General features: G+C 70.7%; 49 protein-coding genes (1 of these 49 only partly in view). 14 read left to right on the top strand and 35 right to left on the bottom strand.

Going from position 1 to position 55,707, the window contains the following annotated elements; all coding sequences use genetic code 11:
* Positions 1 to 39: 39 nt before the first annotated feature.
* The 3 genes from AC1RRS_RS21010 to AC1RRS_RS21000 form a co-directional block, all read right to left on the bottom strand.
* The gene (locus AC1RRS_RS21010; RefSeq protein WP_492856859.1) at positions 40 to 1,548 is read right to left on the bottom strand and encodes a tryptophan 7-halogenase; all 1,509 of its coding nucleotides are present in this window, start codon (positions 1,546 to 1,548) and stop codon (positions 40 to 42) included.
* Positions 1,545 to 3,077, bottom strand: coding sequence for a tryptophan halogenase family protein (locus tag AC1RRS_RS21005; RefSeq protein WP_492856858.1), 1,533 nt, complete (start codon positions 3,075 to 3,077; stop codon positions 1,545 to 1,547). The genes AC1RRS_RS21010 and AC1RRS_RS21005 overlap by 4 nt, the downstream gene beginning before the upstream one ends.
* Before the next feature lie 110 nt (positions 3,078 to 3,187).
* On the bottom strand, positions 3,188 to 6,520 hold the full coding sequence (locus AC1RRS_RS21000; protein WP_492856857.1) for a TonB-dependent receptor: 3,333 nt from the start codon (positions 6,518 to 6,520) through the stop codon (positions 3,188 to 3,190).
* A gap of 340 nt (positions 6,521 to 6,860) precedes the next feature.
* On the opposite strand from AC1RRS_RS21000, the gene AC1RRS_RS20995 reads away from it, so the two are divergent.
* Positions 6,861 to 7,880: a cupin-like domain-containing protein gene (locus tag AC1RRS_RS20995; protein WP_492856856.1), complete on the top strand. Its 1,020-nt coding sequence runs from the start codon at positions 6,861 to 6,863 to the stop codon at positions 7,878 to 7,880.
* Here AC1RRS_RS20995 and AC1RRS_RS20990 read toward each other — a convergent pair.
* A complete protein-coding gene (locus tag AC1RRS_RS20990; RefSeq protein WP_492856855.1) occupies positions 7,877 to 8,866 on the bottom strand; it encodes a cellulase family glycosylhydrolase in 990 nt (329 codons plus the stop codon). The two genes, AC1RRS_RS20995 and AC1RRS_RS20990, sit on opposite strands and share 4 nt — an antisense overlap.
* A 177-nt stretch (positions 8,867 to 9,043) precedes the next feature.
* Here AC1RRS_RS20990 and AC1RRS_RS20985 point away from each other — a divergent pair, with 177 nt between their 5' ends.
* Together AC1RRS_RS20985 and AC1RRS_RS20980 are read left to right on the top strand one after the other, a co-directional pair.
* Positions 9,044 to 10,255, top strand: a complete 1,212-nt coding sequence (locus AC1RRS_RS20985) for an ROK family transcriptional regulator (RefSeq protein ID WP_492856854.1) — start codon at positions 9,044 to 9,046, stop codon at positions 10,253 to 10,255.
* 8 nt (positions 10,256 to 10,263) lie between these two features.
* Positions 10,264 to 10,572 carry a DUF1244 domain-containing protein gene (locus AC1RRS_RS20980; RefSeq protein ID WP_492856853.1) on the top strand — a complete coding sequence of 103 codons (309 nt, stop codon included), beginning with the start codon at positions 10,264 to 10,266 and terminating at the stop codon, positions 10,570 to 10,572.
* On the opposite strand, the gene AC1RRS_RS20975 is transcribed toward AC1RRS_RS20980, so the two are convergent.
* The 6 genes from AC1RRS_RS20975 to AC1RRS_RS20950 form a co-directional block, all read right to left on the bottom strand.
* Positions 10,569 to 11,294: an SGNH/GDSL hydrolase family protein gene (locus AC1RRS_RS20975; RefSeq protein WP_492856852.1), complete on the bottom strand. Its 726-nt coding sequence runs from the start codon at positions 11,292 to 11,294 to the stop codon at positions 10,569 to 10,571. The two genes, AC1RRS_RS20980 and AC1RRS_RS20975, sit on opposite strands and share 4 nt — an antisense overlap.
* Positions 11,291 to 14,716: a glycosyl hydrolase 2 galactose-binding domain-containing protein gene (locus AC1RRS_RS20970; RefSeq protein WP_492856851.1), complete on the bottom strand. Its 3,426-nt coding sequence runs from the start codon at positions 14,714 to 14,716 to the stop codon at positions 11,291 to 11,293. Before AC1RRS_RS20970 ends, AC1RRS_RS20975 begins: the two co-directional genes overlap by 4 nt.
* Positions 14,717 to 14,767: 51 nt before the next feature.
* Entirely contained in the window at positions 14,768 to 16,249 is a 1,482-nt protein-coding gene (locus AC1RRS_RS20965) for a carboxylesterase/lipase family protein (protein WP_492856850.1), read from the bottom strand.
* A 25-nt stretch (positions 16,250 to 16,274) separates the two neighbouring features.
* Positions 16,275 to 17,198, bottom strand: coding sequence for an ROK family protein (locus tag AC1RRS_RS20960; protein WP_492856849.1), 924 nt, complete (start codon positions 17,196 to 17,198; stop codon positions 16,275 to 16,277).
* A 116-nt stretch (positions 17,199 to 17,314) separates the two neighbouring features.
* Complete coding sequence (locus AC1RRS_RS20955; protein ID WP_492856848.1) at positions 17,315 to 18,505, bottom strand: glycoside hydrolase family 27 protein; 1,191 nt, start codon at positions 18,503 to 18,505, stop codon at positions 17,315 to 17,317.
* 308 nt (positions 18,506 to 18,813) lie between these two features.
* Positions 18,814 to 20,814 carry a TonB-dependent receptor gene (locus AC1RRS_RS20950; protein WP_492856847.1) on the bottom strand — a complete coding sequence of 667 codons (2,001 nt, stop codon included), beginning with the start codon at positions 20,812 to 20,814 and terminating at the stop codon, positions 18,814 to 18,816.
* Positions 20,815 to 20,991: 177 nt separating this feature from the next.
* Here AC1RRS_RS20950 and AC1RRS_RS20945 point away from each other — a divergent pair, with 177 nt between their 5' ends.
* Together AC1RRS_RS20945 and AC1RRS_RS20940 are read left to right on the top strand one after the other, a co-directional pair.
* Positions 20,992 to 23,022 (top strand): phytase, encoded by a 2,031-nt coding sequence (locus AC1RRS_RS20945; RefSeq protein ID WP_492856846.1) that lies wholly within the window; start codon positions 20,992 to 20,994, stop codon positions 23,020 to 23,022.
* Positions 23,023 to 23,927: 905 nt separating this feature from the next.
* On the top strand, positions 23,928 to 26,417 hold the full coding sequence (locus AC1RRS_RS20940) for a glycosyl hydrolase 115 family protein (protein ID WP_492856845.1): 2,490 nt from the start codon (positions 23,928 to 23,930) through the stop codon (positions 26,415 to 26,417).
* A gap of 168 nt (positions 26,418 to 26,585) precedes the next feature.
* Here AC1RRS_RS20940 and AC1RRS_RS20935 read toward each other — a convergent pair whose 3' ends face one another.
* From AC1RRS_RS20935 to AC1RRS_RS20900, 8 genes are all read right to left on the bottom strand, one after another.
* Positions 26,586 to 28,055: an adenosine deaminase family protein gene (locus AC1RRS_RS20935; RefSeq protein ID WP_492856844.1), complete on the bottom strand. Its 1,470-nt coding sequence runs from the start codon at positions 28,053 to 28,055 to the stop codon at positions 26,586 to 26,588.
* 145 nt (positions 28,056 to 28,200) lie between these two features.
* Positions 28,201 to 29,007: a DUF1521 domain-containing protein gene (locus AC1RRS_RS20930; protein WP_492856843.1), complete on the bottom strand. Its 807-nt coding sequence runs from the start codon at positions 29,005 to 29,007 to the stop codon at positions 28,201 to 28,203.
* 283 nt (positions 29,008 to 29,290) lie between these two features.
* Positions 29,291 to 30,091, bottom strand: coding sequence for a type III secretion system export apparatus subunit SctT (sctT, locus tag AC1RRS_RS20925; protein ID WP_492856842.1), 801 nt, complete (start codon positions 30,089 to 30,091; stop codon positions 29,291 to 29,293).
* Positions 30,088 to 30,360 carry a type III secretion system export apparatus subunit SctS gene (sctS, locus tag AC1RRS_RS20920; RefSeq protein ID WP_110119753.1) on the bottom strand — a complete coding sequence of 91 codons (273 nt, stop codon included), beginning with the start codon at positions 30,358 to 30,360 and terminating at the stop codon, positions 30,088 to 30,090. Before sctS ends, sctT begins: the two co-directional genes overlap by 4 nt.
* Before the next feature lie 13 nt (positions 30,361 to 30,373).
* Positions 30,374 to 31,036 (bottom strand): type III secretion system export apparatus subunit SctR, encoded by a 663-nt coding sequence (gene sctR / locus AC1RRS_RS20915; RefSeq protein WP_110119752.1) that lies wholly within the window; start codon positions 31,034 to 31,036, stop codon positions 30,374 to 30,376.
* Positions 31,037 to 31,042: 6 nt separating this feature from the next.
* Entirely contained in the window at positions 31,043 to 32,032 is a 990-nt protein-coding gene (locus tag AC1RRS_RS20910) for a FliM/FliN family flagellar motor switch protein (protein WP_492856841.1), read from the bottom strand.
* Entirely contained in the window at positions 32,029 to 32,688 is a 660-nt protein-coding gene (locus AC1RRS_RS20905) for a response regulator transcription factor (protein WP_492856840.1), read from the bottom strand. The genes AC1RRS_RS20910 and AC1RRS_RS20905 overlap by 4 nt, the downstream gene beginning before the upstream one ends.
* Positions 32,685 to 33,746, bottom strand: coding sequence for a sensor histidine kinase (locus tag AC1RRS_RS20900; protein ID WP_492856839.1), 1,062 nt, complete (start codon positions 33,744 to 33,746; stop codon positions 32,685 to 32,687). Before AC1RRS_RS20900 ends, AC1RRS_RS20905 begins: the two co-directional genes overlap by 4 nt.
* Positions 33,747 to 33,853: 107 nt before the next feature.
* Between AC1RRS_RS20900 and AC1RRS_RS20895 the strand changes: the two genes are divergently transcribed.
* Both AC1RRS_RS20895 and AC1RRS_RS20890 read left to right on the top strand, forming a co-directional pair.
* Positions 33,854 to 34,084, top strand: a complete 231-nt coding sequence (locus tag AC1RRS_RS20895) for a hypothetical protein (RefSeq protein WP_492856838.1) — start codon at positions 33,854 to 33,856, stop codon at positions 34,082 to 34,084.
* A 15-nt stretch (positions 34,085 to 34,099) separates the two neighbouring features.
* Positions 34,100 to 34,756 carry a hypothetical protein gene (locus tag AC1RRS_RS20890; protein WP_492856837.1) on the top strand — a complete coding sequence of 219 codons (657 nt, stop codon included), beginning with the start codon at positions 34,100 to 34,102 and terminating at the stop codon, positions 34,754 to 34,756.
* A 182-nt stretch (positions 34,757 to 34,938) separates the two neighbouring features.
* Here AC1RRS_RS20890 and AC1RRS_RS20885 read toward each other — a convergent pair whose 3' ends face one another.
* From AC1RRS_RS20885 to AC1RRS_RS20830, 12 genes are read right to left on the bottom strand one after another with little or no spacing between them, the layout of a single operon-like run.
* Complete coding sequence (locus tag AC1RRS_RS20885; RefSeq protein WP_492856836.1) at positions 34,939 to 35,610, bottom strand: hypothetical protein; 672 nt, start codon at positions 35,608 to 35,610, stop codon at positions 34,939 to 34,941.
* Positions 35,607 to 36,086 carry a hypothetical protein gene (locus tag AC1RRS_RS20880; protein WP_492856835.1) on the bottom strand — a complete coding sequence of 160 codons (480 nt, stop codon included), beginning with the start codon at positions 36,084 to 36,086 and terminating at the stop codon, positions 35,607 to 35,609. Before AC1RRS_RS20880 ends, AC1RRS_RS20885 begins: the two co-directional genes overlap by 4 nt.
* Positions 36,083 to 37,405, bottom strand: a complete 1,323-nt coding sequence (locus AC1RRS_RS20875) for a FliI/YscN family ATPase (RefSeq protein ID WP_492856834.1) — start codon at positions 37,403 to 37,405, stop codon at positions 36,083 to 36,085. The genes AC1RRS_RS20880 and AC1RRS_RS20875 overlap by 4 nt, the downstream gene beginning before the upstream one ends.
* Entirely contained in the window at positions 37,402 to 38,001 is a 600-nt protein-coding gene (locus AC1RRS_RS20870) for a FliH/SctL family protein (protein WP_492856833.1), read from the bottom strand. The genes AC1RRS_RS20875 and AC1RRS_RS20870 overlap by 4 nt, the downstream gene beginning before the upstream one ends.
* Positions 37,998 to 38,567, bottom strand: coding sequence for a hypothetical protein (locus AC1RRS_RS20865; protein ID WP_492856832.1), 570 nt, complete (start codon positions 38,565 to 38,567; stop codon positions 37,998 to 38,000). Before AC1RRS_RS20865 ends, AC1RRS_RS20870 begins: the two co-directional genes overlap by 4 nt.
* Positions 38,564 to 39,307, bottom strand: a complete 744-nt coding sequence (gene sctJ, locus AC1RRS_RS20860) for a type III secretion system inner membrane ring lipoprotein SctJ (protein WP_492856831.1) — start codon at positions 39,305 to 39,307, stop codon at positions 38,564 to 38,566. Before sctJ ends, AC1RRS_RS20865 begins: the two co-directional genes overlap by 4 nt.
* Positions 39,308 to 39,318: 11 nt before the next feature.
* Complete coding sequence (locus AC1RRS_RS20855) at positions 39,319 to 39,720, bottom strand: hypothetical protein (RefSeq protein ID WP_110119745.1); 402 nt, start codon at positions 39,718 to 39,720, stop codon at positions 39,319 to 39,321.
* 27 nt (positions 39,721 to 39,747) lie between these two features.
* Positions 39,748 to 40,053, bottom strand: coding sequence for a hypothetical protein (locus tag AC1RRS_RS20850; RefSeq protein WP_492856830.1), 306 nt, complete (start codon positions 40,051 to 40,053; stop codon positions 39,748 to 39,750).
* Between the two features lie 42 nt (positions 40,054 to 40,095).
* Complete coding sequence (locus AC1RRS_RS20845) at positions 40,096 to 41,274, bottom strand: SctD/MshK family protein (protein ID WP_492856829.1); 1,179 nt, start codon at positions 41,272 to 41,274, stop codon at positions 40,096 to 40,098.
* A gap of 4 nt (positions 41,275 to 41,278) precedes the next feature.
* Positions 41,279 to 43,183 carry a type III secretion system outer membrane ring subunit SctC gene (sctC, locus tag AC1RRS_RS20840; RefSeq protein WP_492856828.1) on the bottom strand — a complete coding sequence of 635 codons (1,905 nt, stop codon included), beginning with the start codon at positions 43,181 to 43,183 and terminating at the stop codon, positions 41,279 to 41,281.
* A gap of 13 nt (positions 43,184 to 43,196) precedes the next feature.
* Complete coding sequence (locus AC1RRS_RS20835) at positions 43,197 to 45,209, bottom strand: FHIPEP family type III secretion protein (RefSeq protein ID WP_492856827.1); 2,013 nt, start codon at positions 45,207 to 45,209, stop codon at positions 43,197 to 43,199.
* 10 nt (positions 45,210 to 45,219) lie between these two features.
* Complete coding sequence (locus AC1RRS_RS20830) at positions 45,220 to 45,744, bottom strand: lytic transglycosylase domain-containing protein (protein ID WP_492856826.1); 525 nt, start codon at positions 45,742 to 45,744, stop codon at positions 45,220 to 45,222.
* 438 nt (positions 45,745 to 46,182) lie between these two features.
* On the opposite strand from AC1RRS_RS20830, the gene sctU reads away from it, so the two are divergent.
* From sctU to AC1RRS_RS20805, 5 genes are all read left to right on the top strand, one after another.
* Positions 46,183 to 47,307: a type III secretion system export apparatus subunit SctU gene (gene sctU, locus AC1RRS_RS20825; RefSeq protein WP_492856825.1), complete on the top strand. Its 1,125-nt coding sequence runs from the start codon at positions 46,183 to 46,185 to the stop codon at positions 47,305 to 47,307.
* A gap of 14 nt (positions 47,308 to 47,321) precedes the next feature.
* Positions 47,322 to 47,693, top strand: coding sequence for a FliO/MopB family protein (locus AC1RRS_RS20820; RefSeq protein ID WP_110119740.1), 372 nt, complete (start codon positions 47,322 to 47,324; stop codon positions 47,691 to 47,693).
* Positions 47,694 to 47,784: 91 nt separating this feature from the next.
* The gene (locus AC1RRS_RS20815) at positions 47,785 to 48,480 is read left to right on the top strand and encodes a hypothetical protein (RefSeq protein ID WP_492856824.1); all 696 of its coding nucleotides are present in this window, start codon (positions 47,785 to 47,787) and stop codon (positions 48,478 to 48,480) included.
* 83 nt (positions 48,481 to 48,563) lie between these two features.
* Positions 48,564 to 49,343 carry a DUF6683 family protein gene (locus tag AC1RRS_RS20810; protein WP_492856823.1) on the top strand — a complete coding sequence of 260 codons (780 nt, stop codon included), beginning with the start codon at positions 48,564 to 48,566 and terminating at the stop codon, positions 49,341 to 49,343.
* 14 nt (positions 49,344 to 49,357) lie between these two features.
* Positions 49,358 to 49,879: a hypothetical protein gene (locus tag AC1RRS_RS20805; RefSeq protein ID WP_492856822.1), complete on the top strand. Its 522-nt coding sequence runs from the start codon at positions 49,358 to 49,360 to the stop codon at positions 49,877 to 49,879.
* A 184-nt stretch (positions 49,880 to 50,063) separates the two neighbouring features.
* Here AC1RRS_RS20805 and AC1RRS_RS20800 read toward each other — a convergent pair whose 3' ends face one another.
* The 3 genes from AC1RRS_RS20800 to AC1RRS_RS20790 form a co-directional block, all read right to left on the bottom strand.
* On the bottom strand, positions 50,064 to 50,579 hold the full coding sequence (locus AC1RRS_RS20800; protein WP_492856821.1) for a hypothetical protein: 516 nt from the start codon (positions 50,577 to 50,579) through the stop codon (positions 50,064 to 50,066).
* On the bottom strand, positions 50,576 to 51,178 hold the full coding sequence (locus tag AC1RRS_RS20795) for a hypothetical protein (protein WP_492856820.1): 603 nt from the start codon (positions 51,176 to 51,178) through the stop codon (positions 50,576 to 50,578). Before AC1RRS_RS20795 ends, AC1RRS_RS20800 begins: the two co-directional genes overlap by 4 nt.
* Before the next feature lie 225 nt (positions 51,179 to 51,403).
* A complete protein-coding gene (locus AC1RRS_RS20790) occupies positions 51,404 to 53,140 on the bottom strand; it encodes a LysM peptidoglycan-binding domain-containing protein (RefSeq protein WP_492856819.1) in 1,737 nt (578 codons plus the stop codon).
* A gap of 157 nt (positions 53,141 to 53,297) precedes the next feature.
* Here AC1RRS_RS20790 and AC1RRS_RS20785 point away from each other — a divergent pair, with 157 nt between their 5' ends.
* A complete protein-coding gene (locus AC1RRS_RS20785; RefSeq protein WP_492856818.1) occupies positions 53,298 to 54,437 on the top strand; it encodes a DNA/RNA non-specific endonuclease in 1,140 nt (379 codons plus the stop codon).
* Between the two features lie 20 nt (positions 54,438 to 54,457).
* Positions 54,458 to 54,778, top strand: a complete 321-nt coding sequence (locus AC1RRS_RS20780; protein ID WP_110119735.1) for an immunity protein YezG family protein — start codon at positions 54,458 to 54,460, stop codon at positions 54,776 to 54,778.
* Positions 54,779 to 54,784: 6 nt separating this feature from the next.
* Here the strand turns inward: AC1RRS_RS20780 and AC1RRS_RS20775 are convergent, their stop codons facing one another.
* Together AC1RRS_RS20775 and AC1RRS_RS20770 are read right to left on the bottom strand one after the other, a co-directional pair.
* On the bottom strand, positions 54,785 to 55,252 hold the full coding sequence (locus tag AC1RRS_RS20775; RefSeq protein WP_492856817.1) for a surface-adhesin E family protein: 468 nt from the start codon (positions 55,250 to 55,252) through the stop codon (positions 54,785 to 54,787).
* An 88-nt stretch (positions 55,253 to 55,340) separates the two neighbouring features.
* Positions 55,341 to 55,707, bottom strand: partial view of an MFS transporter gene (locus AC1RRS_RS20770; RefSeq protein WP_492856816.1) — the 3' portion only. Its footprint extends 1,001 nt past the window's final position; 367 of the gene's 1,368 nt are visible here — the last part of the coding sequence; the start codon falls outside the window, past its right edge; its stop codon occupies positions 55,341 to 55,343.

Below are 55,707 nucleotides of genomic sequence, written 5' to 3'. Positions count from 1 at the left end.
TGCCGCCGCCGACGACCACGATGTTGCGGACAGCTTGGGTCACGTGAACCTCAGGGGCGTTGGCGCGGCCGGGGCCGAACGCGGCGCGAGGGCCGCGAGCCTGGCCTCCAGCGGGCGCATCTGGCCCACCTCAACAGCGATGCGGCGCAGGATGGTCTGGAAGACCTGGATCTGCTCGGCCTCGGCGACGCCTTCGGCCAGGGGATCGTGGGCCTGAGGGATCAGGCCGTGGCCGATCATGCAGGCGGCCCAGTTGGCGGCCTGGAAGGCCTCGTCTTCACGGGCCGGCACGACGCCGCGCGCCGCGAACAGGCGCAGCTTGGCGGCCAGGTCGGCCGGCGGTTCGACCGCGCGCACGGCCTCCCATGGCGCACCGGCGCGCTTGGCGAGCCGGTAGTGCATGGCCTGGAAGTCGCGCAGGCTGGCGGCGTGAGCGCGCACGGCGGCGTTATAGGCGCCCGCCTCCGGCCCGCCGGCGGCGTCGACCGGGAACAGCGTCACCAGATGCGAGATCGCCGCCTGCAGGCTGTAGAGCGGTCCGGCGTCGGACGGGTCGAGGGCGACCGCCGCCTCGCCCACGGCCACGCAGTTGCCGATCCAGGGACGGGTCTGGACGCCCGGCGACAGGGCCAGGGGCTCGCCCGCCCGCCAGCCCAGCGCCGAGACGGCCTCGGCCCGGCGCAGCATGGCCTCGCCGTCGGTCGTACGGGAGTCGTAGACCGCCAGACCCGCCGTGCGGTCGAGCAGCGGATAGAGCCCGATCCAGCCGCCGTCGACGGCCTCGATATGGGCGAAGGCCGGCGCGGGGCTGAGGCGACGCCCGGCCAGCGGCAGGACGCGGTCGAAGGGCAGCCAGTCCCTCCAGGACTCGAACGCCGCCCCCGGCATCTGGCCGATCAGGGCGCCGTCGCCGGCGTCGATGAACAGGTCGCCGGCGACCCGCGTCCCGGTGTCCAGAACCACGGCGGCGATCAGGTCGCCCGTGTGGTCGATCTGCGTGACCGCGCCCTGGTCGACGGCGACGCCGGCCGCCAGGGCGTGGTGGCGCAGCAGCGCCGCATAGGCCGTGGCGTCGACGTGCAGGCCGACGCCGGGAACCGACAGCCGGCCGGGATCGTCGCCCTCGACGATGCGGCCCTGCTTGGCGGCGGCCGCCCCGAGCGAGAAGTCCTCCAGCGCCGCCTGAAGGCCGCGCCGGCGGGCCAGCACCCAGTGGTGGGTGAAGTCGACATAGTCGATCGACTGGCCGTGGGTGTCGTAGGGATGCAGGAAGGCCGTCCCGTCGCCGGCGAAGCCCGCGAACCTCTGGCCCAGCGACGGAACCGCGCCGCAGCGCCGCGCGACCTCGGCCTCCGGCAGGCCCAGCAGCTGGTGCAGGTTGCCCAACGCCGGCACGCCGGCATGCGACAGGCCGGGCGTCGGCGCTCCGGTCTCGACGACGCGGACGGAAAGCCCGCCGGCGCCGAAGGCGCGGCGCAGGGCCAGGGCGGTCAGCCACGGGGTCGTGCCTCGGCCAACGACGACGACGGTCTTCACCGGCCCGCTCACGCCATCGCCTCCGCGGCGGCGCGGGCGGGGATGGCGCAGTGGCGGTCGATGAACTCGGCGTGGCTGGGCATGGCCGGAACCCGGCGGGCGATGGCCGCGCGCTGACGCTCCAGCTCGGCAAGGGTCTGGGCCAGGGGCGCATTGTCGGCCATGGGGTCGTACCCTTGTGGCGTCACCCCCTGCCCCAGCAGCACCGAGATCCAGCTGGGCATGGCGAACAGGCCGTCACGATAGTTGGGCGCGTGGCCGCGATGGCGGAACAGTTCCAGCTTCTCGCGCAGGCTGTCGGGGATCGGCATCTCGCGGCACTGCTTCCACAGCGTCCCGTCGGTGCGGGTGTTGGCGTGGTAGTGCAGGATGAGGAAGTCGCGCACCCGGTCGTATTCCATGTCGACCCGGCGGTTGAAGTCCTCGACCAGGGCCGGCTCGACCCGCTTTCCGGGGAAGAGCTTCAGCAGATTCATGACCGCGATCTGGATCAGATAGATGCTGGTCGACTCCAGGGGCTCGAGGAAGCCGCTCGACAGGCCGGCGGCCATGACGTTGCGGGTCCAGGAGGCGGTGCGGCGGCCGGCCTTGAACTTGATGGGGCGCGGATCATCCAGCGCCTCGCCGTCGAGATTGGCCAGCAGCACAGCGGCGGCCTCGTCGTCGCTGATGTGGGCGCTGGAATAGACGTAGCCGTTGCCGGTGCGGTGCTGCAGCGGAATGCGCCACTGCCAGCCGGCCTCGCGGGCGGTCGAGCGGGTGAAGGGCGTGAAGCGGCCGGCGCGGGCGCAGGGCACGGCCCAGGCCCGGTCGCAGGGCAGCCAGTGGGTCCAGTCCTCGAACGGACTGTTGAGGGTCTGGCCGATCAGCAGGCCGCGAAAGCCCGTGCAGTCGACGAAGAAGTCGCCCTTGATCACCTCGCCCGAGGCCAGGGTGATCGAGGCGACGTCGCCGCTGGCGCCGTCCAGGGTGACATCGACGACCTTGCCTTCGGTGCGCTTGAGGCCCCGGCTCTCGGCCACCTTGCGCAGGAACTTGGCGTAGAGGCTGGCGTCGAAATGGTAGGCGTAGCTGTAGGTGGAATCGATGGCCTCGGGGTTCGGGTTGGGAAACTCGAAGCGGTCGGCGCGCGAAGCGGCGATGGCGTAGGAGAAGTCCTCGATGTCGAAGTCGTGGCCCGCCAGCCGCGCCCGGTTCCACTGGTGGTGGAAGCCCGCGCCGCCGATCGACTGGCCGTGCACGCCGAAGGGGTGATGGTAGTTCGAGCCCTTGAAGCCCCAGTCGAGAAACTCAATGCCCAGCTTGAAGGTGCCGTTGGTCGCCCGCAGCATCTCGACCTCGTCGATGCCGACGAAGCGGTTGTAGTCGCGCATGGCGGGGATGGTGGCCTCGCCCACCCCGACGGTGGCGATATCGTCGGACTCGACTAGGCGAACTCGGGCCTGATGCGGCCGCAGGCCGCTGACCAGGGCGGTCGCCACCATCCAGCCGGCCGTGCCGCCGCCGACGATGACGATCTCAAGAGGCGTATTGGCTTCCATGACCGACGGACTTCCTCCCCAGGAACCGGCCCTGAAGTTCGCCGCCCCCAGGCCGTTTGTCTCGCAAAATCGAAGGGGCGGACCGATGGCCCGCCCCTCCTTGATCGCCGCTAGTACTTGAAGCGGAAGGTCAGCAGGTAACGCTGGTCCGTACGGTTCCAGGCGTTGTCCTTCAGCAGGCCGCCGGCGTCGGCGTCGGTGACCTGCTGCTTGAGCACCGACTCGGTGTTCAGCAGGTTGCTGCCCTGCAGGCTGATCTCGAGGTTGTCGGTGGCCCGGTAACGGATCGAGGCGTCAAGATAACCGGCGTCGTCCTGCCAGATCGGATAGAGCAGGCAGCAGTCCATGGCGGTCAGCAGGTACTTGGAGCGCCAGTTATAGGCGGCGCGCAGGGCCCAGCGGCCTTTCTCGTACATGCCCACGACGTTGTAGGAGTACTTCGAGAGGCCCTCGAGGCTGTCCACCCGGATGGCGCCGGCGGACTGCGAGATGCCGCCGCCGCTGGTGTTGGAGCTGCCGTTGCCCGAGGCGTTGGTCAGGTTCTGGTTCTTGACGCCCTTGTTCTCCAGGTAGGTGAAGTTGGCCTGGATGCCCAGCCCGTCGAAGGGCGCGGGCAGGAAGTCGAAGTAGCGCTGGTAGGCCACTTCCGCGCCGCGGATCTTGGCCCCGTCGCCGTTCATCGGGCCACGGGTGAAGACCGAGCGGGTCACGCCGTTGTTGGTGACGTCCTGGTAGAAGCCGCCGTACTGGATGTAGTCGTTGAACTTCTTGTAGAAGAGCGCGACCGTCAGCGAGCCGACTTCCGAGAAGTAGTGCTCGAGGCTGATGTCGATCTGGTCGGCCGTCATCGGCTTCAGGTACGGATTGTAGGCGTCGGCCGTGTACTGGACATTGGCGGCGGTGATCGTGCCGGCCGAGTCCTTGACCCACAGCGGATCGCTGAGGTTGGTCGTGCTCGGCAGGGTCGCGCTGATCTTCAGGTACTTCTTCATGTAGCCGATGTCGGGACGCGACATGGCCCGCGAGATGGCCAGGCGAACCTGCCATTCGTCGTTCAGATCGACCTTCAGGTTGAAGCTCGGCAGCACGTTGCGGTGCTTGGCGTTCGCCGAACCGGTCGTGCCGCCGCCGCTGGCGAACTTGAAGTCGTCGGCCGAGACGTAGCAGCCCATGGTCTTGGGCAGATAGGGAATGTTCAGCGGCAGGCCGGTGATCGGATCGGTCGGCGGCGAGTTGGTGCCGCAGGTCTGCGAGGTCAGCGTCGACATGTCGGCGTAGATCGTCGCGCCGTTGCTGGTGTTCTTGGTCTCGACATAGCGGACGCCGAGATTGCCGCTGACCGGGAAGCCGAACACCGTGTGGTCGCCGCCGCCGAACTTCAGCATGGCGTAGACGGCCTGGGTCTTTTCCTCGACGTCGGCGATTTCCTCGGGGAGGTAGCAGTTGGTCTCGCCGGCGCGGTAGCAGACCGCGTTCCACTTCGACGAGCCGACGCCGGTGTTGGCGTAGCCGAACGCCTTCTGCAGCGCGGCCAGGTCCTTGACCACGTCCATGCTGGTGAAGGTCAGCAGGCCCGAGTTCAGGACGTTGCCGTCGAAGATGTTGTTGAAGCTGCGCACGTCGGTGAGGTTCGGCGACCAGCCGCTGAACGTGGTGTTGGCGGTCGCCGCGTCGCAGTCGCCGTTGACGTTGGTGGCCGAGGCCGTGCGGTCGGCGTTGTACCAGAGGTAGTCGGTGCTGTTGACGCCGCGGTTGTCGCAGCCCCAGGCGTTGGCGATGCCGCCCCAGTTATAGGCGCTCCAGCGCACGGTCTGCTCGCGGTCGGCATAGCGGGCGCCGACCTTCAGCGTGTTCAGCCAGCCGTCGCCGAGGTCGTAGTTGGCGTCGAAGCGCAGGGCCAGCTGCTCGCCTTCGCTGTCTTCCAGGTGGTTGTTGACGTTATTGAAGCGCCAGGCGTTCGGATTGGCCAGGCCGCCGGCGGCGTAGTTGATGTTGGTGCCCGGCAGGATGGTCATCGTCGGATGATCGCCGGTCGCGTCCAGCTGCAGGTTGCCATAGGCCACCATGCCGACGTCGGCGTCGTAGTTGTGGACGCTGGCGTCGACCTTCTGGACGTCGAAGTTGAAGCGCAGGCGGTCGGTGGCCTCCCACTTCAGATTGAACGACAGGTCCTGGGTGGACTGCCTGTTGTAGTTGTAGCGGGTGTCGGTCGAGACTTCCGCGCCGCGCTGGTCGGCGGGCGTACAGCCGGACCAGCCGTAGCAGGGGTTGATGATCGGCTGGCCGCCCGAGGTCTGGCCGATCAGGTAGCCGGCCCAGTCGGGGCTGGCCGAGGTGAGGTTGCCGACCCAGCCCAGCGGCGAGGTCATGATGCCGCTTTCGAAGTTGCCTTCGTCGTCGAAGGTGAACTTGGAGCCGGACGCCGGCATCAGCCAGCTGCTGGCGTTGCTGATCACCATCCGCGGGTCTTGAGCGTAGAGGCTGAAGGCGCTGCCCTGGACGGAGCGCTCGTTCCAGATGTTCTCGTAGCTGGACTTGTTGTACTGGACGGTGGCCAGGAACTTGTGGTCGTTGTCCTGCCACTGGCCGGCCGCCGAGATCCCGTTGCGGGTGCGGTCGAACTCGGTGTGGGCCAGGCGGTACCACGACGGGATGTACTTCTTGCCCGCGCCATAGGCGGCGGTGTCCTCGAAGACCCCCATGCGGCCGTACTGGGCGCTTTCGGAAATCGTGTTCAGCTCCGAATGCGAGCCGTTCACCATCAGGCCGAACTCACCGATCTCGGTCTCCCAGCGGTTGCTGTAGATGCCCGAGATTTCCGGCGTCAGCTGTTCGGACAGGGTGCCGTAGTTCAGCGAGGTGGTGAGGCCGATCGTGCGGCCAGCGCTGTCAAAAGGCAGACGCGTACGCAGATTGATGCTGCCGGCGATGCCGCCTTCGATCAGTTCGGCCGTCTGGTTCTTGTAGGTGTCGACGCCGCCCATCAGTTCGGGCGAGACGTCGCCCCAGGACAGGCCGCGCGAGGAGTTGGCGCTGAAGGTGTCGCGGCCGTTGAACTCCGAACGCACCTGCGACAGGCCGCGGACGATGACGCCCGAGGGCTCGGCCGAGAAGTGGGTGGTGTCGCTGGTCGAGGCGTAGCGGTTGACGGTGATGCCGGGCACGCGTTGCAGCGCTTCGGCGACCGACTTGTCGGGGAACGCGCCGATGTCGTTGGCGGTGATGGAGTCGACGATGGTGTCGGCGTCGCGCTTGATCTGCTGGGCCGACTTCAGCGCCGCGCGCTGGCCGGTGACGATGACGGTCTCGACAGCGTTGTCTTCGACGGTGTCAGAAGGCGAGGCCTGGGATGCGGCCGGAGCGGTCGACACCGTCTCCTGCGCCAGGGCCGGGGCCGCGCTCAGCAGCACCGCGACCGAAGCGCCGCCCATCCATCCGGCCATGCGGATTCGCGTAGTTCTCATAGCTCGTCCCCTCCCAGGTCGCGCCGTGGGCGCGTCCCCTCAAGTTTCCAGGGCTTTCGCCTTGGCAATGACGGCGTTCGCCGCCGATGTATGGGAAGCCTTGGCCAAGCATGCTCGGCGTCGCGCTTCCTCCCGTCGCGCCCGTCTCAACGCGGGCGCTTATCGTTTCATAACCGCAGCAAATGTCCGCGCGCCAGCATTTTATAAAATTATTTTGTTTAATCGGCGAGCCTTGCCAACCGCTGTTGCCTGACAGACACATTCCGCCTTCCGTACGCCCCGCCGAAGGGTGACGACCTTCGAGGGGGAGGCTTCGCCAGTGAAACAGATCCGCGAATCGAACGCGGCCTCTCCGGAGGCGCTCGCGGCCCTGACGGCCGCCGCCGAGCCGGTGGTCATCCGGGGCCTGGCCGCGCACTGGCCGGTGGTCGAGGCCGGCCGCCAGGGCCATGTCGCCCTGTTCGACTACCTGTCGCGCTTCGATTCCGGCCAGACGGTCGGCACGGTCTTCGCCCCAGCCGAGGCGGGCGGCCGGCTGTTCTACGGCGACAACCTGTTCGACATGAACTTCCGCAGCGGCCGGGCGCGGCTGGGCAAGACCTTCTCGTTCCTGGCCCAGTACGCCGCCAGCGGCGAGCAGGAGGCCCTGGCCGCACAATCGGTGCCGACCTGGAACGCCCTGCCCGGTTTCGCCGAGGCCAATCCCCTGCCCTTGCTGGGTCCCGAGATCGAACCCCGGGTGTGGATCGGCAACCGGGTCATCGTGGCGGCCCACAACGACCCGTACGAGAACATCGCCTGCGTCGTCGCCGGCCGCCGCCGCTTCACCCTGTTCCCGCCCGACCAGGTCGAGAACCTCTACATTGGCCCGTTCGAGCGCACGCCGGCCGGGGCGACCATCAGCCTGGTGGAGTTCGAGAACCCGGACCTGGAGCGCTTCCCCCGCTTCGCCCAGGCGCTGGAGGCGGCCCAGACCGTCGAGCTGGAGGCCGGCGACGCCATCTACGTGCCGTACCTGTGGTGGCACCACGTGCGCTCTCTCGACCCGGTCAACATGCTGGTGAACTACTGGTGGCCCGCCCACAACCAGGGCCGGGGCGCGCCGCGCGACGCCTTCATGCACGCCATGCTGACCCTGCGCGGCCTGCCCCCGGCCCACCGCCAGGCCTGGAAGGCGATGTTCGACCACTACGTGTTCCGCACCGAGGGCGACGCGGCCGACCATCTGCCGATGGAGGCGCGCGGCATACTGGGCGACCTCGACGAGATCGCCGGCCGTGAACTGCTGACCATCCTGTCGCGCGTGCTGGCCGAGTCTGCTGCGGCCAAGAAGGGTTAGCGGCAGCCCGCGAACACCCGCGACCTGCGCGCCGTCTCGCCCACCCCGCCCGGACCGTGGAAGAACCGCTGGCCCCAGGGGGTCAGCCGGCGACCGTCGAAACGCTCGACCAGATCGAGGTCGGCGACCTCGGGGGCGTTGCCTGACCAGGACCAGGCCAGGTAGCCGACGCCCATGGCGTTCGACAGGCGGAAGATCGCCTCCTCGTCGACCGGCTCGCCCCGGTGGTCGGGGCCGAACTCACCGACGATCAGCGGCAGGCGCGCGTCGGCGAAGGCCTGGAGATAGGCCCGCACGGTCTCGCCCGTCCCGTAGGCCTCGTACATGTGGACGTCGAAGACGAGGGCCTTCAGCGGATCGGCGGCGAAGAGTTCGGCGGCCTTGTCGCGCATGGTTCCCGAACGGTCCTGGCCGTAGTCGTGGGCGTCGATCACCAGGGCGTGGCGCAGGCCCGCCGCGCGCAGGGCGATCACCGCCGTGCGATGGGCCTCCAGCCACTGGACCCCGGTAGTGGTTCCGGCAGTCGGCTCGTTGCCGATGTTGACCAGGACGTAGTCCTCCTGGCCGCGCAGCACGGGGGCCAGGCTCACCCAATAGGCCACGGCCGAGCCGATATGGGCGGCCTTGGGCTCCAAGCCGTAGCCGGTGGTGTCGTGAACCTCGAGGATGACGACCTGACCGGCGCGACGGGCCTTGGTGATGATCCGGCGGACGGTCGAAGGCGAGGTGCGCCGCCAGCGCGTGCCGTCGCTCAGCACCACCCGCACCGTGTTGGAGCCCAGGGCCGCAGACTCGCGGATGGCCTTGCCCGTGCCCCTGGGCCGCCAGGCGTGGGGAAGATTGACGCCGCGCGCTGTGAAGATGTCGCCGCAGGCGTCGACCAGCTTGCCGTCGCGCACGGAGAAACCGGCCAGGGCCGGACTCGCCGCCGAGATCACCGCCAGCGCCGCTCCGGCCGCCGCCCATCGCGCGATCCTCGCCCTCACCCGATCATCTCCCCCAATTGATTGGGCCGGACCGTGACGATGGCGCTTCGCCGGCGCAAGGGATAAAAGAAAGGGACTTTGCTTATTGCCGCCACCCGCCGGAGGGTCGCCCAGGCGCCGCCTTGTCGGCCAAGTCGGTTTCGTTATTCGTCCCGCAGGTGCTAAGCCAGACCTCAGATGAGCCAGTCGCCCAAAAGCCCCGCCCGCAAGACCTCGCAAGCCGGCCCCAGCCTGTCGGGCACGAACCTGGAGCGGGCGGGCGACTACAATCAGCGCGTCACCCTGCAGTCGATCCGCATCGGCGGGGCCAAGACCAAGCCCGAGATCGCCGCCCTGACCGGGCTGACGGTGCCGGCCATCACCAACATCACCAAGCGCCTGCTCGACGACGGCCTGATCCTGGAGGCCGGCAAGCTGCACGGCGGCCGGGGCCAGCCGGCCATGACCCTGGCGGTCAATCCGGACGGCTGCTTCTCGATCGGCCTCAACATCGACCGCGACCACGTCACCATCCTGCTGCTGGACTTCGCCGGCCAGGTGCGGGCGCGCTCGACCTGGGAAGTGGCCTTCGCCGGGCCGGACGCCGTGGTCGAGTTCTTCGAGACCAACTGGAACGCCTTCCTCAAGACCGAGGGCGTGCAGGCCGAGCGGATCATCGGCGTGGGCGTGGCCATGCCCGACGACATGGCCCGCGTGGATCTGCCCCATCGCCCCGCCGAGTACGGGGCCTGGAACAGCACCGACGTGCGCGAGCTGCTGTCGCGCCGCCACGACCTGCCGGTCACCGTCGAGAACGACGCCGCCGCCGCGGCCCTGGGCGAGCTGCACTTCGGTCACGGCCTGAACGCGCCGAGCTTCTTCTACGTGCTGGTGACCTCGGGCCTGGGCGGCGGCCTGGTGGTCGAGGGCGAGTATTTCCGGGGCGCGCAGGGGCGCAGCGGCGAGCTGGGCTTCCTGCCGGTGACCTCGCCGCGCATCGACGTGGCGACGTTGCAGGAAGCGGTGTCGCTGTCGGCCCTGGCCCAGTTCCTGGAGAACAACGGCGTCGTCATCACCGCCCCGGGCGAGCTGGAGGCCTTGCCGGCCGAGGGCCAGGCGATGGTCGAGGCCTGGATCGACCTGGCCGCCGACCTGCTGACCGGACCGATGGTCGCCGTCAGCTGCCTGATCAATCCGCAGGCCGTCTATGTGGGCGGCCGCCTGCCCGAGACCCTGGTCGATCGCCTGGCCGAGGCCCTGAACGCCAAGCTGGCCGCCGTGCCCGGCGTGCCGTCGCTGGCCCCTGTGCAGCGCGCGGCCTTGGCGGCCGACGCCCCGGCCATGGGCGCGGCCATCCTGCCGATCATCGAGCGCCTGCTGCCCTCGCGCGCGGCCCTGCAGAAGACCTGAGAGTTCAGATGTCCGTAGAGATCGACGACCGCCTCGCCGCCGCCGCCTTCCGCCGGCTGGTCGAGCACCTGCAACTCCGCACCGACGCCCAGAACGTCGACCTGATGGGCCTGGCCGGCTTCTGCCGCAACTGCCTGGCCGACTGGGTGCACGAGGCCTCGGAAGGGTCGCTCGACAAGGATCAGGCCCGCGAGGCGATCTACGGCATGCCGCAGGCCGAGTGGAAGGCCAGGCACCAGACGCCGGCCACGCCCGAGCAACTGGCGCGTATGGAAGCCAGCGTTGCGCTGAACAAGCGGCTGCGGGGCGAGGGCTAACCCAGCGCCGCCTTCACCGCCGCCAGGGCGACGGGCTCCATCACCCCGTAGCCGTCCTGCGTCGGATGGACCTGATCGTAGGCCAGGCCCAGCTTCATGCCCGCGCGGCCGTCGTCCATCACCGCCGTGTAGTCGGCGAACACGCAGCCCTGCTCGGCGGCGAAGGCGCGGATCCAGGCGTTGAGGCGCGGGATCTCGACGTCGGGATGCAGGGCCGGCTTCCAGGGATAGGTCGCCGCCGGGGTGATCGAGCCGACGATCACCCGGATCCCCGCCGCCTTGGCCAGGGCGACCATGGCCGAGAGGTTGTTCCTCGTCGCGACGGGGTCGAACGGACCGGTGTTGCCGGCGATGTCGTTGGTCCCGGCCAGGATGTGCACCGCCGCCGGCTTGAGGGCGACAACGTCGGGCGTGAAGCGCAGCAGCATCTGCGGCGTCGTCTGGCCGCCGATGCCGCGTCCGATGAAGCCGTTGGCCTCGAAGAAGCTGGGCCGCGCGTCCTTCCAGCCCTGGGTGATCGAGTCGCCGATGAACACACAGCGCCGCCGCTCGGCCGGCAGGGCCGCGTCGGCCGTATTGGCGTCACGGTAGCGGCCCAGCCACGGCCAGTCGGTGTGGAGCCGGACCTCCTCCTCGCTTGGCGGCGTCTGGGCCAGGGCGACGCCAGGCAGGGCCAAACCGGGCAAGACAAGACCGGCGGCGAGCAGCAGGCGGCGGTTCATCGCACGGTCTCCACGCGGGGCTTCACGTTCCAGCCGCGCAGGGCGACCTTCGCCCCTTTAGCCTTACCCGCCGGGAAGCGGATCTCGACCGTGCGGCTCTCGCCCGGCAGCAGCGAGACGTAGTTGTCGGAATAGTAGGCCGGCAGGATCCGGTCGCCCTTGGCGTCCACCAGGGTCAGCTTGGCGTTCAGGGCCGGGGCCGCGCCAGTGTTGGCCAGGGTGACGGCGACCAGCCCCTCCCCGTTCGCGGCCTTGCCTGCCTTGGCCGCCAGGCTCACCGGCTGGGCCGGCATGTCGGCGAGACGCCGCTCACCCGCGTCGTCCTGGCCGATCCAGTAGAGGTTGCGCGACAGCACGACGCCGTCGGCGGCGGTCAGGTCGAGGCGCACCACGGCCGCCTCGCCGGCTTTCAGGCCAAGGTCGAGCGTGCGGCCGGGCGTCACCGCGTTTGCGGCGGCGTCGACGGGGTCGGTCCGGTCGCTCAGCACCTTGCCCGACAGGTCGAGCACCCGGGTGCGCAGGCTCGCGCCCGCCACCGGCGCGGTCGTGTTGTTGACCACCGCCAGGGCGTGGTCGGCCAGGCTCATCTGGGCGTGGACGCGCTCCGAAGCCGCCTTGGTTCCGTAGAAGGCGCCGTGGGTGTCGTAGTCGTGGCTGAGGATCTGCCACATCGTGCTGGGCCAGGCGGGCTGGGTCATCCACAGCAGGCGGCCAGACGACTTGGTCCAGAGCTCCTGGTTCATGCCCTCGAACATCGCCCGGTGGGTCTCGTAGTTCATCAGCTGGGCCTTGCGCTCGAAGTCCTCGAGGCTGGTCGGCGCGCCGAGCTTCCTGGCCATGGCGTCGGTGAAGGTCTTGGTCGCGCCGTTACCGGTGGGGTGCCAGTCGTGATAGGCCCACGTGTCGCTGATCGGCCAGCGGTCGGGCGCGGGCACGGCGGCCTGGAAGGCTTCCAGGGTCGGGAACGACGGCGTGCCGACCTCGACCGAAAAGCCCTTGGTGTGGTCGCTGAAATAGGTCTCGGACTCACGGTAGTTGTAGGGGCCGCTGTTCTGCAGGTTCACGCGGTTGGAGCTGCCGGTGTACCAGCGCGTGCCGTCCAGATCGTGGACCAGAGCCTCCAGCCCCTCGTTGAGGATCGGCTGCGGCACGCCCTCGTTGCGGCCGAACCACAGGGCGATCGAGGGGTGGTTGCGATAGCGCGCGATGACGTCGGCGGCGTTGTTGAGGAACAGCGGCACGTCCTGGGGTTCGAGCTGGTAGTCCTGGGTCGAGGCCCAGAAGTCGTTGAGCACCAGCAGGCCGTACTCGTCGGCCAGGTCGTAGAACGGCTCCTCGGTGTTCTGGCCCACCCAGTTGCGGATGGTGTTGAGGCCGGCCTCCTTGTGCAGGCGGAAATAGGGTTCGAGGCGCTCGCGCTCGATGCGCTTGCGCCAGTCGTCCGTGCCCCAGTTGCCGCCCCGCGCGGCGATCTTCACGCCGTTGACCTTGAGCACGAGGTACGGGGCCAGCCCCGTCTCGGGCACGTCCTTGACGGCTTCGGAGGCGTCGCCCTGGGCGGTCAGCGAGGTCGCCCAGCCGTCGACCACCTTGCGGATGCCCTCGTGAGAGCCGTCGGTGACGTCCTGGCCGAGCTGCCGGGCCTTGCTGAAATCGACCTCGACGCGGCGCAGGTGGCCCGACGGGTTCATCAGCGACAGTTCATAGGTGATCTGGCGGATGCCGAACCGCAGGCGCTTCTCGTCCGAGGCCTGGCCGTCGACCGTGGCGGTCAGGGTCAGGTCGTGCAGCGCCTGGTCGCCATAACCGTTGGGCCACCAGAGTTTCGGATTGGCGACGGCCAGTTGCGGGAACTCGGCGGGGGTCAGGCGGACGGTGGATACGCCGGGTGCGACCGTCTCGGTCTTGCTGACCCGGACGCCGTCGAAGGCGGCTGTCACCGTAGCCTGGACGGGATGGTCGGACAGGTTCTCGACCGGCGCGACGATCTCGATCTCGGCCAGGCTGTTGTCCGCTTTCGGCAGCGTGGTGACCACCTGCGGATCGCCCAGGCGCGCGTCGCCGGAGGCTTCCAGCACCACGTCCTGCCACAGGCCGGTGTTGCGGTCACGGACGCTGGGGATCCAGTCCCAGCCTTCGCTGGCGACGAAGGTCGGGCCGTCCAGGGCCATCATGCCGCCGTTCTCGCCGACCCCGGCGGTGAGCGACTCCTCGTGCGCCAGGCCCGGATGGGTCGGCGGCGAGACCTTCACGGCCAGCACATTGCCGGTCGGCTTCAGCTTGCCGGTTACGTCGAAGCGGCCACGCACGAAGGCGCCCTTCATGTCGCCCAGCTTTTCGCCGTTAAGCCACACCTCGGCGGCGTAGTTGACGCCCTTGAAGGTCAGGCGCGGACGCTTGCCGGCCGTGGCGGCGGGCGCTTCGAAGGTGGTGCGGTACCAGTAGGCCTGCTTGTTCAGGCTCTCGGGGATGGCGGTGTTGTTGAGGCCGTAGTCAGGATCGGGATAGACGCCGCGATCGACCAGGGTGGTCAGGACCGTGCCGGGCACGGTGGCGGCGTACCAGGCCTTGGCGTCGAAGCCGGGCGAGGACACGCCCGCGCCGCCTTCCGCGACCTTGGGCGCCTCGACCAGGCTCCAGCGCTTGAGGGTCCAGGCGCCGGGGCCGGCCTCGACCAGCGCCGGACCGGCATAGGGCGGCTTGGCGACGGGGGCCGAGATCGCGCCCTTGCCCTGGGGACGCGTCCAGGCCTCCTGCGGGCTGACCTGGCCGTACATCTGGCGCACCTGGACGGGCCAGGTCGGGCTGCCGGTCTCGAAGACGGTCAGCGGATCGGGCTTGCGGGCGGCCAGCGCCTTGATCTCGTCGGCCGACAGCGCCCTGGCCTCGGCGCGGAAGCCCGCCACCTGGCCAGCGAAGGGCGCAAAGCCCGGCGCCTTGCGCGGACCGAGGGCGACGACAGCAGGCGTAGCGGCGGCGGGCGCGGTCCCCTGCCCGGCCAGCTTGCCGTCGACATAGAGGACGACCTTGGCGCCGTCCGAGACGGCAGCGACGAAGCGCCAGTCGCCGGGCCTGGGCGCCTCGCCGCCCCGCGTCTGAGCGCCAGCCGCAACGGCGGCGAAACCGTCCGGGCCGACCGCCAGGAAGCGGCCGCTGGCCGGATCGCCGATCCCGGCGGCCAGGGCCGGGGCGACCGGCGGCTCGGAGACCTTGACCCAGGCAGACAGCGACCAGGGCGCGCCGGCCGGCATGGTCTGGCCCTCGCTCGCGCCGGCCAGCGGACGCGACAACCCGTCGCCGCCAGCCGGGAAGTCGGCGTTGTAGGGGCCCCAGGATTGGGCGAGCGCGGTCGAGGCCATCAGGGCCAGGGCGCAGCCGGCGAGAAGGCCAGGCTTCAAGACGGACTTCGAGCGGGTCGTCATTTCCGTTTCCTCCTCCGCGCGCGGCTTGGTCGCCGCTTGTTGCTGGATGTTCTAGGGCCGGGTCAGGAACCGGCAGGCCGCCTCGCCGCCCTGCTCCGCCCTCGGCCCGTCGGGGGCGAAGACGAGGCGGCGGGCCGCACCGTCCTCGGCCGGCCAGGGCGGCAGGCCGGCGGCGTTGGGATCTCCCGTCCGGGCGAAAGCGGCCCAATAGGCCTGCATCGGCGGGCGGCCCGGCGCGGGCCGGTCGAAGACATTGGTCAGCTCCGAGCCATGGCCGACGGCCGCCTGCCCCGGCGGCGGAACGGCCAACTCGTAGCGCCAGACCTTGCCGCCGGCCTTGGCGCGCAGGGCGGCGACCGAGACGGCCGGGCAGCGGAACATGCGGTCGGTGGCCAATTGCAACACGGCGTCGCCGCGCAAAGGATCGGCGGCCGGCGGCAGGTCTCGGTCGAGGCCGTAGACCGCCAGCACCCGCGGCGCCCGCGCGCCGAAGGTCTCGACCACCCAGGCCTTGGCGCGGACAGGATCACCGCCGAACAGGGCGATCTCGCGGGCGCTGGAGCCGACGATCATCGGCTTGACGGCCGGATCGGCCAGCAGCGCCTCGGGCGCCTTGGACAGCACAGCGCCGTCGATCACCGCCTGGGTCCAGATGAAGCCCTGGTCGTCGATCGGCGCCTTCAGGTCTTCGGCGGCCTTGAGGAGTTCTGAACCCGAGGTCTTGCGCAGATCCACCAGCGACCGCGCGCCGACGCCCCTGGCCAACTGCAGGCCGATCGCCTCGTTCTGTTTCAGACTGCGCGGCGCGAAGCCGAAGCCCGGCGGGCCACTTTGCAGGATCCCTCGCGCGAACAGGCCCCGGGCCTGGGGCACCAGCATGACGAGGCCGACGTCCTGGCCGCCGGCCGAGTGGCCGAACAGGGTGACGTTGCCGGGGTCGCCGCCGAACGCGGCGGCGTTGTCGTGAACCCAGCGCAGGGCCGCGATCAGGTCCATCAGGGCGTAGTTGCCCGAGGCCCCGCCCTGCTCGCGGGTCAGGCCCGGATGCGACAGGAAGCCGAAGACGCCCAGGCGGTACTGCACGCTGACCAGGATGACGCCCTGGTCGACGAGGCTCGACTCCACCGTGCCCGCGCCTGAGCCGGCGTGGTTGGCCCCGCCGTGCACCCAGACCATGACCGGCAGCTTCGCCCCGGCCGCGTGTTTCGGAATCCGGATGTCGAGATAGAGGCAGTCCTCGCTGGACCGCGCGGCGTCGACGGCGTTCCAGCCGCGCGAGGTCTGGAGGCAGGCGGGACCGGACTTCAAGGCGGCGCGTTCGCCGGTCCAGGCTGGCAGCGGGCTCGGCGCTTTCCAGCGCAGATCGCCGACCGGCGGGCTGGCGAAGGGAACGCCGAGGAAGGCCGTGCTTCCGTCCACGCGCTGCTCGCCGACCAGGACACCGGATTTGGTCGAGACCCGCGCCGGCTCGGCGGCCGCCTGCGTTGCCAGCGCTGTCAGGAGCGCCGCGAAAAGGAGGCGGGGCGTCCGCATCGGGCGATCCCTCCTCCTGGCGCCGTCAGGCGGCGACATCGCTGGACCAGTCGGCCTGGTTCCACAGCCGGGCCGCGCCGCGCACGCCCGAGGAGTCGCCCCAGCGCGCCTTGACGATGCGGCTCTCCCAGCGGTCGGTGAAGACGTGCGGTCCCACCAGGCCCGGAAGACGCTCGTACAGCACGTCGACATTGGACATGCCGCCGCCCAGCACGAAGACGTCGGGATCGACGATGTCGGCGATCACCGCCAGGCCGCGGGCCAGGCGATCGAGATAGCGGTCGAGGGCGGCCTGGGCGACCTGGTCGCCGCCGGCGGCGGCCTCGACGATGGCCGCGCCGCTGAGATCGGCGCCGCCGTGCTCGCGGAAGTCGCGGCGGAAGCCGGTGCCCGAGATCCAGGTCTCCAGACAGCCATGACGGCCGCACCAGCACTGCGGACCGGGGTTTTCCTCGGCCTTGGGCCAGGGCAGCGGGACGTGACCCCACTCGCCGCCGACGCCGTTGCCGCCCTCGACCAGCTTGCCGTCGACGACGAGGCCGCCGCCGCAGCCGGTGCCGATGATCACCGCGAAGGTCACCCGCGCGCCCGCAGCCGCGCCGTCGGTGGCCTCGGACAGGGCCAGGCAGTTGGCGTCGTTGGCCAAGCGCACCTGACGATCGAGCGCGGCCTCCAGGTCCTCGCGGAACCGGCGGCCGTTCAGGTAGGTGGTGTTGGCGTTGCGCACGAGGCCGGTGCGCGGCGACACCGAGCCCGGGGCGCCGACCCCGATCGTGCCGCGGCCGCCGGCCGCCTGCTCGGTGCGAGCCACCAGGTCGCGCACGGCGGCCAGGGCGCTGTCGTAGTCGCCGGGCGTGGGAGTGCGGAGGGTCGAAAGCACGCGACCGTCAGACGACAGGGCGGTCGCCTCGATCTTGGTTCCACCGAAATCGATCCCGAGCTGGATCACCCAATACTCCCTGTCGCACGCTCGGCGACTACGCGCCGACACATATCCGCCGATGGCTTACCCTGCGTCCGCTGGGTGCGCCAGAATTAAAAAACGCTTTTTATTTATTCATAAGGTCACGGCGAGACCGTGACCATGACCACGCCGTGCGGCGCGACCTGCGCCGCGTAGCCGCCCTTGCGCGGGCCCAGGTCCTTCCCCGCCCACAGATCACGAACTCTGCCCGACAGAGTAGCAGGATAGTCGAGCATCGACCAGTCCACCCGCACCTCCGCCGGCGCCGCGCCGCGATTGAGCAGCACCACCGCCCGGCCGCCGCCCTTCAGCGGCCGCGCCCAGACCTCCAGGTCGCCCTGCCTGGACACCCGCCGCGCCTGGACGCCGAGCGGATCCTGGTCGACGGCGATGACCTCCTTGTTGGTCAGGATCGCCTTGGTGTCGGCGTCCATGTGGCCGATGTCGTTGCCGGCGATCAGCGGCGCGGCCAGCATGGCCCACAGGCTGAAATGGGCGCGGTATTCCTGCGTGGTCATGCCGCCGTTGCCGACCTCGAGCATGTCCGGGTCGTTCCAGTGGCCGGGCTTGGCGTAGGGATGAAGCTCGGCCTGCTTGTCGAGAATGTTGAGCATCCCCAGGCTGTAGCCCTTCACGCCCTCCCAGGCGTCGTAGATGTCGCCGGTGGTGCGCCAGAGGTTGCCGATCTGGGGACCCCAGGTCCAAGGCTTGGAATTTCCCCACTCGCAGATCGAGAAGACGATGTCGCGGCCCGTGGCCTGCAGCGCGGCCGACATGATGTAGTAGGACGATGGCGCATCCTGCGTACCGGCCATGCACCAGTCGTATTTCAGGTAGTCGACGCCCCAGGCGGCGTACTGGCGGGCGTCCTGGTACTCGTAGCCGCGGCTGCCGGGACGGCCGGCGCAGGTCTTCAGGCCGGCGTCGGAATAGATGCCGAACTTCAGGCCCTTGGCGTGGATGTAGTCGCCCAGGGCCTTCATGCCGCTCGGGAAACGCTTGGCGTCGGCCTGGATGTCGCCGCGCGCGTCACGCTCGCCGTGCCAGCAGTCGTCGATGACCACGTAGTCGTAGCCGGCGTCCTTCATGCCCGACGAGACCATGGCGTCGGCCATGCGCTTGATCAGCGTCTCGTCGACATTGCAGCCGAACCTGTTCCAGCTGTTCCAGCCCATCGGCGGGGTGCGGGCCAGGCCGTTGTCGGGCAGCGGCGGCGGCGGATCGTCGGCCAGGGCCGGCGCGGCGGCGAACAGCAGGGAGGCGGCCGCCAGGGTCGAGACGAGGCGCTTCATGGGCTCACGCGGAAAGGAAAAGAAGAAGGAAGACGGTCCGCCGATCCCTTGGCTCCCGCGTGCAGGAAATATGGGAAAGGCGCGGGTGGATCGACGGACCGCGAGGCGACGAAGGCCTCAGTCGTTACTGCGGGAAGATCGGTTGCGCGTGAACGCGCCAGGGCTGCGCCTGAAAGTCATGGTTCCCTCCCGGATCCTGGAGCGGCGTCGAGGCCGCGTCCGGATCACTTGGTAACGAAGTCATCACGTTCCGCGGGGGCGCGTCAATAGAATAAATAAATTTGCTTTTGTTTTTAGCGGTACCATTCTCAACGCACGTAGACGACGCCTACCCGCAGACTGCGCGGCGCGTCGTAGCTGGTGATCCCGTCGCCGGTGCGACCGGTGGCGACCTGCGCGTCGAGAGCGTTGCGCAGCTCGACCTCCAGGCGGGTCGCCGTATTGACGGTGTAGCGGGCCGAGAGGTTCAGGGTCGTAGCGGCTTGCAGGCGACGGGTGTTGAGGTCGTCGTCGAACCGCGCGCCCTCGTGGCGGGCGGCGAGGAAGAGGTCGAGGCGCTGGGCCGCCTTCCATTCCAGACCGGCCGACGCCGCCAGGCGCGGGGCCTGGGCGGGGCGCTTGCCGGTCAATTGCGGGGCGTCCGAACCACCGTCAACCTCGGCCCGGGTCGCCATCAGCGCGCCGGTCAGGGCGAGGCGTTCGGAAAGGTTGGCGCGGCCTTCCAGCTCCAGCCCGACCGCGTCGATGCGGCCGACGTTCTGGCGCTGGCGCAGCACGCCGCCGGCCGGGATGAAGCCGGCCGTCGGGAAGGTGGCCGGCCCCGTCCCGATCGTGACATTGGCCACCGGATCGTCGAGGCGGTTGAGGAACAGGGTGGCGGTCAGGCTCCCCGCCCTGCCCTCCACGCCGCCGCCGGCCTCGACGCCGTAGAGGCGCTCGGGCTTCAGGGCGGCGTTGGCCTCGGTGACGTCGTTGCCGACCCGGAACGGGCGGTGCAGCTCGTTGAGGCTGGGCGGACGGAAGCCGGCATAGGCGGCGGCGCGCAGGAAGCCGGGGCCGAGATCGCGGCGCAGGCCGATGCGGCCGGTGGGCGTGGTCGCGCTGCGGCCGGCCGGCGCCTCGTCGAGGGTGGCCGCGCCGGTCTGGGCGTCGAACTCGCGGCGGCGGGCGTCGAAGGCGCGCCAGTGGTCCAGACGCAGGTCGCCTGTGGCCAGCCAGGGGCCGGAGGTCCAGCTGGCGTCGGCATAGATCCCGGCCGTGGTGGTGCGGCCGCCGGCCTCGCGCAGGCGGGTGAACTGGCCGGACATGTAGCGGAAGCGCTCGTGGGTCTCGCCCTCGGCGGCGCGGACGTCGGCGCCCAGTTCCCACTCCAGCGGACCGCGCACGCCGCGCAGGGCGGCGTTGAAGCCAAAGCCGTAGGCCGGCGTCTCGTACTGGTCGTTGGCGGGGGTGGTCGAGGCGCGGCCGGTCGCGACCGCGACCGAGCGGTTCTGCAGGTCGCTGACCAGGGTCCAGGCCTGGAGGCGCCAGCCCCTGCGGTCCGGCGACGGCGCCTGGGCGAGGGTCAGGCTGGCCTGGGCGCCGCGCGAGCGGGCGTCGGCGCCGAACAGGCCCGAGCGGCGGTTCTCGTCATGGACGGCGACACGGGCGGCCAGGGCCGGACCGGCGGCCAGGCGCGTGTCGTAGCGCAGGGCCGCCGACCAGGCTTGCATGGCCAGGGGCTCATCGGCCGCGCCGCGTCCTTCGCGGACGGGGGTCCAGCCGTCGGAGCGCTCGGCCGAGACGCTGGCCAGGATCCCACCGGCCCCGGCCGTGAGCGCCGCGCGGCGATAGCCGAGCCCGCCGGCCTCGGCGCCGGCCTCCAGCACCTCGGCGCCGCCGTCGCGGCCGGTCAGGGCGACGACGCCGGTCAGGGCGCCCGCGCCATAGGCCTGGGCGCCGGCGCCGCGAACGATGCGGACGTCCTGGATCGTCTCGGACGGCAGGCCGCCCCAGATCACCCAGCCGCCGAAGGGATCGTTCTGCGGCACGCCGTCGAGGGTGACCAGCGCCCGCCCGGCGCCGGATGGGGCGATGGCCCGCAGCGACAGCCCCTGGGTCGTCGGATTGGCCGCCAGGCTGGATGTGCGCCGAAACAGCGAGACGCCCGGCGCCCGCGCCAGCTGCTCGTCGAGCCGGGTCGAGCGGGCCCAGGCCGGGTCGGCCAGGGTCGAGATGGCGAAGGCCCCCTCCCCCGCCGACGGCGGCAGGCGCGCGCCGGTCACGATGACTTCGGAAACGGGTGTCGCCTCGATGGGGGCGTCGAACATGGCGGCTCCAGGGCGGCGAAAGACTCGGGTCGGACTATAGCCGCTCGGCGCGGAGAAACGCCCGTGTCGGCGAAAGGACTTCGACGTCATCAATCCGTTTTGAAATCGTCGCATAAGCCACGCGCCGGTCAGGGCTGGCCGCGCAATCCGTCTGAACGACCCTGGGGGATCCACGGAATGACCCATCTTCGCGCCAGCGCCGCCGTCGGCGTGCTCGCCTTCCTGCTCGGCGCCGGATCCGCCCTCGCCGAGGCACCGGCCGTCGCGCCGGCCGTCTCGACCGCCCCGACCACCGAAGGCGGCGCCAACGGCGTGGCCCTGCTGCGCAATCCGGCCGCGCCCGAGAAGAGCTTGATCGCCGCCACCGGCGAAGGCGGCGGGCTGGAGCTCTACGGCCTGGACGGCCAGCGGGTCGGCGCGATCCCCGGCGGCGAGGTCTACGGCGTCGACGTGCGCGAGCACGAGGGCAAGCCGCTGGTGGCGCTGCTGGACCGCAAGGGCGGCCGCCTGCGCCTGGCCGCCTATGACTTCGCCACCGGCCAGGCCGCCAATCTCGACGCCAAGCCGCTGACCCTCGACTACGCCGGCGAAGGCGTCTGCCTGTGGCGCGGGTCGCGCGATCGCTCGCTCTACGCCTTCACCCTGGGCGTGGCCGGCCAGATGGACCAGTGGCTGCTGTTCCCCACCGCCGACGGCAAGCTGGACGGCCGCATCGTGCGCCGCCTGCACCTGTCGTCCGAAGCCAAGTACTGCGTCGCCGACGACGTGACCGGCGCGCTCTATGTCGCCCAGGAGGCGGTCGGCATCTGGCGCTACGCCGCCGATCCGGAATCCGATCCGGTCCCGACCCTGATCGACGCCAACCGCCTGGGCCAGATCGCCGGCGAGGTGGCGGGCCTGGCCTTGGTCGACGGCGGGCAGAACGCCCGCTTCCTGGTCGCCGCCAACGCCACGGCCGGCGACTACGCCGTCTATGACCGCTCCCAGGACGACGCCTTCACGGGCCTGTTCCGCATCCAGGCCGACCAGCAGAACGCCGTCGAGAACCCGTCGGGCCTGTTCGCCCTGCGCAGCCCCCTGGGCGATCGCCTGCCGGCCGGCGCCCTGCTGGTGGCCGACGACCGCAAGTCGGGCGCGAACATGAAGGTCGTGTCGTGGGCCGACGTGGCCGCGGGGCTCAAGCTGGCCACGGGCGACGCGGCGGGCTCCAGGCCCAAGGCCGACTTCGCCGTGGTCCGCCCGACCATGGAGACCACGCCGGTCGCCCATGACGGCGACGCCGCCGACGATCCGGCCATCTGGGCCAACCCGGCCGATCCGGCCAAGAGCGCCATCATCGCCACCGACAAGAAGGGCGGCCTGCTGGTCTATGGCCTCGACGGCAAGCCCTTGCAGTACCTGGCCGACGGCAAGATGAACAATGTCGACCTGCGGTCCGGCTTCAAGCTGGCCGGCAAGGATGTGATCCTGGTCACGGCAAGCGACCGCACCCACAAGTCGATCGCCATCTACACGCTGGACCCGGCCACCCGCCAGCTGACCTCGGTCGCCGACGGCGTGCAGGCCACGGGGCTTTCGGACCCCTATGGCCTGTGCATGTACCGAGGCAAAAAGGGTGCGACCTACGTCTTCATCAGCGATCCCGACGGTCTGGTGCGGCAATGGAAGCTGGTCGCGCAAGCCAACGGCAAGGTCCGCGCGATGCAGGTGCGCGACGTGAAGTTCGACACCCAGACCGAAGGCTGCGTCGCCGACGACGAGACCGGCGCGCTCTACGTCGCCGAAGAGGACGTCGCCCTGTGGCGGCTGGGCGCCGAGCCCTCGGACAACCGCGCGCCCAAGGCCGTCGACCGCGTGGCCGCCAACCCGGCCCTGAAGGACGACCTGGAAGGCGTCAGCATCTACGCCCAGCCGGGCGGCAAGGGCTTCATCGTCGTCTCCAGCCAGGGCAACGACAGCTACGCCGTCTATCGCCGCGAGGGCGACAACGCCTATGTCGGCAGCTTCTCGGTCGTGGCCGACGGGGCCAAGGGCATCGACGGGATCTCCGAGACCGACGGCCTGGAGGTGACCAGCGCTTCGCTGGGCGCGGGCCTGGAAGGCGGCGCCTTCGTCGCCCAGGACGGCCGCAACGTCTTCCCGCCCGAGCACCAGAACTTCAAGCTCGTGCCGTGGTCGGCGATCGCCGGGGCGCTGGGGCTGAAGTAGCAACGGCCTTCGGCCGCCCCCCCTCCGGCCCTCCGGGCCACCTCCCCCAGAGGGGGAGGATCCTGGCGCTTCAGATGCTCCCCCTCTGGGGGAGCTGTCGCGGAGCGACTGAGGGGGCCGCGCAGACGCGCGGCTGCGATCTCACGCGGCGAACCGCTGAGCTGGTGAAGGGGAGCGGAGCGCCCGGGCGACGCCCGGAGGTGCTTTGTGTTGTTACCGTTTCGACGAAGCCAAGTCGCTCCGCGCGGTCGTTTGGCTGCCGGCTTCCCGGGCGGCGGCGCTCTTAACGCCTTACCAGGACCGCCTTCGAGGTTTCCCTGTCGGACGGCGACGAGGAGAGGGGTGCTCTGTAGTCCTCGCCCAAGCCGACGGCGGGCGGGCCTGGCCAGCGCCAGGTCCCGGACGCGACGGATCTTCCCAATCCGCCCCAGTCCCGCTCGATCGCATCCCGCCGCCGCATGGTCGCTGGCCGCGCGCCCCTTCGGTGCGGCGAGACGGGGTCCATTATGCAGCGGGTTTCAGCGCGTCTGATCCAGGGCGGTGAGAAAGTTGCAAGCGGCTGGATTGGTTGGGGTTTGGCTCGCACTGGACGGGGATCCAGCTTCGTCTGTCCCCTTAAGCGATCCTTCTCCCCTTGCGGGAGAAGGTGGCGGCCGAAGGCCGTCGGATGAGGGGTCTCTCAGACATCCGAAATCGCGCCCGACCTGACCGCTGCACGCAGCTTTCAGTTTTGAGAGACCCCTCACCCGACCTCCCTCCGGGAGGCCACCCTCTCCCGCAAGGGGAGAGGGAATCCACATATTGGAATCAAAGCCCACAAAATGGGTGATCGCCTCTCCAGATCGCTCTATGGTCTGACCAATTCGACCAAGCTGCCTGACAGCGAAGCGATCTGGAGGAAGCTCATGCGGCTGGCGTCGCTGCTCATCGGTCTAGCCGTCGCCGTGTTCGCCCTGCCCGCCTGGGCGCAGGAGGCCTGGGTCACTGACAAGGCCTCGCGCGGCGCCTTTCAGATCGCCGGCGCCGAGATCCTCTATTCGCAAGGCGACGATCCGCTCGTGGGCCTGGCGGTCCAGGACCTGCGCGACGACTTGGCGGCCATCACCGGCAAGACCCCTCGCCTCTCGACGGATGCGCCCAAGGGCCGGACGGCGATCCTGGTCGGGACGCTGGGCAAGAGCCCGCTGATCGACGGGCTCGTGCGCGACAGAAAACTGAAGGTCGACGACCTGCGCGGCCGCTGGGAGGGCTTCCTGATCACCGTGGTCGAGAACCCCGCGCCCGGTCTCGACAGCGCCCTGGTGATCGCGGGCGGCGACCGAAGGGGCACGGCCTACGGCGTCTACGACCTGAGCCGCGCCATCGGCGTCTCGCCCTGGACCTGGTGGGCCGATGTTCGGCCGAGCAGGCGCAAGGCGCTCTACGTCGCCGCCGACACCCGCCGCGTCGAGGCGCCGTCGGTGAAGTATCGCGGGATCTTCATCAACGACGAGGACTGGGGCCTGCAGCCGTGGGCGGCCAAGACCTTCGACCCGGCCTATGGCGACATCGGCCCCAAGACCTACGAGAAGGTGTTCCAGCTGCTGCTGCGGCTGAAGGCCAACACCCTGTGGCCGGCCATGCACGAGGTCAGCAAGCCGTTCAACGCCGATCCGGCCAACGCCGCCCTGGCCGACCGCTGGGGGATCGTCATGGGCTCGTCCCACGCCGAGCCGATGCTGCGCAACAATGTCGGCGAGTGGAAAGCCGGCGCGGAGACCTACAACTACGCGGCCAATCCGGACGGCGTGCTCGACTACTGGCGCCAGCGGGTGAAGGCCAACGGCGGCTACGAGAACATCTACACCCTGGGCATGCGCGGCATCCACGACTCCGGCATGGTCGGCGGCGGCGACATCGACGGCCAGCGGACGCTGCTGGAGAAGATCATCGCCGACCAGCGCGGCCTGATCCGCGACCATGTCGATCCCAAGGTCGAGACCGTTCCGCAGGCCTTCACCGCCTACAAGGAGGTGCTGGACGTCTATCGCTCGGGGCTGAAGGTTCCGGAGGACGTCACCCTGGTCTGGCCGGACGACAATTTCGGCTACATCCGCCAGCTGCCCAATGCCGAAGAGCGCCAGCGCCCGGGCGGATCGGGCGTCTACTACCACCTGTCCTATCTGGGCGCGCCGCTGTCGCACCTGTGGCTGTCGACCACGCCGCCGGCCCTGGTGATCGAGGAGATGGGCCGGGCCTGGGACCTGGACGCGCGCAGGCTGTGGATCGCCAATGTCGGCGACATCAAGCCGGCCGAACTGGGCGCGCAGCTGTTCCTCGACATGGCCTGGGACGTAGACGGGGTGCGCAAGCTGGGCGCGCGCGGCTACGAGGCGCGGTTCGCTCGCGAGGTGTTCGGACCGGAACGCGCCAAGGCGATCGCCGGGATCCTGGCCGAGCACCATCAGCTGAACTTCGAGCGCAAGCCCGAGCACCTGCAATGGTTCTGGGGCCGGGGCGCGAGCCCGCGCTCGAGCCCGCTGTCGGTGGCGCAGGCGGACGCGCGGCTGGCGCGGTTCGACGCCCTGGTCGCGCGGCTGGACCGCGAGGGCGCGAAGATCCCCGCCGAGCAGCGCGACGCCTGGTTCGAACTGGTGGACTATCCGGTGCGGGCGGCCGCGGCGGCCAACCACCGCGTCTTCGACGCCGAGGCCTTCGACCGGCTGATCGCCAGCCGACCCGAGGAAGCCCGCCGCCGCGCCGACAAGGCCCGGGCGGCGGACGCGGAGATCGCCGCCCTGACCCGCCGGTTCAACAATGAGGTCGCCGGCGGCAAGTGGCGCGGCATCCTGTCGGTCGAGCCGGCCGACGGCCAGTGGACCTCGTTCCGGCAGAAGCCGTTCGTCGCCCCGGCGGCGGACGCCACCGCGCCGCGCCTGGCGCCCTTCCCGCCGACCGACACCGACGTGATCGTGGTCGAGGCCGAGACGGCGCGCGGCCCAGGCTGGCGGCGGCTGGAAGGCGTGGGACGCGGCGGAGCGGTGATGGTGGCGGGGGTCGTGACCGAGCCGTCTCGGACGCTCGCGCAGGCCGGGCCGGCGCTGGACTATGCGATCACCCTGCCGGCCGGCGCCTGGTCGCTGGACCTCGATTTGCTGCCGACCTTCCCGCTTAACGGCCAGACGGCGCTGCGGCTGGCGGTCTCGACCGACGGCGGCGCGCCTGTGGAGGTCGCGGCATCGCGCAAGGTCGGCGACAAGGCCTGGGCCGAGGGGGTGCTGGACGGGCGGGTGCGAGTGGCTAGCGGCGTGACGGTGTGCGGCGGCGCGCGGACGGTGCGGGTGGCGCAGCTGGATCCGGGGGTGGCGCTGGACGCGCTGGTGCTGCGGCCGGCGGCGGGCGGGTGTGCGAACTGAGGAACCTCCCCCTGTGGGGGAGGTGATCGCGTAGCGATCGGTGGGGGGCGTGGCCGCGAACTCAGCCGATGCGCGGGAAGCTGAAAACGTCCCCCCACCGGCCTTCGGCCGCCTCCCCCACGGGGGGAGGTTTCCTGGCTATCGCCCGACTTCTCTCTGGGAGAGGGATCAGTGGGCGGCTTCGAAGGCCTCGAAGTCCCGCTCCAGCTTCCATTGCAGCTGCGCCTTCGGGTTCGCGCCCAGGAACGCCTCGCAAGCCTTGCCCGGCTTGGTGCATTCGGTCGCGCCGCGCAGGCTTTTCCCCGGCACGAAGGCGTATTCCAGGCTGTCGCGGGCGATGGCCTTGAGGTCGCGGTAGGTCAGGCCCTGCTCGGTGGCGGCGCGCAGATATTCGTTGGTCAGGTCGATGCGCGAGACGCCCTCGTCGTCGGTCGACAGCACCACCGGCACGCCGGCGTTGCGGTAGAGGTGCAGCGGATGGTCGGCGCCCTTCACGCCCAGGATGACGTCGTTGCTGGTCAGGTTGATCTCGACGGCGACCTTGTCGCGAGCCATGCGCTTGAGCAACTCGCGCGCCTCGGCCTCGTGGGCGATGTCGACGCCGTGGCCGATGCGCGCCGCGCCCGCCACCTCGACCGCCTCGCGGATGTGGAACGACAGATCGCGCGGCGGGACCAGGCCCAGGGTCAGCTCGCCGGCGTGCAGCGACAGCTTCACCTTCGGATAGCGGGCGTGCAGGTAGCCCAGCATCCGCATGTGCAGGCGGTAGTCGGCCAGGGAGGTCGGGTTGTCTTCCGGGGCGACGATGTTGACCCCGACGAAGCGCGGGTCGCCGTCGGCCAGGGCGAAGGCGGCCGTCAGCTGGGCGAACACCACCTGCGGGGGCAGGATCCGCACGGCGAAGGCCTGGTAGCCCAGCGTCACGGCGCAGGCGCCCTGGCGCGGCTTCTGGGTCTGGCAGCCCAGGCGGCGGTCGGACTCGACCTCGGCGGCGTCCATCTCGGCGCGGACCTTGGCCACGAGGTCGGGGACGCCCGGCTCCAGGGCGGCGAAGGCCTTGTCGAAGTCGCCGTCCCAGGCCGAACCGCGGACCTTGTTCACCAGGTCGTAGACGGCGCCGGGGTTCACCGAGGTCTCGACATAGCCGACATGGTCGCCGGCGGCGTATTCGCGGACCACCGCCAGCATGGCCGGCAGGTTGTTCTCGGTCACCGCCCCGAAGCGGCCGAAGGTCGAGAAGAACTGGTCGTGGCCGGAGGCCTGGGCCCCGTCGGCGCCGGGGTTGTAGTTCAGCATCGACAGCGAGTTGAGCGCCCGGGCGTAGAGGGCCGGATCGGCCTTGGCCAGGCCCCGGGCCGGCTTGCGGCCGGGGGCGTCGCACGGTCCGCTGGCCAGGGCCGGCTGGACGTCTGTGGTGACGCACAGGCCGTCGGCGTCGGCCCAGGCCAGGAAGTCCTCGGCGTAGGGCGTCCCCGACAGGTGGTTGTGCAGGTCGCCGCCCTTGGGCATGGCCTGGAGGAACAGGCGCAGGGCGGCGCGGTTCTTCAGCGCCGCGTCGAAGGCGGCCGATGCGCGCGCTTCGGCTGAGGGCGCGGGCGGAGCCGCCAGAGCGGGCGCCAGGGCGGACGAGAGCGTCAACAGCCCGGCCGCCATGGCGAGTCCACTCGCCAGCAACTTCATTCGCGCGCGCATCGACCGCCCCCTGATCCTTTCCGCCTACCGACGATGATTTGCGGCGTTTGGCAAATCAAGCGCGGCGGAAAGGACCGGACGGTGGTCGCGGCTAGAGGTTCAGCAGCGGGAACCGCTCGGCCGCGCGGGCGGAAACCGAGGCGTCGGCCGAAAGGCCCAGACCCGCGCCGGCGCCGAGCAGCCAGCCGGTCAGCAGCAGGCCAAGACCCGCATGGAAGGTCTGCAGGGTCTCGCGCAGGCCCTCGGCGCCGGGCTTGGTGAGGTCGAAGTCGGCCTGGCCGACCGCGCCGCCGTCGATGCTGCTGGTCCAGCCGGTGGCTGAGGCGTCGTCCTCGTGGATCACCAGGCCGTCGTCATGGGCCGCGTCGAGGGCGTAGCCGTTGCCGCCCAGGGTGACGGAGAAGTCGCCCTTGGTCTGCTCGCTGACCCCGTCGATGACGATCGCCTGGTCGCCGCGGGTGACCACCACCTGCTCGGCGTAGGTCATGTTGTTCCACTTCGAGGTCTCGGTGTTGATGGTGATCTTCGTGCCGTTCTCGAGCTGAAAGGTGGTCGTGCCCCAGAAGTCGCCGATGTGCTCGCCGTTGTAGCTGACATGGGGGTCGCCCCAGACACGGGTGGCGTTGCCGTCGGCGTCGCGCACGACGACCTCGGAATTGGCTTCGTTGATCGACAGGGTGTAGCCGTCGCCGATGTCGATCTCGGCCTTGCCCTCGCCGGGCATGGTCGCGGTGAAGGGCTGCTGGGCGGGCGCGGGCTGGAACAGGCCGGCGACGATGGCGCCCAGGGTGAACTGCATGGCGCCGAAGCTTCCCAGCGACTTGCCGAGCTCGGCCCCGATCCCGGTCAGGATCGCGCTGTTGATCGCCGTGCTCAGCGACCCGTTGATGGTGGTCATCGCTCCTACCCTCTCTGTTCGCCGCCATGCGGCCTGCGACGAAAGGTGGCGCCGAGCGGGGCCGTCGAGATAGCTGGGGCGTACCCCATCAGGGAAAACCCTAGCTCAGGTTTTTCCTTCTCCCCTTGCGGGAGAAGGTGTCATCCGAAGGATGACGGATGAGGGGTCTCTCAGATGAGCGACGCCCCGCCCGGCCTGAGCGCTGCACGCGGTTTTGAGTTCTGAGAGACCCCTCACCCGACCTCGCTCCGCGAGGCCACCCTCTCCCGCAAGGGGAGAGGGATCAGGGTTTCCCATCCAGTCCGCGAAGCACCTGCAGGATCGTCGAGGGCCGGGCGCCGATCTCGTTGAGCAGCAGTTGGACGAGGCCCGTCAGCATGGCCAGGACCACCGCCGTGGCGATCCACGACTTGATGGCCAGGCCCAGGGAGAAGACGTTGAGCTGCGGGGCGTAGCGGTTGATCAGGCCAAGGCCGCCATCGACCAGGTAGAGCACGATCAGGGCCGGGGTCGACAGCATCACCGCCATCACCATCAGCCGCGAGAACTCGCCCTCGAACAGGGAAAGGCTGCGCAAGGACAGCATCGGGGTCAGGCTGCCGATCGGCCAGATGGCGTAGCTGTCGAGGATCACCCCGACCATCAGCAGCAGGCCGCCGGAAAACATGAAGACGAAGTTGGCCAGGCGGCCGAGGAACTCGCCGGTGAGCGAGGTCTGGTGGCCGCTCAGGGGATCGACGACCTGGGCCATGGTCGCCCCGACCTTGGCGTCGATGATCTGGCCGGCGGCCTCCAGGGCCCACAGCATGGTCCCGAAGAAGAAGCCGATGACCAGGCCGATCACCGCCTCCTTGCCGAAGATCAGGATCCACTGGACCGTCGGCAGCTCCATCTGGGCGACCTGCGGCTGAAGGGTGATGACGATGATCCCGAAGGCCAGGAAGATCGAGTTGCGCACCAGGGCCGGCACGGTCTCGGGCGACAAGAGCGGCAGCAGCATGAAGGCGGCCGCCACCCGGGTCGCGCCGACCGCGAGCACCATGGTGTTGGAGAAGATCGCGCCCAGCCAGTCGGGCGTGTTCATCGGCGGACCATGGCCGGGAACTCGGTGAACACCCGGTCGCCGAAGCGATAGAGCGTGCCGCCCAGCAGGCTGGCGGTGACGAAGATGGTCAGCACGATGGCGAAGAACTTGGCCGCGTACTGCAGGGTCTGCTCCTGCAGCTGGGTGGCCGACTGGATGACCGCCACCAGGAGGCCGACCAGCGAGGCGGCGACGATCGGCGGGGCCGACAGGATCAGCACCAGCCAGAGGGCCTGGTTGACGAGCTCGATGGCCTGGGCGTTCAGCATGGCGCGGCCCTCCTCACGTGTAGGACAGCACGAGGCCGTGGGCGAGCTTCACCCAGCCGTCGATCAGCACGAACAGCAGAAGCTTGAACGGTAGCGACACCGTGGTCGGCGACAGCATCATCATGCCCATGGCCAGCAGGATGTTGGACACCACGAGGTCGATGATCAGGAACGGCAGGAAGATCAGGAAGCCGATCTGGAAGGCGGCCGCCAGCTCCGAGACGGTGAAGGCCGGGACGACGACGATGAAGTCGCGCTGGGTCAGGGCGCGGGCCGTTTCCGGGCCGTTGATGCGCTGGGCGGTCTTCAGGAAGAAGGCGCGCTCGCGGGGCGTCGAGTGCTTGATCAGGAACTCGCGCAGCGGCTCCTTGGCCTTGTCGGCGTAGGTGAACAGCGCCTGGGTGTCGCTGCTGACGGCGGCGATCGGTTTTACGCCCTGGTTGGCGGCGGCCATCTGCTGGCCGACCGGATACATGACGTAGAGCGTCAGGATCAAAGCCAGGCCGTTGAGCACGATGTTGGGCGGCACCTGCTGCAGGCCCAGCGCATTGCGCAGCAGGCTGAGCGTGACGACGATCTTGGTGAAGGAGGTGACCATCACCGCCACGAACGGCGCCAGCGCCAGCAGGATGACGGTGATGAGGGCCGAGCCGGGCGAGAACTGCGAGAGGTCCATCTGCGCTCAGCCCTCGCCGCCTATGGTTTCCACCAGCACGCCCCAGGCCTCGCCGACCGGCACGAGGCGGCCGCGGGCGATCGGGCGACCGCCGGCCAACAGCACGGCGGGAGCGTCCTCGCGCGGGCCGGCCAGCACGACGGTCGCGCCGGGCCGAAGACCCGACAGCTCCGACAGCGGCAGGCTGGCCTCGCCCAGCAGCACCTTCAGCGGCACGGGCAGGTCGGCGGGCGCGACCGGCGCGGCGTCGGTCGGAACCTCGTCCGTGGGGACGACGGCGATGTCGAGCGGCGGCGGAGCCATGGCGCTCTCCTCGATGGCGTTGAGCGTGAAGCGATGGTGGGAAAGGTCGAACCGGCCGACGAGGCGGCGGTCGAACAGGGTCAGGCTGGCCAGGCCCGGGCGCGAGGCCGACAGCGGGGTCAGCACGATGTCGCCGGGGCGCAGGGAGGCGGCGGTGGCCGCCGGCAGCTCCGGGCCGTCCAGCACCAGCGGGCCGGCGGCGGGCACGGCCAGGTGCGCGCCGAGCGCCCAGGGATCGAAGATCGGTTCGGGCCAGGCGCGGGCGGCCTGCGGATCGACGGCCAGGACCAGCCGGGCGAAGGGCGCGCCGTCCTGGGCCAGGACCTCGATCGACAGGGCCAGCGGGCCGTCGGGCGCCTGGGTCTCGACGCCCAGGGGGGCGAGGCTCTCGGTGGTCGCGGCCTCGATGGCGGCCACGACCGGCTCGACGCGGTCGAGGCCGATCAGCAGCTCTGCGTCGTCGGCCGGGGCGAAGGCGGCGCCGGCGAGCTCGCGGATCGCCAGACGCTGGCCGGCTTCGAACAGGATCCAGGGTCCGGGACCGGGCTCGGGGTCCAGCGAAACGCGGGTGACGAGGCCCGGCGCGCGCAGGGCCGCCAGCACGGCCAGGGCGCGGTTGCGGGCGATGAGATCGGAAAGGTCGGCGGCGGGGCCGGCGCCCTCCCCCGCTTCGAGGTCGAGGAAGGCGCTCATGCGTCGTCGTCCACGCTGCCGGTGACGGCCATGCGCACCAGCCGGGTCAGGCTGGCGGCCTCCGTCTTGGCCATGATCCGCGAGCGGTGCAGCTCGACGGTCTTGGGGCTGATGCCCAGCTCGTAGGCGATGACCTTGTTGACCTTGCCGGCCACCACCAGGGCCATGACCTCGCGCTCGCGGTCGGTGAGCCCGGCGACGCGGCGGGCGTAGGCCTCCTGGCCAGGGCTCAGCGCTGGCCGAACTTGGGCGAAGGCGCGTTCGAGCGCGGCCTCCAGGGCCGCTTCCTGAAACGGCTTCTCCAGGAAGGTGACGGCGCCCTTCTGCATAGCCTCGACCGCCAGCGGCACGTCGCCGTGGCCGGTCATGAAGATCACCGGCCGCTGGCAGCCCCTGGCCTTCAGGGCGTCGAGCAGTTCGAGGCCCGACATGTCGGGCATGCGCACGTCCAGCAGCAGGCAGGCGTCGGCCGGCGGCTCGCCGGCGTCGAGGAAGGCCCGGGCGCCGTCGAAGGTGGAGACGGCGTAGCCCAGGCTCTCCAGCCACCAGGCGGCGGACTGGCGGAACTCGCCGTGGTCGTCGACCAGGCAGACCGCGCCGAGCGGCGGCGGGAGGTCCGGCGCGGGCGTCAGTGTCGATGCAGAGGGGGTGGTCATGGCTCCTCCTGGCGCGCCGCGGGCAGCGCGATGTGGAATACGGTCCCCCCCTCGGGATCCGGGGCGTGCCAGAGCCGCCCGCGATGCAGTTCGACAATGGATCGGCAGATGCCGAGCCCCACCCCCATGCCGCCGGGCTTGGTCGAGAAGAACGGCGAGAACATCCTGTCGGCGGCGGCCGCATCGACGCCGGGACCGCTGTCGGCGACGGTCAGCTCGACCATGCGGTCGGAGCCTTCCATGGAGCCGGCGGCGATGGTCAGGCGGCGCGGCCCGGGCCGGCCGCGCATGGCGTCCAGGCCGTTGCGGGCCAGGTTGACCAGCACCTGCTGGATCATCACCGCATCGCCCAGCACCGGCGGCAAGGCGTCGAAGCGCGCGCGGGCCACGACCTTGTCGCGGGCGATCTCCCAGTCGAGCAGGTCGAGCGTGGCGCGGACCAGCCGGGGCAGATCCAGCGGCTCGACCTGGGGCTGGCGCTGCTCGACGAAGGAGCGCATGCGCTGGATGACGCCCGAGGCGTAGAGCGCCTGCTCGGCGGCGCGATCGAGGGCCTCGACGCCCTCCTCGGTCGACAGCGCCCCGCGCGACAGCCGGGCCTTCAGCCCCCGAGCGATGTTGGCGATCGAGCCGATCGGCTGGTTCAGTTCGTGGGCGATCATCGTCGCCATCTCGCCCACCGACATGACGCGCGAGGTCAGCAGCAGGCGTTCGCGGTCGGCCAGGCGCCGGGCCTCGGCCTGTCGGCGTTCGGCGGCGCTGGAGAGGATCAGGTGGACGCGGCCGTCGCCGGCGACGGTGCGGGCCTCGAAGGCCTGGCCGTCCAGGTCGAGCGGGTGCAGCCCGCCCTCCCCGCGCTGGACCGCCTCGACCGCCGCCAGCAGGCCACCGGCCGGGGCCTGGCCGGGCATGAGGCCCGGCGTCAGCCGCGCGAAAGCCGCGGTGCGCCAGGCCAGGCGCGGCGCGGCGGCGTCCTCGAAGGCGGCGACGGCGAGGTCGAGCGCCTCCAGGGCCTCAGCCTCGGCCGACTGGGCCAGCAGGGCGGCGAGGCCGGTCATGCGGCCTTCTCCTTGTGTCGGGAGACCCCGACGGGCCTTCCTCCTAGGGAAAACCCGACTGGCGGCGGCGCGTTGATCTTCGTATCGAGAGACTGAAGGAGTTCGCCATGTCCGCCAGCCGCATCGACGCCCCGTCCGTTTCCGGCGTCTGGAGCCACGGCCTTTCGGGGATTTCCCCGGCCGGCGAGCCCTCGCGCGCCCAGGCCTTCGACGACTTCTCCGGCTTCTCGCGCCAGGACGGCCGCATCGGCCTGTCGGGCGTCTCGCGCGACCTGGACGACACGGCCCGCGCCGTGGCCGACCGCCTCACCGACGCCCGCGACAACGGCTTCGTCTGACGCTAGCGTCGGGGCGTGACCGCCGACCGCATCCTCAAATCCGAGCCCGACTGGTTCGGCGCCGCCCAGGCCCTGGTCGAGGGCCTGCAGGGCCAGCCGAGCCTGGACCGGCGCGTCGACGTGCTGGAGCGCGTCTGCACCGACCTGGGCGATGCGCTCTATCCGGGCTTCGCCAAGCTGCTGGCGGCCGTGGCTCATTTCGGCGAGCCCGAGGTCAAGGCGATGGTCGCGGATGCGCTGGCCCAGGCCCTGCTGACCGCCCGCCTGCCCGCCGCGCGGGTGCCGGCCTGGGGCGCGGGCGGCTTTTCCAGTCTGGGTGTGGGCGGACCGCTGCTGAGCAACAGCCGCAAGGTCGGTCCACTGGAGTTCCTTTGCGTCTGGCTGGTGCGCGACATCGCCGACGCCCCGCTGGACGCCGAGGCCTTCGAGACGGCGGCGACCTATCTGCTGGACCTCGTCTCGGCCTCGCCCAAGGCGGCCAGCCTCTACATCGACAAGCTGCGGGCCGACGCCGCCGACCCGACCGAGGGCCTGCACAACGCCCAGAGCCGCCGGCTGATCGAGATCCTGGCCGAGCGCTGGGGCGCCGGCGATCCGCCGGCCGAGGTGGCCCGCGCCGTGGCCCGCGCGGCGCAGGCCGATCGGGGGCGGTTCGGACTGCCGTCGAGGTAGGGAGAGTTGGCCCTCCCAAATGATCCCGTCATTCCCGCCCTTGTGGCGGCCCCCCCTGGCTCCGCTCGCAAGTGAAGCGCCAGCGGCGTGCTGAGCACGCCGCCCCGACTGCCCTTGCGGCTGACAGAGGGGTTCCCGCCACAAGGGCGGGAATGACGGGAGTTGAGGAGGAGCCCGCTGCGTCACCGCACCCTCCGGATCAGGCTTTCCGGATCCAGGCCGTCGTCGGCCTCGACGAAGAGGTCGGCCAGGGCCAGGCCCCGCACCTCAAGCCGCTTGCGCAGGGCCTCCAGGGCCTTGGTCACTTCGGGCGTGGCGTCGGGACGGGCGGCCAGGGTCAGGGAGACCGCGCCGTCGGGGCCGCGCGCCAGGCCCAGGCCCGTCAGCAGCGAGTTCTTGTCGGCCAGACCCAGGGCCAAAGCCTTGCGGTCGCCGCCGGCGGCGATCCAGGCCTGGTCCATCGCAGTGGCGAAGGCCTCGATCTCGGCGGCGCTGGCCGTCGCCGGCCCGGTCACGGGGATGTCGACCGCCTCGCCGCCCTGGCGGGTCAGGGCCGCCAGGGCGTCGACGCCCGTGGGTTCGACGGCGGAAGCCAAGTCCTTGAACTCGCGGGCCGGTCCCAGCAGGGCGGAAAGATCGATGCTCGCCCCCTCCTCCTTCTCCTCGCGCTCGGCCTCCTTCTGGCGTTCGGCGCGGGCCGGCTGGCGGGCGACGGGCTCGCGACGGTCGGCGGCCTGCTGCAGGGCGGCCTGGAACTCGGCGCCGCGCCAGGGCGCAGCCTGATCGGACGAGGACGACCGCTGGCTGGCGCTGCTGGAACGGTCAGACGATGCGCTCTCACGAATGGCGGTCATCGGGTTCTCCTCAGGGCGCCGGCGTCCTCGATCTCCAGCTGCTCGCGGGCCTCGCGGTCGGCGGCGACCAGGGCGCGGGCCATGTCCAGGCGGCCGCTCATGGCGTCGAAGCGCCCCTGGGCGCGGGCGAGGTCCCGCAGGGCGACGGCGAGATCCTCACGGGCCAGATCCAGGGCCACGGCTTCCTGGTCGCGCAGGCGCTGGTCGGCGTCGCGGGCCGTGGCGATCGCTTCGCGGCGGGCCAGGGCGGCCTCGATCAGGTGGGCCGCGCCCGACAGGCCGCCGGCGAACCAGTCGTCGAGCCGGGCCTTGGCCAGGTCGTGGGCGGCGATCGACCGGTCGCGGGCCTCCAGCGCCATGACCGCCTCGGCGACCTTGCCGCGGGCCTGCGCGGCCTCGCGCATGGACTTCTCGACGCGGCGCTCGCGCAGCTTGACCACCGGAGTCAGGGCCTGGACCTGGACGCGGGCGCTCATGCGGCCGTCTCCATCAGGGCGGCCAGGGCCTGGTCGAAGGCGACGGCGTCATGCGCGCCCTGGCGCAGCAGGCCGGTGATGGCCGCGCGACGGGCGATGGCCTCGTCGGCCAGCGGGTCGCCGCCGGGCTTGTACTCGCCGATCTGCAGCAGGAACTCGATCTCGGCGTACTTGGCCATCCAGCCGCGCACCTTCGAGGCGGCCGCCTGCTGCTCCGGACCCGTGACGCGCGGGAAGACCCGGCTGAGGCTGGCGGCGACGTCGATGGCCGGATAGTGGCCGGCCTGGCCGAGCTTTCGGGACAGATAGATGTGGCCGTCGAGGATCGAGCGGACTTCCTCGCCGACCGGATCGCCGCCCTCCTCGTCCTCGATCAGCACGGTGTAGAAGGCGGTGATCGCCCCGCCCTCGATCGCGCCCGCCCGCTCGAACAGGCGGGGCAGCTCGGCGAAGACCGACGGCGGGAAGCCCCGGCGCACGGCCGGCTCGCCCACCGACAGGCCGATCTCGCGCAGGGCGCGGGCGAAGCGGGTGACGCTGTCCATCTGCAGCATGACGCGGCGGCCCTCGGCGCGGAACCCCTCGGCGATGGCGGTGGCGACGTGGGCGGCGCGCACCCGCTCCATGGCCGGGCGGTCGGACGTGGAGACGATGACCACCGAGCGGGCCAGGCCCTCCGGCCCCAGGCAGTCGTCGAGGAACTCGCGCACTTCCCGCCCCCGCTCGCCGATCAGGGCGATGACGTTGACGTCGCTGCGGGCGTGGCGGGCGAACATGCCCAGCAGGGTCGACTTGCCGCCGCCGGCCATGGCGAACAGGCCCACGCGCTGGCCCTCGCCCGTGGTCAGCAAGGCGTCGACGCTGCGCACCCCGGTGGCGAAGGGCTGATTGATCGGCGGGCGGGACAGCGGATTGGGGGCCTCGCCATAGACCGGGAACGGCCGCAGCAGGCCGGTGATGGGACCGAGGCCATCGAGCGGCTCGCCATGGGCGTCGAGCACCCGGCCCAGCAGCCCCTCGCCCACCCCGATCTCGCTGCGGCGCGGGCCGGCCACGACCTCGGCGTCGACGGCCACGCCCTCCAGCCGCGCCAGGGGCGTCAGGATCGCCGCGCCGCCGTCGAGGCCGACGACCTGGGCCTTGACCGTGTGTCCGCCGGCGCGATCGATGATCTCGCACTCCTGGCCGATGCGGACGTCCAGGCCCGTGGCGCGGACGGTGGTGCCGAAGGCCTGGGCCACGCGGCCGCGCCGCTCGACGGTGCGGGCGCCGCGCAGGACCTCGCGCAGGCGGGCGTCGGTATCGGCGTCGAGGCTCATGCGGCGGCCTCTCCGGCGGGGGCGGCGAAGATCGCTTCGAGCGCCCGCAGCTGGGTTTCGAGCCCGGCGTGGGTGCGGCCCGAGGGGGTGTCGAGCACGCAGTCGCCGGCTGGCAGGTCAGAGTCACCGACCACCTCGATGCGGGCGTCGATCGACCACAGGCGGCGGGTCACCGCGCCGGCGGCCTCGGGGGCGACGCGGACGCGGATCGGCTCTTCGGGCAGCAGGTCGCGGGCGGCCTGCTCGGCCAGGGCGGCCAGCACCTCGTCGGGCGCCAGGCCGGCGGCGATGCGGCGGACGATGTCCAGCGCCAGGGCGCCGGCGCTGGCCCGCAGGCGGTCGCGCTCGACCTGGAGCGCGGCGTGGACGCCGGCCAGCGCCTGGGCGGTCTCGCGGGCGGCGGCGGCGGCGCCTTCGGCGTGGCCCTGGGCGAAGCCGTCGCGCAGGGCGGCCTCGCGGGTCGCCTGGCGCAGGGCGTCGAGGGCGGCGGTCAGCTCGGCCGCGTCGCGCACCGCGCCGACGTCCTCGCGGCGGATCACCGGCTGGTCGGTCAGCAGCGCGGCCGAGGGACCCGAGGAAAGCAGCAGATAGGTCATGCGGCGGCCTCCAGCGCGCCGGCCTCGAAGGCCATGAAAAGTCCCCGCGCGACGTGGGCCGCGCTGCGTCCGCGCTCGGGATCGAGCGCCAGGGGGGCGAGGTCGAAGAGATCGCGCAGGCGATCGGCGGCGGCGGGCCGATCGGCGACCTCGGCCAGCAGCACGGCCGCGCCGAGAGCGACGAAGGCCGCGTCGTCGGCCAGGGCGGCGTCAGCCTGCGGGATGGCGGGCGCGAGCCCCGGCGGCGAGGCCAGGACGGCGTCCAGGGCCGCCTCGCCGATCCGCCGGGCGACCCGCGCCAGGCGGCGGCCGTCGATCGAGCGTTGCAGGACCGCCGTGCAGGCCGCCGCCGCCGCGAAATCGGCCAGGTGCGCGCGACGCTCGACCGGCCAAGCGGCCCAGTCGGGCGCGGCGGCGACGTCGGCGAAGGCCAGGACGGTCTCGGGTCGGCCGGCCAGACGCCGGGCTAGGCGCGCCGCGCGCGGACCCACGCTCCCCGACGCTCCGAGGCCGGTCAGGAGACGAGCCTGGGCGCCCAGCCGTTCGCGGTCGGCCCGGGCGCTCATGCGGCGGGTCCCGTCGGTTCGGTCAGGGTCCGCAGCTTGCGGCGCGGCCTGAAGCGGCTGGTGCGGCTGACGACATAGGCCCCCACCCCGCCGATCGCCGCCAGTATGGCGATGGCCGGCATGGTGAAGCTCTTGATCGGCGAGACCGGGGCGGCGGCCATCACCGGCTTGGCCGGGAACATCACCACCGTCACCTTGTCGTAGGGCAGGCCCTCGATGGAGTTGGTGACCAGGGCCTTGATCGACCCCACCTGGCCCGACAGATCGACGTCGGGGTTGTGGCGGATGAACACCGAGGCCGAGGACGGCTTTTGCTGCTCGGCCAGCGGGTCGGCCTCGGGCACGGCGATGTGCACCCTCGCCTGCACCACGCCGTCGATCGACGAGATGGTCTGGCTGAGCTCCTGGCTCAGGCCGTACATCAGCCGGGCCCGCTGCTCCATCGGCGAGGAGACGAAGCCCTCCTTCTTGAACACCTCGCCCAGGCTCTCGAACTTGTCGCGCGGATAGCCCTGGTCGTGCAGCACGGCCACGGCCGAGGAGAACTGCTCGGCCCGGGTCTTCAGCGCCCAGACCTTGCCGTCCTTGCTGCTCTTCGAGGCCGAGACGTTGGCGTTCTGGAGCACGGCGACCATCTCGTTGGCCTCGCGCTCGGAAAGCCCGCCGTAGAGCTCCTTCTCCGCGCAGGCGGTGAGGCCCAGGGCCGTGGCGACCAGCAAAGCCGGCAGGATCTTGCGCATCGTCGCCTCCCTCAGGACTGCTGCCGGAAGAGCTGCTGCAGGCCGTCGGACGTGCGGTTGGCGATGTTCGAGGTCAGTTGGCAGTTGAACATGAACTCGTGGCACTGGACGGTCAGGCCGATCATCTCGCCGGGCGTGATCGCCGCGCCCTTGGCCTCGGCCGCCTTGGCGTGGGCGGCCAGGTTCGAGGCCTGGCCGTTGACGAACTCCAGCTGGTTGAAGATCCCCTTCATGGCCGGGGCCAGGGCTTCAGGGCCGGACAGGCCGGACACACCCGACGCGCCGGCCGTGTGCAGGGCGTTCTGGAACTGGACGGCGTCGGTCAGGCTGGCGCCGTAGCCGACCTGGGCGACCTGGGGCGATGCTTCCTGGGGGACGGCCAGGGCGGCCGCCGATACGGGGTCGAAGGACATGGGCGTCCTCTCCGCTGAAGAGGCCGCTTAGTTCTTGCGGGCCATGGTTTCGAGGGCGCGGCCGACGCTGTCGACCGAGGTGCTTTCCGAATTGGCCATGAAGTTCATGCGCAGGCTCTCGGCCGTCAGCATGGCCATGACCGAAGGCTTGTCGTCGCCGCCGGTGCCGACCTGGTCGGACAGCTCGGTGATGCGCACGGCCTGGGAGTCGAGCACCTGGCCCCAGGCGTGGGCCATGGCCTCGAACCAGCTGCCCGGGCGGTTCTTGGTGTTGGAGCCCTGGAGGCTGGAGGCCACGGACATGGTCGCGTAATTCGAAATCGTGTCGGTCATCGTCGCTTCTCCTTGGATTTGTTGGGGTTGCTTCGCTCGCTCTCAGAACATCAGGCGGGTGGTCTCGCCGCCCTTCTCGACCAGCACGGCCTGGCTCTCGACGCCGACGATGCGGTCGCCCGTGGGCAGCATCGAGCCGGCGAAGTAGCGGGCGCCGTCGGCGGTGGCGACGTAGCCGGCCTCGCCGCCGACCACGGCCACCACGCGCTTGCCGGGACCCTGGTCGAACACCTGGCCCAGGCGGTCGCCGCCGGCGGCCCGCTCCACGTCGAGGGCGCGCAGGCCCTTGACGTCGTGCAGGGCGATCTTCTCGACCTTGGCCACGTCCTGGGCCGGGCCGGCGACCTGCACCCGCACGCGAGCCAGGCCGTTGGGACGGGCGGTGGCGGCCAGGCCGTTGGCCTGGAAGACGTCCTCGACGTTCTGCGCCAGGCTTTCGCTGGTCACGACCTCGACCCTGGCCGGCAGATCGCGGTTGCTGACCAGGCGGGTCAGCCGGGCCTTCTCGGCGTCGCGGTTGAGCACGCCGGCGATGACCAGCTTGCCGTTCTCCTCGGGCCGCACGGCCAGGGCGCCGTAGCCCTCCTGGCGCAGCAGGGCATGGAGCTTGGAGGGGCTGGCCTCCTGGCCGCCGAAGTGGGGCACGTTGGCGACGGCGTAGGTGACGCAGGCCAGGGCCGCGCCGAACACCAGCACCGGCACCAGATGCGGCGTGGCGCCGACGACCCGCACGCCGCGATCCAGCGTGCGCCGCAGCAGGCTGCGGCCGTCCTCGAACAGGCCGCCCTCTTCCTCCTCGACCGGCGGGGCCTCGACGGGCGCGGCGGCGTTCAGCAGGCGCTCGGCCTCGCGCCAGCGGGGGCTTTCCTCGGCGCCCAGGGCCAGGGCGTTGTCGCCGACGATCAGCGGCACGTAGCAGGGCAGCACCGCGCGGGCCGGCGCCTCCAGCCGGTGGCCGAGCATCTCGACCTGGCCCGACAGCACCTCGATGTCGGCGGCCTCCTCGCCGGCGATCAGCCGCACGCGGATGCCCTTGGCGCTGGCGTCGCGCAGGACGATGTCGGCGTCGAAGCCGTGGCCGAGTTCGGCGGCCTCGCCCGGCGGCATCGGCAGCAGGGCGCCGGCGACGCGGCCGGACAGCACCTTGAGGACGAGGGTCGCGGCGTGGACCTTCGCCAGGTCTTCCGTTGTGTCTTCGGGCGGCAGGGCTTGATGGGTCATGGGCCTAGCTCGGATTGGGGATGGGTTTCATCGTGCCGTCGGGCTGCGCCGCCACGGGAGGCGGCGCCGGCGGCAGCGGCTGGGCGGGGCCGCGGCGCGGACCCTTGGCGGGCTTGCGGTCGGTCGGCAGGGCCGGCGCGGCGGGCAGCGGGGCGTTCTCGAAGCCCGAAGCCGGCGCGTCGTAGCGCACCCCCGCCGGCGACGGAGACCGCGAGCCGATCGAGGCCAGGCGCGGGGTGATCAGGAACATCCGCTCGATGCGGCCGCTGCTGCGCTGCTGCACCTTGAAGAGGTTGCCCAGCACCGGGATCGAGCCCAGCACCGGGATCTTCGAAGAGCCGGTGGTGTCGGACTGCACGGTCATGCCGCCCAGCAGCAGGCTCTGGCCCTCGACGATCAGGGCCTGGGTGTTGAGCGCCGCGCGGCGGACGACGGGGATGTTGTCGACGCTGGCGTTGGTCAGCGAGCCGTCCTCGATGGTCACCAGCATGCGGATGCGGGTCTGGCCGGCGTCGCGGGTGACGTGCGGGGTGACGCGCAGGGTGGTGCCGGCGGTGACGTTGAAGAGGTCGACGTCGCGCTCGCCCGCTAGGCGGACGTAGAAGTCGCGGCTGTTCTCGAACACCGCCTCGACGTTCGACAGGGTGACGATCTGCGGCCGCGAGACGACGCGGGCGACGCCCTCGGTCTCCAGGGCGTTGAGGCGGGCGGCGAAATAGTCGCCGTTGCCGATGATCGTCGAGGCGATCAGGCCCTGGTAGGGCTTTGGCGAGGTGTTTCCGCGGGTGAGGTTGGTGTCTTCCAGGCCCGCCGGCGCATTGGGGCCACGGCCGAACTGAATGCCGCCGCTGCCGTCGTCGAACCGCCAGTTGATCCCCAGGTCGCGGGCCTTGGTGGTGTCGATGTCGATGATCGCCGCCTCGACCTCGAGCAGTTGCGGCTCGACGTCGAGGGCGCGGACCAGCTCCTCGTAGGCCGACATGCGCTCGGCGACGTCGCGGACGATAATGGCGTTGAGGCGGCTGTCGGCCTGCACCCGCACGGGGTTGGGCGGGGCGTAGACGCCGGTCTGCTCGTTGGCGAGCGGCTGGCCCAGGGTCCCCTGCCCTTCGGCGCCGTAGAACGAACCGCCCGCATTGGGCGTGCCGAGCGTGGCCAGGCCCTGGCCGCGCAGGCCCTGGACGGCGGCGGGCAGCGCCGTCTCGCTGCGGGCGGCCGCGCCGGAGCGCTCGTTGGTCTCGGAACTGACCAGCGAGCGGATGATCGAGGCCACGCCCGGGATGGTCACCTGCTTGGCGCCCACCGTCAGGTTCACGTCGTCGGCCCAGCCGTAGCGCAGGTAGAAGACCCGGTACTGCAGGGTCGGCGACGCCGCCTCGGCCTGCACGCCGCCGCGCGCCAGTTCGTCCACCTGCTGCAGGAAGCGCGGCGAGCCGGTGGCCACCAGCATGTCGCCGGTGGCGCGCAGGGTGTTGCGGCCGTCGAGCAGGCCAAGCTGCCGCGCGGCGCGATCGACCCGGCGCGAGGCCGAGCCGGAGATCGGGAAGCTGCGGCTGGAGAGCTGGGCGGCGGTGTACACATAGGCCGCGCCGCCGTCGTAATAGGTGACGAGGTCGAAGGCCTTGGAGATGTCGGCGTCGATCTTGGCGGCCGGGCCGCGGAAGACGCCGTTGATCGTGCCGGCCACCTGCGAGGAGACGATCACCGGCACACCGACCTGATTGTAGAAGTTCTGCAGGAACTGGGCGATCGGCTGTTCGCGGGCTGTCAGGTCGATGGTGCGGCCGCCCAGCGGAACCTCGCCGGCGCTGACCTGCGGCGCGGTGGCGGCCAGGGCGGCGGCGACCGCCGCGGCGACGCCCATCCGGGCGGCGCGGCGAACGCTGGGTCTATCCTTCTGAAGGGACATTCTGTCTCCGGGTTCAGGCGGCCGCCGAAGCGGGCGGCGGCGGCGGTTCGGGATCGTTGGGCACGACGGTCAGGGGCTCGCGCGGGAAGGCCACGCGGCCGGCCACGTCGAGCTTCAGGGTGGGCAGGAGTTCATGGAACGACAGGACGCCGAGGTCGAAGCGGCGGGCCTCGACCAGCTTGCGCACATGCCGGCGCAGGTCGATGGCGGCCAGCACGACGGCCGCCCCGCTCTCGTCGACCTTGGCCAGGATCGCGTCGGTGACGCGGCGGGCCATGTCGGGATCGAGGGCCAGCTGCTGGGCGCCGGCGCCGGTGCGGATGGCCTCGCGCAGGTGCTGCTCCAGCGGCGGCTCCAGCACCACGGCGCTGAGGGCGCCGTCGGGGGCGTAGCGGTGGCTGATCTGGCGGCGCAGGGCGACGCGGGCGAACTCGGTAAGGGCGAACGGATCCTTCTCGCGCTGGCCGGCGTCGGCCAGGGCTTCGAGGATGTCGCGCTGGTTGCGCAGCGGCACCTCTTCCTCGGCGAGGCGCCGCATGACCTCGGCGATGCGGGCCAGAGGCAGGGCGCGGGCGGCTTCCTTGACCACCTCGGGATAGTCGGCGCCGGCGCGGGTCAGCAGGTTGCTGGCCTCCTGGATGCCGACGAAGAGGCCGGCGTTGCGGCGCAAAGCCTGGCGTACGGCGTCCTGCAATTCGGAGAGATCCGCCGGATGAACCAGATCGCCCGCGCCGATAGGGGCTTCGAAGGCCAGCAGCCGCCAGCGCGGCGCTCCGGAGCCCTCGCCGTAATGGAACGAGGCGCGCGGCAGGGCCACGCCCAGGCGCAGCTCGAACTCCTCCAGCACCTCCTCCAGGCCCCGGGTCAGGACCGCGCCCTCGTGGCGGCGGACACTGTCGCCGTCCAGCTCGAGCAGCAGCGGCACCACCGGCTGGGCTTCCTGGATCTTGGTGCGGGCGGCGGCGGGCGAGGCCTTGGCCTCGTCGGCGGCGGCGCGGGCCGGCGCGAGCTTGCGGGTCAGGCGGGCGCGCATGTCGACGTCGACCAGGGCGCCGGTGATCATCGCCGCCCCGCCCAGCAGCAGGAAGATCACCGCCGGGAAGCCGGGCACCAGGGCCATCAGCCAGCAGATGCCGCCGGCCACCAGGAACACCCGGGGCTTGGCCGAAAACTGCCGGCGCATGGCGTCGCCCAGGTGGGTCTCGCTGTCCTCGTCGGTGGTGCGGGTGACGATCAGGCCGGCGGCCATGGCGCCCAGCAGCGCCGGGATCTGGGTGACCATGCCGTCGCCGATGGTCAGGATCGAGTACTTGTGGATCGCCGAGCCGAAGTCGAGGCCCTGCTGCAGCATGCCGATGGCCAGCCCGCCCAGCAGGTTGATGACCACGATGATGATGCTGGCGATGGCGTCGCCTTTGACGAACTTCATCGCGCCGTCGAGGCTGCCGTGGAGCTTGCTCTCCATCTCCAGCACGCGCCGGCGGCGCTTGGCCTCGTCCTTGTCGATCATGCCCGAGCGCAGGTCGCTGTCGATCGACAGCTGCTTGCCCGGCATGGCGTCGAGGCTGAAGCGCGCGGCGACCTCGGCCACCCGCTCGGCGCCCTTGGCGATGACGATGAACTGCACGACGGTGATGATCAGGAACACCACCAGCCCGACCACCAGATTGCCGCCGGCGACCATGTTGCCGAAGGTGTCGATGATGTGCCCGGCGTGGCCCTCGATCAGGATCATCCGGGTCGTGGCGATCGACAGGGCCAGGCGATAGAGCGTGGTGATCAGCAGCAGGCTGGGGAACACCGAAAACTCGACGATGGTCGAGATGTAGATCGCCACCAGCAGCAGCATGACGCCGAAGCAGATGTTCACCGCCACCAGGGCGTCGAGCGCCAGGGCCGGCATCGGCAGGATCATCAGGGCGACGATGGCCACGACGCCGGCCACCAGGAACAGGTCGCTGAACCGTGCGACGACGCCCTGGCGCGGCCGCCCCTGAAGGCGCTTGAGATAGGTTTCGACGCTCATCGGGCTGTCCTCAGAAGCCGCCGCGCGCCGAGACCAGGCCGCGATAGCGGTCGAGGACGCTGGAGACGTAGCCCTGCGTCTCGCGATAGGGCGGGATCTTGCGGCCGTACTTCATGACCGCGCCCTCGCCGGCGTTGTAGGCCGCCAGCACCAGCTCCAGGTCGTTGCCGAACTGGCCCTGCAGGGTCTTCAGATAGGCCGCGCCCGTGCGGATGTTGACCATCGGGTCGCCCAACTCGACGGCCGGGTCGCGCACCCCGAAGCGCCTGGCCGTGGCCGGCATGATCTGCATCAGCCCCCGGGCGCCTTTGGGCGAGATCGCCCCCGGATTGGCGCGGGACTCCACGTGCATCACGGCGCGCAGCAGGTCGGGATCGATGTCGAAGTCACGGCCGGCGGCGGCCACCAGCGGCGCGTAGAGGGTGGACCCGGAGGCGCCCCGGACCAGCACGACCGGCGCCGGCGCGATGCGTCCAGCCGAGATCACGGTGCTGGCCAGTTGGGGTCCGTCATAGAGCCGGAGCTGTTCCGACACCCCTGTCGGTTGTGTTTCAGCGACGCAATCTATGCGCGCCAGGGAAAACTTTTCGTTGATCGGAAGGGCGCTGCTGAATTTCAAGCCGTCAGCGGTCACGCATTCATATGCGAACACTGGACTTGAACAAAATAAGACTAAACACACGCTCGACGCCACTACGCGGAACTTGCGCATAAATCTGTCCCTCTATGCAGCGCCCCGCCTGTGCATACTACCCGTTCAAAAGCTAGCTTTCGTGTATCAATCCTGTCAACCACGGAATTAAAACAATTTTCATACTCAGTATACTGCCTTCCAGGCATCATATTCTATGGCTTAGCTTAAGAACTACTATGGCTAAGCTCGCCTCGTTTTGGCCATTTTTGGCGCGCTTGTCGGCTTTGCCGGTCCTTCGGCGCCGGTTGGTTTCGTCACGATCGTCGACAGACACACGCTATGGCTGAAAAGAACGACGGCGGGGACAAGACAGAGAAACCGACGCACAAGCGCCTGACCGACGCCCGCAAGAAGGGCGACGTTCCCAAGAGCAAGGACCTGACCTCGACCGTCGTGCTCGGCGCCTGGGTGCTGCTGGGAGCGATGACGGCGGGCTGGGCCTTCGACCGGCTGGGCGGCCTGTTCGACGAGGTGTTCGCGGTCATGGACCGCCCGTTCGCCGAGGCCTGGCCGATCGCGGCGGCCGCCAGCGGCAAGGTGTTCGTGGCCCTGACGGCCGTCACCTTCATCCCCGTGGCGATCCTGGGCATGCTGGCCGAGTTCGGCCAGGTCGGCCCGGTCTTCACCTTCGAGAAGATGAGCCCGAAGATGTCGCACATGAACCCCGGCGAGGGGCTCAAGCGGATGTTCAGCGTCGACAACCTGTTCGAGGTCGCCAAGTCGCTGGCCAAGACCCTGCTGCTGGGCGTGTTCACCTGGATCGTCGTGGCCCTGGCGTTCGACAAGCTGCTGGCCCTGCCGGCCAGCGAGGCCGACGGGGCGCTGTCGGCCTATGGCGGCCTGACCTTCCAGCTGCTGGCGGGCGTGGCGGTGCTGTTCGTCTTCGTGTCGCTGCTGGATCTGGCCTACCAGCGCTTTTCCTTCACCAAGAAGATGCGCATGAGCCGGCGCGACATCCGCCAGGAAGCCAAGGATTCCGAGGGCGATCCGCACGTGAAGGCCCACCGCCGGCAGCTGCACCAGGAGTGGGCGCAGCAGAACGCGGTGCAGGCCGCCCGCGACGCCTCGGTGCTGGTGGTCAACCCGACCCACATCGCCTGCGCCCTGGCCTACGACCCGGCCGAGCACGCCGTGCCGGTGCTGCTGGGCAAGGGCGAAGGCCTGATCGCCCAGGCCATGCGCGAGGCGGCCGAAACCGAGGGCGTGCCGATCATCCGCAATGTCGAGCTGGCCCGCGCCCTGCGCGACAAGGCCGCCGTCGACGACATCATCCCCCAGGACCTGTTCGCCGCCGTCGCCGAGGTGATCCTCTGGGCCCGCCGGCTCAAGGACGAGCAGGCCCAGGCCGCCGATAACCCGCCGCCCGACACGCCTTCGGGTCCCACCTTCCCGCCCCTCCCCTAGCCTGGAGCCACAGTTTGAGCGCCGTACTCGACCTGCTGACCGTCGCCCTTGCCCTGGCCATCGTGCTGGGCCTGGCCTTCTTCTCGCTGAAGCTGCTCAAGCAGGTGCAGGCGGGGCCGGCGACCGACGACCAGATCCGCTATCTGCGCGCCCTGCCCGTGGGCCAGCGCGAGCGGCTGACCCTGGTGGCCTATCGCGACGAGGTGTTCCTGCTGGGGGTGACGGCCGGCCAGATCACCGTGCTCGACCGCCGCGCCCGCACGCCCGAGGAGATCGCCGCCGAGGCCCGCGCCGGCGAGGAGGCCCGCATGCGCGCCGCCCGTCCGGCGGCGGCGGTGCGCCAGCTGATAGGGAAAACCCTAGCTAGGGAACGACCCGACTACTGACCGCCGCGGCGAGGTGGTTGTCTCGATTTGCCGGGCGACGGAGCGACGCTCCCAAGGCCCTCCGAGCAGACGGAAATCGAAGGAGCATCACATGTCTTTCCTGGGTATCGGCGGCGGCGGCAACCTGTTCAGCAGCATCGCCAACATCGCGCTGCAAGGCGCCCTGGGCGTCGCCACCGGCGGGGCCTCCCTGCTGGTCACCACGGCTCTGAAGAGCGTGCTGACGGCGGTGGGCGACCAGGTCCTGCAGCAGCTGGGCCAACAGCTGGGCCTGCCGCAAGGCGCCATCGACCTGGCCCAGGCGGCCTTCCATAGCGCCGCCGGCGATCCGGGCGGCGCGGTGCAGAACCTGGGCGAAGCCGTACAGGGCTTCAGCGACGCCGCGGGCTTCGACAACTTCCAGGCCGGCCAGGCCCAGCGCGACACCTTCGACGCGGTGGACTGGATCGTGAAGAACGCCCAGGAAGAGCTGCAGGCCGGTTCGGACGCCGAAGGCTCCAAGCGCGGCAAGGGCGCCAGCGCCCTGGCGGCGGCCGGCGGCGGCGAGAGCTTCCTGGTGAAGCTGGCCATCGCGCTCGGCACGGCGGTCGACAACAAGATGAACGACATGCTCGACATCGCCAAGGAGATCGACAACGCCAAGTCCAACAAGGACGAGTCGAAGGTCACCGAGATGAGCGCCAAGATGACCGCCTACGGCCAGGAGGCGAACATCATGAGCAACGCCCTCAACACCTCGCTGAAGACCATCGGCGAAGCCATCGCGGGTATCGCCCGGAAACAATAATACGACCAAGCGTTGTGGAGCATGCGGGCGCCGGTCATCGGCGCCCGCTACTTCATGTTTCAGGGGTAAAAAGGAAGCGCAGCATGCGAGTTCGCACTTTCGCCGCCATCGTCGCCGCAGCCGGCCTGGGCCTTCAGGGTCCCGCCTTCGCCCAGCTCGACATGGTCACCCCGCAGTTCAACACCCAGGTGTTCAAGAACGTCCTGCAGTCCAACGACCGGGCCTTCGGGCGCGGGGGGACGAGCCCTGGCCGCAACGGCGTCGCGGCCGGCGCCAGGCCGCTGTTCCCGCAGGCGGGCGCGGCCGCATCCGCCCGTCCGCCGGTGCGCGGCGCCACCCCGACCACCTACCGCGCCTCGCCGGCCGTCAGCGCCCGGGTGCAGAAGCAGTTCTCCGAATTCATGGCCAGGCAGGCCGGCGCCGACGGCGGCCGCCAGGTGGCCGACGCCATGCGCCGCACCGACCCGGTCCGCAACTGGAGCCAGCTGGTGGCCTCAGACGGCCTGCGTCCCGGCGACAGCGCCGACGCCCTGGCCGCCTACTGGGTGCTGAACTGGGTGATGGCCAACCGCGGCGACAACAACCGCGCCCAGACCCTGGCGGTGCGCGAGCAGGTCCGGCCGATGATCGCCGCCAACCCGGCCTATTCCAACCTCAACGAGGGCCAGCGCCAGGAGTTCTCCGAGGTGCTGATGCTGAACTTCCTGATCCAGCAGGCCGCCTATGTCGACGCCATGAAGCGCGGCGACCAGCGCGCCCAGCAGCAGTTGGGCGACGCGGCCGTGGCCCGCTTCAAGACCGAGATGGGCGTGGATCTGCGCACCCTGACCCTGACAGACCGCGGCCTCGTGCAGCGGCGCTAGAGGAGCCTCCTTCGATGACCGTCGCCCCCGTCTCGACCAGCGCCTCCACCTCCGCCTCTTCGGCCGCCGGCCCCGACCGGCTGGACCGCGAGATCGACCGCTTCGAGGCGACCGGCGAGGTCTCGCAAGGTCTCGTGGAAGAAGCCCAGGCGGCCGGCGGCGAGGCCTTCGCCCAGCGGCTCGACCGCCTGCCGCCCGCCCGTCGCGGCGCGCTGGAAGGCGCCCTGGCCGACAAGGGCCTGCTCGGTCTGGTCGGCGACACCGCCGGATCTCTGGTGAGCGGAACGGTGGACACCGCCGTCGGCGTGGTCGACGTCGCCGCCGACGGCGCGGTCGAGACCCGCTCCGAACGCCAGGTCGAGGACGCCCGCGAGAACGGCCAGGACCAGCGGATGAGCAGCATCCAGGCCCAGTCGCATTTCGACGCCGTGCTCTCGCCCGCCCGCCGTCTCAACGCTCCGCCCGCCTCGCTGGACTGGGCGGCGGCCTTCCCGAGCCCGGTAGACCAGCCGACCGTGCGGGCGGATCCGCGCTAGGGCCAGCCTCAACTCCATCATCCGACTTTCAACGACCTATTGCGTTGTCATCCCGGCCGTAGCGAAGCGGAGCGCCGGGATCTCCCACCGTGCCAAGCCCGCAGGCGTGGGAGATCCCGGCTCTACGGACCGCTGACGCGCTCCTCCGGCCGGGATGACAAGCTATTTTGGAATATCCGGTGACCTAAGCCGGCGCGCGCAGGCTTTCGGTCGCCCCCTCGACGATGCGCACGAACTGCTCGACGGCGTCGCTGCGGGCGGTTCCGGGCCCCGGCTCGCGTTGCAGGCCGGCGGCCAGCGAGCGGATCAGGGGCTCGACCAGGCCCGAGGGTGTCATGTGCGGCTTGTCGGCGGCCTGGGCGCGCAGTTCGCGGGCGAAGTCGGCCAGCACCCGCTCGATGCGTCCGGCGTCGACCGGCGAGGTGGCTGACAGCCTGCCGGCCACCGACTGGCCGCTCTGGGCCGCCAGGGTTCGCAGTTCGCCGCCGACGCTGGCGGCGCCAGGCTGGCCGTGCTCGGCCCAGACGAAGGCGGCGGCCTGGCCGCGATCGCCGCCGCGCAGAGGATCGACCACCGCCGCGCCGGCGATGGTCGCCATCGCCTCCAGCGCCAGCCGGGCCGCGCCGGCGCGGGCGGCCGTGGTGGACGGGGTCGAAGCGGAGAGATCGACTCCCGAGGCCCGCTCTACGGGACGGATCACGACGCGCCCTCCTCGACCTTGACCACCCGCAGGCCGGGCTTCAGCGCGCTCCAGCCCACTTCCGAGCCGATCGCCTGCTGGCTGTTGCGGCCGTCGGCCAGCTCCTCGTTCTCGCCGTCGAACTGCACGACCGCCAGGCGCTTGCCGCCGCGCGCGATCGCGAACCGCGCCCAGGGATAGCCGTCGAGGATCGTCAGCCGCGCGTCGGGCAGCGCCGCCGACAGGTCGGCCACGCTCGCTCCCTGAGAAATGGCGCCCTGCGCGATCGCGCCCGGCGCCGGGCGTACATAGCGGCCGGAGAGATCCGCGCCGGCGCCGCAGCCCTGAAAGTCGGTGGTCACGGTCGCCGTCTCCGCCTTGAGCTCCACGTGCGCCGTGGCCGGCCGCGCCGCCAGGTCGGCGGCGGTGAGGGTGGTGTTGGCGCCATCGAAAGGCACGACCTGAGCGTCGATGCGTCCGTCCTTCAGCTCGCCCTCGGCCTCGAGCTGGCAGTCGGCCGCCGTGGCCGCGCCATCGGCGCTCGCGCCGCCCGAGAGGCTGATCCGCCAGACCTCGCCCTTGGGCGTCAGAACCAGCCGGCCGCGGCGCTGGCCGCTCATCACGTAGCTTCCCCCAGGGCTTCCCCCGGGCGTTCCGGCCGCCGACGTCTTCGCGGCCTCAGCGGTGCCGGCGGCGGCCATGGGTAGGGGGGGGACGGCCGCCGCCGGTCGCTCACAACCGGCGAAGGCCAGCGCGAGGGCGATGAGGGTTGGGGGAGCAAGCTTCATCGTCGGGGTCATCCGGAACGGGTCAGGCGATTGAACGCCGGCCCGCCGCGGCGGTTCTCATCGGCCCAGCATCGCCAGGGCGTCCCGGCGTTCGCTGGCGAAACGGTTGGCGACCGAGGCCTGGACGTCGGCCGAGGCGCTGGTGAAGTAGGCGAGCGCCCCGCTGGCGTCGCGCTTGCCGCGCTCGTCGTAGATGGCGTTGATCAGGGCGCGGTCGTAGGTCTGGCCGTCGGCCGGGGTGAGCCCCTGCCCTTCCACCCGCGCCATGGCCTTGACCACCGCGCCGGTCTCCGGCCCGTGCTGCACCGAGGTGGACCAGACCACGTCGCGGATCGCCGCCGAGCGGGTGGAGAGATCCACGCCCGTGTCGGTCTTCACCTTGTCGAGCTGCACCTGATAGTGCGTGCGCTGGATGTAGTCGTGCTGGGCGGCCTCGAACTTTTCGGGCTCGCGGGCGGCGATCGCCTTCCACGTGGCCGTGAAGCTGGCCGAGCCGGGGCTGGCGCCGCCGAACTCGGCGGCCCACTGGCGGCCCTCGGCGGCGAGGAACTCCTGCGGCCGGCCGCGATTGCCGGCCAGCTGGTAGGTGCCGTACGACACCCCGCCCGGATCGCCCGCCCCGCTCGACACCGTGCCGGGACCGCGCCCGCCGGTCTCGTACTGCTCCGACAGGGCGCCGATCCGCGCGTCGCCGGGGCCTTGCGTCTGGGTCGTGGTCGTCGTCCCGCCGGGCGGGCCCTGACGGTCGACGTTCACGAGCACGTAATTGAAGCTCTTCTGGTCGCCCAGGCCGTTCCAGAACGCCTGGAAGTCGCCGGGCTTCAGCGTCTGGCAGCCGGCCGAGCCGGTATTGGTATTGCCGCCGGCGTGGAACAGGAACGAGTTGTCGGTGCTGACGCCGGTTCCCTTCGTGTCCTTCGCATCGATCAGGCCGTCGTGGTTGGTGTCGCGTTGGACCGCATGGTTCTCGGTCGGGCGCAGCACGTTCCCGAGGTTCGAGCTCGTGCTCTTCTGGAAGGTGACCGTGCCCTCGGCGATGCGGCCCAGTTCCTTGCGACCGTCGCCGTTGAAGTCGGCGCCATAGCGACCGTCGTACTGGGCCGAGGGCTCGGTGTTGGCGGCGTATTCCTGGACCTTGCCCTGCTGCAGAACGACGACCCGGTCGTCATAGGCGCCCTTGCCGCCGTTGGTGTTCAGACTGGTCTCGGTGCGCAGGCCCAGGATCACCTGCTTGCCGGCGGCCAGATCGGCCTTGGCCTGGGCGTCGCCATAGGCGTTCACGTAGCCGGCGTAGAGGTCGTACTTCTGGGCCTGGCTCAGGCCCTCGGTCGAGGGCAGGACACCGGTCGCCTGGCCGGTCGTGGTGGTGGTCGGCGTCGTCTGTTGGGTGGTCGTCGTCTGCGGTGTAGGCCGCGCGGCCGTCCCGCCGCCGGGGATCTGCAAGGCTTGCCCGACATGGATCAGGTTGGGGTTCGACAGATGATTGGCCTGGGCGATCGCCTGCCAGGAGACCCCGAACTGGGCGCCGATGCTGGAGAGGTTGTCGCCGGCCGCGACCTCGTAGCTGCGCGGCTCGGCGGCTGCGCCGGTCGGCAGGGTCACCGTCTGGCCCGGCCGGATGACGCTGGGATTGGTGATCTGCGGATTGGCCCGGATCAGGGCGTCCAGCGAGACGCCGTGCTTGTCGGCGATCCCCGAGAGGGTGTCGCCGGACTTGACGACATAGTCGTCCGAGCGCCCGCCGCCGCCCGCGCCGGACACGGATGACTGGGTGTTGAGGGACACGGCGGTCATCGGCAACTCCTGGTACGGACGCTTTCCTGCCGGGGACGCTAGTCCTCCCCCGCCCGCCGCATAACTAGGGACATCCCTAGCTAGGGACACTCCCAGCTATCGGGACGCCCCTCTCCGCCGCCATCGTTGGCCAGCCAAGGCGCAACGGAGGCCCCGCATGTCCGCCCTGAACGCAGCCGAGTCCCTCGGAGCCTCCAGCCGCGCCGCGTCGAGCGCGGCCGGCGCCGCGAGCGAGGCCTCCAGCCTGGTCGCCGCCAGCCGCACCGGCGGCCAGTTGAACACCAGCGAGCTGGCCGGCCAGCTTTCCGAGATCGCCAAATCCGATCCCGCCAAGGCCCAGAGCCTGCGCGCCGAGATCGAAGCCGACCTGTCGCCGACCGACCAGAAGCGCCTGGCCGACGACCTGGACGCCGCCAGCGCCGCCCAGAAGCAGGAGCTGATGCTCGACCTTGGCCAGATGGCGCTGGACGTCGCGGGCCTGTTCGACCCGACCCCGATCTCGGACGGCGCCAACGGCGTCATCTCGCTGTTCCGGGGCGACTTTCTCGGAGCGGGCCTGTCGGCCGTCAGCATGATCCCGTACATCGGCGACGCGGCCAAGCTGGGCAAGCTCGGCAAGTGGGCCGAGACGGTGAGCAAGGCCGCGGATCTCGCCAAGGTCGACAGCGCCTTCGCCGCGGCCGCCAGGCCGGCGCTGGAGAAGCTGAAGGGCGCGATCGACGCCCTGCCCCTGGACAAGCTGCCCGAGAGCGCCCGCAACACGCTGGAAACCGCCAGCCGCAAGCTGGACGAGGCGCTTTCCGCCCGCCCCCGCGTCGATCTGGAGCAAGGCGCCAAGGGCGGCTGGAACGCCAAGCTGAACGGCGAGCTGGCGGCCAACACCGACTATGTGGTCAGCGGTCGCTACACCTATCACACCGACGCCAAGGGCCGGGTCGAGCAGGTGACCGGCACGCTCGACCTCAAGCACGCCGACCGCAACGGCTACCAGCAGACCAAGGCGGGCCAGGAAGGCGGGATCAAGGACGGGGTCGAGGGCGACGAAGGCGGCCACCTGATCGCGGCGATCTTCAACGGCCCCGGCGAGCAGATCAACTACCACGCCATGGACGGCACGCTGAACAAGAGCGGCTGGAAGACCATGGAGAACGAGTGGGCCGCGGCCCTGAAGGACGGCAAGCAGGTCGATGTCGACATCAAGGCGGTGTTCGACGGCGCCTCCAAGCGGCCCGAGGCGTTCAGGGTGGAGTACGTCATCGACGGCAAGCCCTCGACCCGAACCTTCTTCAACGACTAATCTGAGCCGCGGAGGATTCCATGGCCGACATCGACACCCCCGAAGGCATCTACCGCCATGTGGGCCAGGCCCTGGCCGACAGCGTGGCCGAGCCCTGGTCGGAGATCCGCCTGCATGTCGACGTGATCGACGGCTCGGTGGGCCTGACCGGCGACTACACCCGGGCCGCCGGCGAGGTGGCCGACCTCGACGTGCGCAAGCTCGACTATTCGGTGTCGAAGGCGCTGCGCAACCTGCACCGCCTCACCGCCTCCAGCGCCCACGAGCCCTGGTCGAAGGCGGTGTTCTCGCTGAAGTCGGACGGGGCCTTCGACCTGAAGTACGACTACGCGGCGGCTTGAGGCCGCCTACTCGGCCTTCGGCTTCAGCAGCATGCTCGCGACCAGCTTGGCCTGCGGCAGGGTCAGGCCCCGTTTGACGGGATAGGCCTTGGTCCCGCAACTCATCGACAGCACCTCGTTGCCGAAGGTGCCCGGACGCTCGACCTGAAACTCGGCCTTGGGGTCTGCGGCCCGGGTGATAACGACGTCGTTCGCGTCGAACACGGTGAGGCTGCGGATCTTGGTGGCCCTCGCCGCGCAATCGAACTCATAGTTCAGGATCACGTAGGCTTCCTTCGGGTCGAACCGCTTGTCGAGGTTGAACAGGAGCGCCAGAGCCTCGCGGTTGTCGCCGACGGCCCGTTCGCTCGACCGATCGACCATGATCACCGTCCGGTCCGACTTGCCGGACAGCCAGTATTCCGCGCTGAGAGCCGGGCCCGCGAAGGCGAGAGCACCGGCCAGCAACCCGGCGGCGGCGAGTTTTCGGCCCATGTCTTCCCCATTGGCGATTGAGCTTAGGCCTCGCTACAGGACGCCCGCATGGCGCGCAATCGGCGCATCAACTCGCCCACGAGAAGACCTAGGATTTGGACGGACGAATAGCCGGCGCCAGCAGCACGCCCGCCGCCGCGACCAGCATCACCGCCGCCACGATCGCCGAGGCCTTGAGGCCGCTGACGATCCCCGCTCCCGCCAGCGCCCCGAAGATCGCCACCCCGGCCGCGCCGCCGACCTGGCGGCAGGCGTTGAGCACGCCTGAGGCCGCGCCGGCGTCGTGGCGGTCGACGCTGGCCAGCAGGCCGCTGGTCAGGGCCGGGATCGCCAGGCCCATGCCGCCGGGGATAAGGGCGAAGCCCGGCAGCATGTCCAGGAGGCCGCTGCCCTGCCCCAGCCGCGCGGTCAGGGCGTAACCGCAGGCGGCGACCAGCACGCCGCCGCTGGTGACG

The sequence above is a fragment of the Caulobacter sp. GW821-FHT12A07 genome (assembly GCF_058807655.1).
Note: the sequence above shows the minus strand (reverse complement) of the source record. Positions and strands in the feature narration are given on the sequence as shown.

What these genes read in the sequence shown, in the direction of transcription:
- AC1RRS_RS20810 (WP_492856823.1), top strand. Translation starts at nt 48,564, where the DNA reads ATGCGAGTTCGCACTTTCGCCGCCATCGTCGCCGCAGCCGGCCTGGGC.
- AC1RRS_RS20805 (WP_492856822.1), top strand. Translation starts at nt 49,358, where the DNA reads ATGACCGTCGCCCCCGTCTCGACCAGCGCCTCCACCTCCGCCTCTTCG.
- sctR (WP_110119752.1), bottom strand. Translation starts at nt 31,036, where the DNA reads ATGGACCTCTCGCAGTTCTCGCCCGGCTCGGCCCTCATCACCGTCATC.
- AC1RRS_RS20885 (WP_492856836.1), bottom strand. Translation starts at nt 35,610, where the DNA reads ATGACCGCCATTCGTGAGAGCGCATCGTCTGACCGTTCCAGCAGCGCC.
- AC1RRS_RS20795 (WP_492856820.1), bottom strand. Translation starts at nt 51,178, where the DNA reads ATGAGCGGCCAGCGCCGCGGCCGGCTGGTTCTGACGCCCAAGGGCGAG.
- sctS (WP_110119753.1), bottom strand. Translation starts at nt 30,360, where the DNA reads ATGCTGAACGCCCAGGCCATCGAGCTCGTCAACCAGGCCCTCTGGCTG.
- AC1RRS_RS20955 (WP_492856848.1), bottom strand. Translation starts at nt 18,505, where the DNA reads ATGAAGCGCCTCGTCTCGACCCTGGCGGCCGCCTCCCTGCTGTTCGCC.
- AC1RRS_RS20845 (WP_492856829.1), bottom strand. Translation starts at nt 41,274, where the DNA reads ATGACCCATCAAGCCCTGCCGCCCGAAGACACAACGGAAGACCTGGCG.
- AC1RRS_RS20835 (WP_492856827.1), bottom strand. Translation starts at nt 45,209, where the DNA reads ATGAGCGTCGAAACCTATCTCAAGCGCCTTCAGGGGCGGCCGCGCCAG.
- AC1RRS_RS20850 (WP_492856830.1), bottom strand. Translation starts at nt 40,053, where the DNA reads ATGACCGACACGATTTCGAATTACGCGACCATGTCCGTGGCCTCCAGC.
- AC1RRS_RS20855 (WP_110119745.1), bottom strand. Translation starts at nt 39,720, where the DNA reads ATGTCCTTCGACCCCGTATCGGCGGCCGCCCTGGCCGTCCCCCAGGAA.
- AC1RRS_RS20970 (WP_492856851.1), bottom strand. Translation starts at nt 14,716, where the DNA reads ATGACGACCCGCTCGAAGTCCGTCTTGAAGCCTGGCCTTCTCGCCGGC.
- AC1RRS_RS20975 (WP_492856852.1), bottom strand. Translation starts at nt 11,294, where the DNA reads ATGAACCGCCGCCTGCTGCTCGCCGCCGGTCTTGTCTTGCCCGGTTTG.
- AC1RRS_RS20965 (WP_492856850.1), bottom strand. Translation starts at nt 16,249, where the DNA reads ATGCGGACGCCCCGCCTCCTTTTCGCGGCGCTCCTGACAGCGCTGGCA.
- sctT (WP_492856842.1), bottom strand. Translation starts at nt 30,091, where the DNA reads ATGAACACGCCCGACTGGCTGGGCGCGATCTTCTCCAACACCATGGTG.
- sctJ (WP_492856831.1), bottom strand. Translation starts at nt 39,307, where the DNA reads ATGCGCAAGATCCTGCCGGCTTTGCTGGTCGCCACGGCCCTGGGCCTC.
- sctC (WP_492856828.1), bottom strand. Translation starts at nt 43,183, where the DNA reads ATGTCCCTTCAGAAGGATAGACCCAGCGTTCGCCGCGCCGCCCGGATG.
- AC1RRS_RS20930 (WP_492856843.1), bottom strand. Translation starts at nt 29,007, where the DNA reads ATGACCACCATCAACGGGTCGCTGAGCACGGCGATCAACAGCGCGATC.
- AC1RRS_RS21005 (WP_492856858.1), bottom strand. Translation starts at nt 3,077, where the DNA reads ATGGAAGCCAATACGCCTCTTGAGATCGTCATCGTCGGCGGCGGCACG.
- AC1RRS_RS20870 (WP_492856833.1), bottom strand. Translation starts at nt 38,001, where the DNA reads ATGACCTATCTGCTGCTTTCCTCGGGTCCCTCGGCCGCGCTGCTGACC.
- sctU (WP_492856825.1), top strand. Translation starts at nt 46,183, where the DNA reads ATGGCTGAAAAGAACGACGGCGGGGACAAGACAGAGAAACCGACGCAC.
- AC1RRS_RS20940 (WP_492856845.1), top strand. Translation starts at nt 23,928, where the DNA reads ATGCGGCTGGCGTCGCTGCTCATCGGTCTAGCCGTCGCCGTGTTCGCC.
- AC1RRS_RS20790 (WP_492856819.1), bottom strand. Translation starts at nt 53,140, where the DNA reads ATGACCGCCGTGTCCCTCAACACCCAGTCATCCGTGTCCGGCGCGGGC.
- AC1RRS_RS20905 (WP_492856840.1), bottom strand. Translation starts at nt 32,688, where the DNA reads ATGACCACCCCCTCTGCATCGACACTGACGCCCGCGCCGGACCTCCCG.
- AC1RRS_RS20910 (WP_492856841.1), bottom strand. Translation starts at nt 32,032, where the DNA reads ATGAGCGCCTTCCTCGACCTCGAAGCGGGGGAGGGCGCCGGCCCCGCC.
- AC1RRS_RS20985 (WP_492856854.1), top strand. Translation starts at nt 9,044, where the DNA reads ATGAGCCAGTCGCCCAAAAGCCCCGCCCGCAAGACCTCGCAAGCCGGC.
- AC1RRS_RS20880 (WP_492856835.1), bottom strand. Translation starts at nt 36,086, where the DNA reads ATGAGCGCCCGCGTCCAGGTCCAGGCCCTGACTCCGGTGGTCAAGCTG.
- AC1RRS_RS20900 (WP_492856839.1), bottom strand. Translation starts at nt 33,746, where the DNA reads ATGACCGGCCTCGCCGCCCTGCTGGCCCAGTCGGCCGAGGCTGAGGCC.
- AC1RRS_RS20775 (WP_492856817.1), bottom strand. Translation starts at nt 55,252, where the DNA reads ATGGGCCGAAAACTCGCCGCCGCCGGGTTGCTGGCCGGTGCTCTCGCC.
- AC1RRS_RS20865 (WP_492856832.1), bottom strand. Translation starts at nt 38,567, where the DNA reads ATGAGCGCCCGGGCCGACCGCGAACGGCTGGGCGCCCAGGCTCGTCTC.
- AC1RRS_RS20815 (WP_492856824.1), top strand. Translation starts at nt 47,785, where the DNA reads ATGTCTTTCCTGGGTATCGGCGGCGGCGGCAACCTGTTCAGCAGCATC.
- AC1RRS_RS20895 (WP_492856838.1), top strand. Translation starts at nt 33,854, where the DNA reads ATGTCCGCCAGCCGCATCGACGCCCCGTCCGTTTCCGGCGTCTGGAGC.
- AC1RRS_RS20875 (WP_492856834.1), bottom strand. Translation starts at nt 37,405, where the DNA reads ATGAGCCTCGACGCCGATACCGACGCCCGCCTGCGCGAGGTCCTGCGC.
- AC1RRS_RS20785 (WP_492856818.1), top strand. Translation starts at nt 53,298, where the DNA reads ATGTCCGCCCTGAACGCAGCCGAGTCCCTCGGAGCCTCCAGCCGCGCC.
- AC1RRS_RS20945 (WP_492856846.1), top strand. Translation starts at nt 20,992, where the DNA reads ATGACCCATCTTCGCGCCAGCGCCGCCGTCGGCGTGCTCGCCTTCCTG.
- AC1RRS_RS20980 (WP_492856853.1), top strand. Translation starts at nt 10,264, where the DNA reads ATGTCCGTAGAGATCGACGACCGCCTCGCCGCCGCCGCCTTCCGCCGG.
- AC1RRS_RS21000 (WP_492856857.1), bottom strand. Translation starts at nt 6,520, where the DNA reads ATGGCCGGATGGATGGGCGGCGCTTCGGTCGCGGTGCTGCTGAGCGCG.
- AC1RRS_RS20780 (WP_110119735.1), top strand. Translation starts at nt 54,458, where the DNA reads ATGGCCGACATCGACACCCCCGAAGGCATCTACCGCCATGTGGGCCAG.
- AC1RRS_RS20950 (WP_492856847.1), bottom strand. Translation starts at nt 20,814, where the DNA reads ATGTTCGACGCCCCCATCGAGGCGACACCCGTTTCCGAAGTCATCGTG.